51 protein-coding genes (1 of these 51 running past the window's edge) are annotated in these 57671 nt (G+C 57.7%); 31 read left to right on the forward strand and 20 right to left on the reverse strand.

The features are described from left to right. Positions 1 to 363: 363 nt before the first annotated feature. Positions 364 to 1494, reverse strand: coding sequence for a dual-specificity RNA methyltransferase RlmN (rlmN, locus tag RBB62_RS00525; protein WP_309395961.1), 1131 nt, complete (start codon positions 1492 to 1494; stop codon positions 364 to 366). 80 nt (positions 1495 to 1574) lie between these two features. Then, positions 1575 to 2051, reverse strand: a complete 477-nt coding sequence (locus tag RBB62_RS00530; RefSeq protein ID WP_309395963.1) for a hypothetical protein — start codon at positions 2049 to 2051, stop codon at positions 1575 to 1577. Between the two features lie 261 nt (positions 2052 to 2312). On the opposite strand from RBB62_RS00530, the gene RBB62_RS00535 reads away from it, so the two are divergent. Together RBB62_RS00535 and RBB62_RS00540 are read left to right on the forward strand one after the other, a co-directional pair. After that, positions 2313 to 6719 (forward strand): polysaccharide deacetylase family protein, encoded by a 4407-nt coding sequence (locus tag RBB62_RS00535; protein ID WP_309395965.1) that lies wholly within the window; start codon positions 2313 to 2315, stop codon positions 6717 to 6719. Between the two features lie 12 nt (positions 6720 to 6731). Next, on the forward strand, positions 6732 to 6905 hold the full coding sequence (locus RBB62_RS00540; RefSeq protein ID WP_309395967.1) for a hypothetical protein: 174 nt from the start codon (positions 6732 to 6734) through the stop codon (positions 6903 to 6905). Positions 6906 to 6947: 42 nt separating this feature from the next. On the opposite strand, the gene RBB62_RS00545 is transcribed toward RBB62_RS00540, so the two are convergent. The 4 genes from RBB62_RS00545 to RBB62_RS00560 form a co-directional block, all read right to left on the reverse strand. Next, positions 6948 to 7754, reverse strand: coding sequence for an alpha/beta fold hydrolase (locus RBB62_RS00545; protein WP_309395968.1), 807 nt, complete (start codon positions 7752 to 7754; stop codon positions 6948 to 6950). Between the two features lie 859 nt (positions 7755 to 8613). After that, positions 8614 to 11202, reverse strand: a complete 2589-nt coding sequence (locus tag RBB62_RS00550) for an alpha/beta fold hydrolase (protein ID WP_309395969.1) — start codon at positions 11200 to 11202, stop codon at positions 8614 to 8616. 133 nt (positions 11203 to 11335) lie between these two features. Continuing rightward, positions 11336 to 12082, reverse strand: coding sequence for an NRDE family protein (locus RBB62_RS00555; protein WP_309395970.1), 747 nt, complete (start codon positions 12080 to 12082; stop codon positions 11336 to 11338). 2 nt (positions 12083 to 12084) lie between these two features. Continuing rightward, complete coding sequence (locus tag RBB62_RS00560; RefSeq protein ID WP_309395971.1) at positions 12085 to 12588, reverse strand: DinB family protein; 504 nt, start codon at positions 12586 to 12588, stop codon at positions 12085 to 12087. Positions 12589 to 12746: 158 nt separating this feature from the next. Here RBB62_RS00560 and RBB62_RS00565 point away from each other — a divergent pair, with 158 nt between their 5' ends. From RBB62_RS00565 to menB, 4 genes are all read left to right on the forward strand, one after another. Further along, positions 12747 to 13373, forward strand: coding sequence for an SGNH/GDSL hydrolase family protein (locus tag RBB62_RS00565; RefSeq protein ID WP_309395972.1), 627 nt, complete (start codon positions 12747 to 12749; stop codon positions 13371 to 13373). A gap of 103 nt (positions 13374 to 13476) precedes the next feature. After that, positions 13477 to 13722 (forward strand): hypothetical protein, encoded by a 246-nt coding sequence (locus RBB62_RS00570; RefSeq protein ID WP_309395973.1) that lies wholly within the window; start codon positions 13477 to 13479, stop codon positions 13720 to 13722. Between the two features lie 91 nt (positions 13723 to 13813). Beyond that, positions 13814 to 14194: a glycine cleavage system protein GcvH gene (gene gcvH, locus RBB62_RS00575; RefSeq protein WP_309395974.1), complete on the forward strand. Its 381-nt coding sequence runs from the start codon at positions 13814 to 13816 to the stop codon at positions 14192 to 14194. 100 nt (positions 14195 to 14294) lie between these two features. Beyond that, the gene (gene menB / locus RBB62_RS00580) at positions 14295 to 15137 is read left to right on the forward strand and encodes a 1,4-dihydroxy-2-naphthoyl-CoA synthase (protein ID WP_309395976.1); all 843 of its coding nucleotides are present in this window, start codon (positions 14295 to 14297) and stop codon (positions 15135 to 15137) included. 107 nt (positions 15138 to 15244) lie between these two features. Here menB and RBB62_RS00585 read toward each other — a convergent pair whose 3' ends face one another. After that, on the reverse strand, positions 15245 to 16216 hold the full coding sequence (locus RBB62_RS00585) for a D-2-hydroxyacid dehydrogenase (RefSeq protein ID WP_309395978.1): 972 nt from the start codon (positions 16214 to 16216) through the stop codon (positions 15245 to 15247). Between the two features lie 64 nt (positions 16217 to 16280). After that, positions 16281 to 19532 carry a hypothetical protein gene (locus tag RBB62_RS00590; protein ID WP_309395980.1) on the reverse strand — a complete coding sequence of 1084 codons (3252 nt, stop codon included), beginning with the start codon at positions 19530 to 19532 and terminating at the stop codon, positions 16281 to 16283. 159 nt (positions 19533 to 19691) lie between these two features. Between RBB62_RS00590 and RBB62_RS00595 the strand changes: the two genes are divergently transcribed. Further along, positions 19692 to 20483 carry a helix-turn-helix domain-containing protein gene (locus RBB62_RS00595; RefSeq protein ID WP_309395982.1) on the forward strand — a complete coding sequence of 264 codons (792 nt, stop codon included), beginning with the start codon at positions 19692 to 19694 and terminating at the stop codon, positions 20481 to 20483. Positions 20484 to 20496: 13 nt separating this feature from the next. On the opposite strand, the gene RBB62_RS00600 is transcribed toward RBB62_RS00595, so the two are convergent. Next, entirely contained in the window at positions 20497 to 22128 is a 1632-nt protein-coding gene (locus tag RBB62_RS00600; RefSeq protein WP_309395984.1) for a sigma-54 interaction domain-containing protein, read from the reverse strand. A gap of 459 nt (positions 22129 to 22587) precedes the next feature. Between RBB62_RS00600 and nifH the strand changes: the two genes are divergently transcribed. The 19 genes from nifH (at position 22588) to RBB62_RS00695 (ending at position 43398) form a co-directional block, all read left to right on the forward strand. Further along, positions 22588 to 23412 carry a nitrogenase iron protein gene (gene nifH / locus RBB62_RS00605; protein ID WP_343219060.1) on the forward strand — a complete coding sequence of 275 codons (825 nt, stop codon included), beginning with the start codon at positions 22588 to 22590 and terminating at the stop codon, positions 23410 to 23412. Between the two features lie 103 nt (positions 23413 to 23515). Next, entirely contained in the window at positions 23516 to 25171 is a 1656-nt protein-coding gene (nifD, locus tag RBB62_RS00610) for a nitrogenase molybdenum-iron protein alpha chain (RefSeq protein ID WP_309395989.1), read from the forward strand. Positions 25172 to 25279: 108 nt separating this feature from the next. After that, positions 25280 to 26653 (forward strand): nitrogenase molybdenum-iron protein subunit beta, encoded by a 1374-nt coding sequence (nifK, locus tag RBB62_RS00615; protein WP_309395990.1) that lies wholly within the window; start codon positions 25280 to 25282, stop codon positions 26651 to 26653. A 128-nt stretch (positions 26654 to 26781) separates the two neighbouring features. Next, positions 26782 to 27288 carry a ferritin gene (locus RBB62_RS00620; protein ID WP_309395992.1) on the forward strand — a complete coding sequence of 169 codons (507 nt, stop codon included), beginning with the start codon at positions 26782 to 26784 and terminating at the stop codon, positions 27286 to 27288. Positions 27289 to 27309: 21 nt separating this feature from the next. Continuing rightward, positions 27310 to 28746 carry a nitrogenase iron-molybdenum cofactor biosynthesis protein NifE gene (gene nifE, locus RBB62_RS00625; RefSeq protein WP_309395994.1) on the forward strand — a complete coding sequence of 479 codons (1437 nt, stop codon included), beginning with the start codon at positions 27310 to 27312 and terminating at the stop codon, positions 28744 to 28746. Continuing rightward, positions 28743 to 30158 carry a nitrogenase component 1 gene (locus RBB62_RS00630; protein WP_309395996.1) on the forward strand — a complete coding sequence of 472 codons (1416 nt, stop codon included), beginning with the start codon at positions 28743 to 28745 and terminating at the stop codon, positions 30156 to 30158. Before nifE ends, RBB62_RS00630 begins: the two co-directional genes overlap by 4 nt. Positions 30159 to 30185: 27 nt before the next feature. Next, positions 30186 to 31511, forward strand: coding sequence for a radical SAM protein (locus tag RBB62_RS00635; protein WP_309395998.1), 1326 nt, complete (start codon positions 30186 to 30188; stop codon positions 31509 to 31511). Positions 31512 to 31611: 100 nt separating this feature from the next. Then, entirely contained in the window at positions 31612 to 31920 is a 309-nt protein-coding gene (locus RBB62_RS00640) for a (2Fe-2S) ferredoxin domain-containing protein (RefSeq protein WP_309384447.1), read from the forward strand. Between the two features lie 7 nt (positions 31921 to 31927). Continuing rightward, a complete protein-coding gene (locus tag RBB62_RS00645) occupies positions 31928 to 33082 on the forward strand; it encodes a homocitrate synthase/isopropylmalate synthase family protein (protein WP_309396000.1) in 1155 nt (384 codons plus the stop codon). Beyond that, on the forward strand, positions 33079 to 33597 hold the full coding sequence (locus tag RBB62_RS00650; RefSeq protein WP_309396002.1) for a hypothetical protein: 519 nt from the start codon (positions 33079 to 33081) through the stop codon (positions 33595 to 33597). Before RBB62_RS00645 ends, RBB62_RS00650 begins: the two co-directional genes overlap by 4 nt. A 12-nt stretch (positions 33598 to 33609) precedes the next feature. Next, a complete protein-coding gene (locus RBB62_RS00655; RefSeq protein ID WP_309396004.1) occupies positions 33610 to 34068 on the forward strand; it encodes a flavodoxin family protein in 459 nt (152 codons plus the stop codon). Between the two features lie 34 nt (positions 34069 to 34102). Then, a complete protein-coding gene (gene nifJ / locus RBB62_RS00660; RefSeq protein WP_309396006.1) occupies positions 34103 to 37681 on the forward strand; it encodes a pyruvate:ferredoxin (flavodoxin) oxidoreductase in 3579 nt (1192 codons plus the stop codon). A 3-nt stretch (positions 37682 to 37684) separates the two neighbouring features. Then, positions 37685 to 38512, forward strand: a complete 828-nt coding sequence (locus RBB62_RS00665; protein ID WP_309396008.1) for an NAD(+)--dinitrogen-reductase ADP-D-ribosyltransferase — start codon at positions 37685 to 37687, stop codon at positions 38510 to 38512. Continuing rightward, positions 38512 to 39465 (forward strand): ADP-ribosylglycohydrolase family protein, encoded by a 954-nt coding sequence (locus tag RBB62_RS00670; RefSeq protein ID WP_309396010.1) that lies wholly within the window; start codon positions 38512 to 38514, stop codon positions 39463 to 39465. The genes RBB62_RS00665 and RBB62_RS00670 overlap by 1 nt, the downstream gene beginning before the upstream one ends. Before the next feature lie 168 nt (positions 39466 to 39633). Beyond that, positions 39634 to 39948 carry an ElaB/YgaM/YqjD family protein gene (locus RBB62_RS00675; protein WP_309396012.1) on the forward strand — a complete coding sequence of 105 codons (315 nt, stop codon included), beginning with the start codon at positions 39634 to 39636 and terminating at the stop codon, positions 39946 to 39948. 4 nt (positions 39949 to 39952) lie between these two features. Then, the gene (locus RBB62_RS00680; protein ID WP_309396014.1) at positions 39953 to 40330 is read left to right on the forward strand and encodes a phage holin family protein; all 378 of its coding nucleotides are present in this window, start codon (positions 39953 to 39955) and stop codon (positions 40328 to 40330) included. Further along, positions 40297 to 40617: a hypothetical protein gene (locus tag RBB62_RS00685; RefSeq protein WP_309396015.1), complete on the forward strand. Its 321-nt coding sequence runs from the start codon at positions 40297 to 40299 to the stop codon at positions 40615 to 40617. The genes RBB62_RS00680 and RBB62_RS00685 overlap by 34 nt, the downstream gene beginning before the upstream one ends. A 55-nt stretch (positions 40618 to 40672) precedes the next feature. Further along, a complete protein-coding gene (locus tag RBB62_RS00690; protein ID WP_309396016.1) occupies positions 40673 to 42160 on the forward strand; it encodes a cryptochrome/photolyase family protein in 1488 nt (495 codons plus the stop codon). 311 nt (positions 42161 to 42471) lie between these two features. After that, positions 42472 to 43398, forward strand: coding sequence for a UDP-2,3-diacylglucosamine diphosphatase (locus RBB62_RS00695; protein WP_309396018.1), 927 nt, complete (start codon positions 42472 to 42474; stop codon positions 43396 to 43398). A gap of 506 nt (positions 43399 to 43904) precedes the next feature. On the opposite strand, the gene RBB62_RS00700 is transcribed toward RBB62_RS00695, so the two are convergent. The 6 genes from RBB62_RS00700 to RBB62_RS00725 all read right to left on the reverse strand — a co-directional run bounded on the left by RBB62_RS00700 (position 43905) and on the right by RBB62_RS00725 (position 48758). Continuing rightward, positions 43905 to 44300, reverse strand: coding sequence for a hypothetical protein (locus tag RBB62_RS00700; protein ID WP_309396020.1), 396 nt, complete (start codon positions 44298 to 44300; stop codon positions 43905 to 43907). Positions 44301 to 44421: 121 nt separating this feature from the next. Next, positions 44422 to 44901, reverse strand: coding sequence for a YcxB family protein (locus RBB62_RS00705; RefSeq protein WP_309396021.1), 480 nt, complete (start codon positions 44899 to 44901; stop codon positions 44422 to 44424). Then, the gene (locus RBB62_RS00710) at positions 44898 to 45251 is read right to left on the reverse strand and encodes a hypothetical protein (RefSeq protein WP_309396023.1); all 354 of its coding nucleotides are present in this window, start codon (positions 45249 to 45251) and stop codon (positions 44898 to 44900) included. Before RBB62_RS00710 ends, RBB62_RS00705 begins: the two co-directional genes overlap by 4 nt. Before the next feature lie 375 nt (positions 45252 to 45626). Continuing rightward, positions 45627 to 46112, reverse strand: coding sequence for a GNAT family N-acetyltransferase (locus RBB62_RS00715; RefSeq protein ID WP_309396025.1), 486 nt, complete (start codon positions 46110 to 46112; stop codon positions 45627 to 45629). A gap of 355 nt (positions 46113 to 46467) precedes the next feature. Continuing rightward, the gene (locus RBB62_RS00720) at positions 46468 to 47139 is read right to left on the reverse strand and encodes a LysM peptidoglycan-binding domain-containing protein (RefSeq protein WP_309396027.1); all 672 of its coding nucleotides are present in this window, start codon (positions 47137 to 47139) and stop codon (positions 46468 to 46470) included. 263 nt (positions 47140 to 47402) lie between these two features. Continuing rightward, a complete protein-coding gene (locus RBB62_RS00725) occupies positions 47403 to 48758 on the reverse strand; it encodes an NCS2 family permease (protein ID WP_309396028.1) in 1356 nt (451 codons plus the stop codon). Positions 48759 to 48822: 64 nt separating this feature from the next. Between RBB62_RS00725 and RBB62_RS00730 the strand changes: the two genes are divergently transcribed. The 4 genes from RBB62_RS00730 to RBB62_RS00745 all read left to right on the forward strand — a co-directional run bounded on the left by RBB62_RS00730 (position 48823) and on the right by RBB62_RS00745 (position 52305). Beyond that, the gene (locus tag RBB62_RS00730; RefSeq protein ID WP_309396030.1) at positions 48823 to 49785 is read left to right on the forward strand and encodes a D-2-hydroxyacid dehydrogenase; all 963 of its coding nucleotides are present in this window, start codon (positions 48823 to 48825) and stop codon (positions 49783 to 49785) included. Between the two features lie 4 nt (positions 49786 to 49789). Next, positions 49790 to 50122 carry a hypothetical protein gene (locus RBB62_RS00735; RefSeq protein WP_309396032.1) on the forward strand — a complete coding sequence of 111 codons (333 nt, stop codon included), beginning with the start codon at positions 49790 to 49792 and terminating at the stop codon, positions 50120 to 50122. Positions 50123 to 50233: 111 nt separating this feature from the next. After that, a complete protein-coding gene (locus tag RBB62_RS00740; RefSeq protein WP_309396034.1) occupies positions 50234 to 52054 on the forward strand; it encodes an SLC13 family permease in 1821 nt (606 codons plus the stop codon). An 8-nt stretch (positions 52055 to 52062) separates the two neighbouring features. After that, positions 52063 to 52305 carry a hypothetical protein gene (locus RBB62_RS00745; protein ID WP_309396036.1) on the forward strand — a complete coding sequence of 81 codons (243 nt, stop codon included), beginning with the start codon at positions 52063 to 52065 and terminating at the stop codon, positions 52303 to 52305. A 66-nt stretch (positions 52306 to 52371) separates the two neighbouring features. On the opposite strand, the gene pyrC is transcribed toward RBB62_RS00745, so the two are convergent. Then, positions 52372 to 53361 carry a dihydroorotase gene (pyrC, locus tag RBB62_RS00750; protein WP_309396038.1) on the reverse strand — a complete coding sequence of 330 codons (990 nt, stop codon included), beginning with the start codon at positions 53359 to 53361 and terminating at the stop codon, positions 52372 to 52374. 54 nt (positions 53362 to 53415) lie between these two features. Here pyrC and RBB62_RS00755 point away from each other — a divergent pair, with 54 nt between their 5' ends. Beyond that, positions 53416 to 54756 carry a serine hydrolase gene (locus tag RBB62_RS00755; protein WP_309396039.1) on the forward strand — a complete coding sequence of 447 codons (1341 nt, stop codon included), beginning with the start codon at positions 53416 to 53418 and terminating at the stop codon, positions 54754 to 54756. A gap of 16 nt (positions 54757 to 54772) precedes the next feature. On the opposite strand, the gene RBB62_RS00760 is transcribed toward RBB62_RS00755, so the two are convergent. The 4 genes from RBB62_RS00760 to thrH all read right to left on the reverse strand — a co-directional run. Further along, positions 54773 to 55153 (reverse strand): DUF2237 family protein, encoded by a 381-nt coding sequence (locus RBB62_RS00760; RefSeq protein WP_309396040.1) that lies wholly within the window; start codon positions 55151 to 55153, stop codon positions 54773 to 54775. Positions 55154 to 55342: 189 nt separating this feature from the next. Next, positions 55343 to 56545 carry an AIR synthase-related protein gene (locus RBB62_RS00765; RefSeq protein ID WP_309396041.1) on the reverse strand — a complete coding sequence of 401 codons (1203 nt, stop codon included), beginning with the start codon at positions 56543 to 56545 and terminating at the stop codon, positions 55343 to 55345. A 63-nt stretch (positions 56546 to 56608) separates the two neighbouring features. Then, positions 56609 to 57088, reverse strand: coding sequence for a hypothetical protein (locus tag RBB62_RS00770; protein ID WP_309396042.1), 480 nt, complete (start codon positions 57086 to 57088; stop codon positions 56609 to 56611). Positions 57089 to 57103: 15 nt separating this feature from the next. After that, positions 57104 to 57671: the 3' portion of a bifunctional phosphoserine phosphatase/homoserine phosphotransferase ThrH gene (thrH, locus tag RBB62_RS00775; protein WP_309396043.1), read on the reverse strand. Its footprint extends 38 nt past the window's final position; 568 of the gene's 606 nt are visible here — the last part of the coding sequence; the start codon falls outside the window, past its right edge; it ends in the stop codon at positions 57104 to 57106.

Here is a 57671-nt window from a genome sequence, read left to right on the forward strand (position 1 = left end):
ATCTGGCCGCGCTCGCGCTCTTCCTGGAGGCGGAGTTGGCCGCAGGCGGCATTGATGTCGTGGCATTGCTTCGTCGGTTAGGGACGGTTGCCCTCAACCGTCCGGTTTCCTCTATAGTCCAACTCACGTTGCGGACGGTTGTGGCAACCGTCCCTACCATCGCGCTTCGCTAACCCTTCGCGGGTACGGGCTCGATCTGGCCGCGCTCGCGCTCTTCCTGGAGGCGGAGTTGGCCGCAGGCGGCATTGATGTCGTGGCATTGCTTCGTCGGGTAGGGACGGTTGCCGTCAACCGTCCGGTTTCATCCATAGTCCAACTCAGGTTGCGGACGGTTGTGGCAACCGTCCCTACCATTGCGCTTCGCTAACCCTTCGCTGGCACGGGCTCAATCTGGCCGCGCTCGCGCTCTTCCTGGAGGCGGAGTTGGCCGCAGGCGGCATTGATGTCGTGGCCCTTTTCACGGCGCAATGTGGCGGAGACGCCAGCTTCGTGGAGCACTTGCACAAAGGCGTCCTGCTGCGCTTCGCTGGGGCGAATCCAGTCCAGGCCCTGCACGGTGTTGTAGGGGATCAGGTTGACGTGCGCATGCAGGTTGCGGGCGATCTTGGCGAGGCGCTGCGCTTGATCAAGCGAGTCGTTGATGTCCTGGATCAGGATGAATTCCAGGGTGATCATCCGGCCGTGCTTTTCAGAGAACGCCTTGGCCGCAGGCAGCAGTTCCTTGAGCGGCCACTTGCGGTTGACGGGCATGATCTGCTCGCGGACTTCGTCGGTGGCGCCGTGGAGCGAAAGCGCGAGGCGGAAGCCCATTGGTTCGTCGGCCAGGTCGTAAATGCGCGGCACGAGGCCGGACGTGGAAATCGTGATGCGGCGCGCGCCGAAGTTGAGGCCCCACTCGGCGTTGAGGATCGTCAGCGCGCGCATGAGTGCGTCGTAATTCGCAAGTGGCTCGCCCATGCCCATGACAACGAGGTTGTCAAAGCTGGCCAACTCTTCGCTGGCGCGCGGGGTGTTGGGGTCTTCGCGTCGGCAGACTTCGATGAACTGCGCAACGATTTCGCCCGTGTGCAAATCCCGCTTCCAACCGGCGAGGCCACTCGCGCAAAACTTACACCCAAACGCGCAGCCCACCTGCGTGGAGATGCAAATCGTCTTGCGCGACTTATCCTGCCCAACGCCTTTTTGCGGGGCGCGGATGATGACGGTTTCGATGAGCGAACGGTCGCCGAGCTGGAGGAGGAGCTTATCCGTCACGTCGCCAGAGCGCTTGTCGAGCACGGGCGTGGCGGGCGTGAACTCAAAAGTCTCGGCGAGCCAGGCGCGGAGCGGCTTGCTGAGGTTGGTCATGTCCTCGGCTGAGCTGGCGCGCTTCTTGTAGAGCCAGTCCATGATCTGCCCGGCGCGGAAGGGCTTTTCACCGCTGGCCACGAGGCGCTCGCGCAGGGACTCAAGGGTCTCTCCGTAAATCAGCGGTTTGTCAGGCGTGTATTTCATGGGAAAATTAGCGAGATAGCGAAACGCAGCTCAGCGCCGCTGGCAAGCGTGAACGAAGATCATGAACGGCCCGCTAGCCGCTATTCGCTAAACATCGCGCCGCGCAGCCGATTGATGTAGTCAATATCGGCTTCGGTGTAGATTGAGATCGAGGTGGTGAAAACCTGGCCATCGATGCGTTCGATGGTGATTCGGTCCCCGTCGATATCGATGATTTTTGCCTCCATCGTGCGTCCATCGTTGGCCGTGAAAATTCGGTATTCGGACTGCGTGTCGTCGGCGTTCATGACGCGCTGAGTGTTGACCAACGCCTGCTCTCGTGATTGCTGACGGACTTTATGATAGGCCGGAATTGCCATCGTCGCCAGCAGCCCAAGGATGATAATCGTAAGGGGCGCATAGAAGATGATGAAGCTGCGTGCATAATTCTGCAGCGAAGTCTTCGTATTATACGCAAACGACCAATACAGCAACATGACGATGTTAAGCAAAGGGATGGCCAAGAGGATATGCACCACCACCCACTCTCCGAAACTGACATCTTCGCTCTTCGACATGGGGCAGGATCATGGAACCCGTTTGGGGCAATGCAAGGTTTTGTGTGTATAAAATATTATTGTTTACGCAGTTTGAATATTTATACCTCCGGGATTTCCAAGTGGCGATTCCAGGTGTCTTTAAAAATTTCTTAACGCGCTAGGCCGGAAAAGTGTATGCTTGGCCTTGGGCTGGTGCATTCACGAATTGCCTGCGTTTTGTTAAACTCTGCGGCAGCAATCTCCCCCTGAGTTTGTGAACCTCGTTAACCCCCACTCGCCATGAAGTTACCTGATGTCTTGGCGGCCCGCGCTACTCGGGCCCTGCCTGTTTGGATGCTGTCTGTATCGCTCTGGGCAACTGCCACGACGGCCGTTGCGCAATCCCAACTGCTCAACCTCGACATGCCCGCCGATGGCACCCGCTACGACTCGTATGACGAGTTTACCAGCGGTTCGCCGGACTACGATAAACGTTGGCCGGCCAACTACGGTGAGGGCCACGTAACGCTGTGGCGCGATGGAAAGTTTGCCGCCTACAGCATCACCGTTGATGACAACAACAAGCCGGACTGGCCATTCTGGCAAAGCGTCGCCGACACCTATGGCTGGCAGATCACGTGGTTTGTCATCGTACATCCGTTCGTGTGGGATGTCTACACCGACACTGTGGGCAACAACACCAGCTACTATGGGACGCTCGCCGAGTGGGGGCAGATGGCCGCCGCCGGGCATGACGTGCAACTACATGGCACCAGCGACATGAACGTGCTCACGGCCACTGAGTATGAAAACGAAATCCTGCTGACCAAGGCCGCGCTCGAAGGAGCCACGGGCAACGACGTTTTGTCGTTCGCTTACCCGTGGGGCGCCACCGAAAGCGAAGACGGTCTGCATGATTACCGCGCGGTCATTGCCGATCACCTCATCGCCGCGCGCGGTGTGCGGGGCGGGGTATCGCCGGTGCACTTGATGGATTTTCTGGAAACGAATATGCTCGGCTCGAATGCCCTCGTCGACGGCGAGCCCGGGCAATTGTTTGCCCGCTACAATGACCCGCGCAGCTACCTTTACTCGGGACATCGCGGTTGGTGTATCTCGCTCAACCACGGTGTGTCGAGCTCGCAGGCCACAGTGTTGGAAACGCTCGACTGGGTGAAGGCGCACGAGGACGAATTCTACGTGGCGTCGTTTACCGAGGTCGCGAAGTATGCGCAGCAGCGCGAGTCGTCGGCGCTCAGCATCACGCTCGTGGGCCCGGAGCAAATCGAGTTTACGGTCAGTGATGCGATGGACGACACGATCTTCGATATTCCGCTGACGGTAAAGCTCCGCGTCGATGAAACCTGGACCGCGATCGAGGCCACGCAAGCCGGCGCGCCGGTCAATGCGCGCTTGGTCGAACACGAGGGCGTCAACTACGCGCTGGTCGACGCCGTGCCCGACGCGGGTGTAGTGGTCGTCACGAATGGCCCGTCTGCGCCACTCGCGGTTACCGCAACTTACGCGGCCTTCGATGGCGTGAATATTAACTACGTCACCGCGGGGCCAAGCATCACCGCGACCAGTGGCTACCGCGACGCCACGCCCGGCGGCGCCTACTATCGCTACACCGATATGGACAGCATCACCAGCGGCTCGCAGTTCTTCGATCTGACCAATGGCAACACTTTTGCCGGTGAAAACTCGCCCGCGATTTACGGCGCCGCGGCTTGGCGTGATAATGCCCGCGCCGACGATACCTCAAACTCCTGGCTGACCACGCTCAAGTGGATCGATGATATATGGACGCAGCCCGGCACAGATGTGCTACAGGTGCGTTTGCCCAGTGACAGCTCCGTCTTCACGCCGGACGACGCGTTTGGCGCCTTGTTGTTCGACGTCAACGCTGCGCCCGCTGAAGAGCTCGCCGCGATGCGGGTGCAGGCCATGCTTGGCCGCGACGAAGACGCCAACTTCAGCGCCGAGTTTCGCTACGCAGTCGTGAGTGGCGGCACGGTTTATGTGTCCAGCGCGACCTTCGACCTGACGACCGACTGGACAGATGTGGAGCTGCCTGACGCCACCGCCGTTCAATGGGCCGCGTGGAACCCAGCCAGCGTTGAAGAGCTGGAGTTCACTGGTGGTTCGTTCAGCAGCCTCGTGCTCAACGACATCACCAAGGCCGGCATCGTTTACACGATGTCGGATACGGACGACGCGTCTTACAGCCTCTTCCAATTGAGCCAGGTGATCATCGATGTCGGGAGTGCGCCGCAATACGCCTGGGCGCCGATTGAAATCCTCGCCGAAGGCGAGTTGACTGATCCGCTCGGTGGCGGTGAAGGCGAGCAACACCCGCGCGGTTTTGCGCGCTCGGTGTCGAACCCGGATTACGTTTACGCGGGCATCGATGTGGGCGGCTCGTGGTATAGCCCGGACGGCGGCGTGTCGTGGATTAAAAACCGCGACGCCGGTCTCTTCGCGCACGGTTTTTCATCGCTCGTCGTGGACCCGACGGACCCGCTCAAGATCTACGCGCATTGCTATGTGCCCGCCAGCAGCGGCGCGGATTTCGCCGATGCGCTGGTAAACCAAGAGGGCGTTTACTACAGCGCCGACGGCGGCCAAAACTGGGAGCTGCTGATCTCGTGGCCGAGCGAAAATTCGCACACCGCAACCTACCGCTTGTGGCGCACGATGATGGCGCCTGTCGTCGGCGTGAACGCGACCGATTGGTATGCGTGCATTGACGGCAGCGGCATCTGGAAAATCACCGACCCACGCGACGGCTCTACGCCGACGGCCACGCAACTCGTCAGCGATACGAACGAGCTGCTGTATTACACGGCAACGACGTTTACCGACAACGGCGTGGACTACTTCGTTTACGGGAATTCGTCGGGCCTCTTCCGCCGCGAAATTCAGGCCAATGCACTCGGTGCCGCTATCGATTACAGCGTGCCGCTGATCACTGCGCCGAACACCGGCTACGAAGGCGGTATCGTCTCCATTTACATCAACCCGACCGACCCGAACGAAGTCTGGGCTGCGCGGCGTTGGGATCGTCCGTATCGCTCGGTCAACGCACTCTCCGGCAGCCCGACTTGGGTGGAGATGGCAGGCCAGAAATCGACGGGCTCCGCCGCAACGTGGAGCTCCTGGTTTACCGACGACATGATCATGGCCGTGACGCCATTCGATGGTGCCGGGCACATGACGACGATCGACGACGGCGGTGTGAATCGCACCGTGCCCGCGCTTGGTTTCATGTCGACGGCGAGCTATGTGTGGCGCCTTGTGTGGGATGGCGCAACGCCGATCTGGCGACGCTATGGCGAGGCTGATGGCATGGATGCCGACTTCGCCAAACGCGATGCCTTGCTCACTTATAAAAAGGCACCCTTCGGCGCGCACGCCGGCTATGGCTACAACCCGAACGACGCGAGCGACGTTGCCGCCTTTGGCACCGCAACGTTCTGGAAAACCAACAGCGGCGGCGACCAGGTGGACGGCGAACCGGGATGGCGTCAGACCGGCTATGGCTACACCGGCTTCGCCGTGCAGTTGGGCATGAACGGCATCTACATCGACGACAACGACCCGAACAACATGTGGTTCCCTTGGAACGATGTGGGCATCGGCCGCACGCACAATGCCGGCGCCAGCTTCGATGCGTTGGGCACCGTTCCGCGCGGCACGAGCAGCTCCGCCGCCGTAGATGAATTCTACTGGAGCAGCGCGGGTAACGTGGTCGTCAACCCGGACAATTCAGAAATGGCCGTTGCTATCATGGGCTATTATACGGGCGCAAAGCTGAAGGCCGCGCTGACCACCGATGGCGGCGCCAGCTGGAGCGTTGCTTCGACGGACCCAAGCCACTTCATCGGTGGCGGATCAGCGGCGGGCGGAGTATATGTGCGCATCCCGGACGGGCAGGGCGGGCTCACCCCGCGTGCCTTCCTCGGCTGCCTTTATAACACCAACGCCGCTGCCACGAGCTGGGCGAAGATTGACGCCTATGCCGACCGCAATCAAACGACTGGCTACGAAGCGCCGCAGGACGGCAAGATCTACGCTGTCTTTGGTGCCAGCACGGGCAACGGTGAACGCAATCCCGACTCGCCGACGCTCTACGCGCTACGCGCTGATGGCTCCAACGAGCTTGTCCGCGGTGAGCCTGATCCCACGAAGGCCAGCGGCTACGCGTGGTATCGCTTGTTCAAGTGGCCGTTTAACGTGAAGAGCCTCACCGGCAGTGGTCTGGCGGCCGTTTCTCCGGCCAATGAAAACATCGTCTTCGGCGCTGAGGCCATCGACAATGGCGAGACTTACGTCGGCACGCAGTACGGCCAGCTCATCACGCGCTTCGACTTCACGGGGCAGATTGTTGCGAACAACTTCCCCTACGTGCAGGCCGACTTCATGCCGCACCAAACGGACATCCCCGGCGTGGACAGCGATCAAATAAACATGATCACCGACCTCGCCGCCGATCCGTTTGACGACCGCGTGGTTTACGTAACGACAGGCGCCGCGGGCTTGCCCTGCGTGTTCAAAGTCACCTTCGAAACCGGCGGCAGCGTGGTCATCGAAGACCTCTCCGACGATCTCCCGCTCTGCGGCATGTATTCGATCACGTATAACCCGCACACAAACAGCCTGCTCGTCGGTGGCTTCTCCGGTACGTGGGAGCGTTCGCTCGATTAAGCAACCAATGCTTTGAGCAAAGCGCCGGTTGGTAAATCCCAGCCGGCGTTTTTTATTACGCGTTTACTTGCGGTTACGACGCTGGAAAATGAATGGAATGATGGCGGCGCCGATGCCTGGGTGATGAAGTTTGTGCATCGTGCTGAATTCCCTATTAGTGTCAATTTGTGTGGTAAATTAAAATAAATGCAAAATGACTCAAAACAACACAAGAAACTCTGTTTTAATTTAATGGCGTAAGGTAAGGAATTCGATCACGTGGTCATTAAACGCATCGGGCGCTTCAAGATTCGTCAAATGGCCGACACCGGGCAACGTCACCATTTTTGCATTGGGAATGCGCTGATGCGTGATGTTGACCACATCCTGAAACTCCGGGATTTCGTGCTCGCCGACCATGACGAGTGTCGGGGTTTGGATCGATGAAAGTTGTTCGAGCGCCGATGGTGCTACGAGCCGCTGCGGGTCTGCATGAAGCCAGTGCCAGCCGGAGTAGTCCCCGACGATTTTGCGGACTGTTGGTGCCAGTTGCTCATTGGCCAGCGCTGGGGCAAAGAGGCCGCTGCTCAGCCAATGTTTGCGCGCTGCGTCGACGCCTTGCGTTTGCGCGAACTGAACGACCTCCGCATTGAACTCCGCAAACGCCTTCCACGGGTAGCCGTTGATGCCGGCGTCGGCGAGGATGAGTCGCTTCACCGCTTCGGGATAAGTCAGCGCAAACTCCGCCGCGATGAGGCCACCGCGCGACAGCCCGAGCACGTGCGCTTGCCGGATGCCGCAGTGATCCAGCAGCGCCATGAGGTCGCCCGCATGCGAGTAGGGGCCAGTGGGCAGCGACGATTTTCCAAAGCCACGCAGGTCATAACGCAGCACTTGGAAGCGCCGGGACAACGCCTCCACTTGCGGCGCCCACATCCGCAAGTCCAGCGTGTTGCCATGAATCAATACCAGCGCCTCGCCCGCGCCACTTAGCTCATAGTGGATCTGCGCGCCGTTGATCACGGCAAAATTAGGAGATGGATGGTGTGCGCTCACTTCAGCTAGACGGATGCTTCACGCGAGGCAGCGCAGGCGCGAATATTTTTTCAAAAAAAATTCTGGGCGATCCGCTTTTCGGGGCATCGCGGGCGCTTTCGGCACCACTGAGCACGAGTGAGTATTAGTCAGTGGCTTTCACTATTAGTGAGTAGCTCTCAGTGGCGCCGGATATTCGATGTGAGTCAGAAAAAGTGCCCCACCGAGCCAACTGAACCAACTGAGCCTGTGTAGCCAGCTGAGTCATTGCTGGAGTTGAGGAGGCATGGTAAAATATTCGGCATGAACCCATCAAATCAACCTCCACTGGAAAGCCGCCACCCGCCGTAGCGGGGTGGTTAGTCGAGCCCATGTCGCCGGGAGCGGATTCGTTCGCGGCGTGGATTTGGAATCGTGACGCGGGCCCATTCGCCGGCCGACTTGGTGACAGCAACCAGCCGCGCGACGCCCGTAGATTTTAATGCCGCCTGAAGAGTCGATCTAGCAAATCGATGCTTCAGCGCGGCCCAACTCCGCGCCCGATTATGCCAGCTTCCCCTCCGGGCATGGGCGTTTATGCGCGCGACACAACGGCGCGTTCATCCGCTCTTGCGACGCATCCCCATGCGCAGGCGGGCGGAGCTGTGTTCTTTGATATAAAATTTTCCGGGTTTTACCCCCCCCCCGCCCCCTGCTGGAGCTTCTGGGGAATGGAATGCTGTTATTCGTTCTGATATCTTCTGGAGGGCAACGCTTCGTCGTTGCCGCAACCTGCGGGTTACTCTGCTGGCTCGAAAGTAGCGTCGCCAAAAAGCGACTGCGGCAACGACGAAGCGTTGCCCTCCAGGCCTTCATTTAATGAAGGCACTCTCTCTCGACCTCACGCCTCGAAAACTTCGAGTCCGCGCTGGTGGATGATCAGGCGGATGACGTCGATGGTCTTGTCGGGCGCGATGCCATTGGCGCGGTTTTGCGCGCCGATTTGGAATGCTATTCTCCATTGCGCAATGAGCGTCTTCCAGCCGAATGGCGCGCCGTGCTTGGGATCGTAAATCCAGGTGGCTTCGGAGGAAACGCCGTTGAGCTCGATCACCCGAAACTCGCCACGCTGGAGCGCGGCTTCGCTTTCGGCGCGCACATCGTAGCGGCCAAAGTAAAAGCCTGCGTAGTGCTGGCTCACGGCATCGACACGGGCGCTGAGCTCGGGCGTGATCAAGTGCGAGCCATCGAGAAACACCGCGCCGCGGCAATGCGTGCCCAACTCGGCGAGGACGAACTTTTCGCCTTTCGCGGGCACATCGTTGAGATGCTTGATGTGCTTCTTAAGAAAGTGCGGCGCGGAGCAAACGGCGCGGTCGTCAGCGAGGATCAGGTGGCGCAGCGAATGTTCGCCATCGCCGGTCACGCTCGTAAAACGCTTGTCCGTAATGCCCCAGGTGACGCCCGTTTTTTCGTTGGGCAAGCGGTAATAAAACACGCCGTATTCATGGCCGGGCAGGAACTCCTGCGCAATGACCGGCTGCGGACAACGCGTTAAATAATCCTCGGCTTGCGCGCGGTTTTTAATGATCGCCACGCCTTCGCCGCGTTGCCCGATGTCGGGCTTCAGCGCAACGGGATAGCTGAGGTTTTCCTTCGCAAAAAACGCATCGAGTTTCGCGAGGCGTTCGGCGGCGGGCTCGGGCGGCAGAAGGGTCCAGAGGCCAATCGCATCGCCGGCTCCAGCCAGCCCGCGCAGGATGTCGGACTTCGACTCTTCGACTAATCCGCCCATCGGCATCGCGGGATTACTCAGCGTGAATAGCGCCGGGGCGCGATGCTTTAAGCCCTGCCAAAGAATGCTCGCGATGACCGGCGGATAGACGGCCCAGAATGGCCAGAACTCCCAGCGCGTCGCGCGTCGCCATTTGCCCAGCATGAGACGTCGGCCTTCCCAAGTCATGAGCGGCGTCACTAACTTTGTGATGCAAAGCATGGTGATGATGAAGCCGAGAAAAAGCAGCGGCGCCCACTTTTCGAAGCGTGCAAAAAAGTCGAGAAACGTCTGCCCGAGGAACATCGAGGCGCCGACAAGAATCGGCGTCCACACGACGGCGGCGATCATCAGGTAAAACGTAAATTGGCCAAACGGCGCACGCAGCACACCGGCCGCAAAGTAGGTGGGCAGACGCGAGCCCGGGATGAAGCGCGTGATGAGGATCAGCGCCGGGCCGCGACGTTTAAACCACTCTTCGGCGGCTTCGAGGTCCTGCTCTTTGAGGAACCACTTCATCGGTGCGCGATGCAGCGATGGGTGCCCCAGCCAGCGACCGAGCGCGTAGAGCCCGACGTCGCCCAGGAAGATGCCGAGCAAACTTGCAATGGTCGCCGACCAAAAATCGATGACGCCTTGTGAAGCAAGGATGCCCGCGGCGATGCACGAGAGGTCTTCCGAAATGAACGAACCGATGATCAGCACGACGAAGTAAAACACGAGGCCCCAACCGCGGGCGGGCTCTGGAGGTGTGGCGTTGGCCTGCGCGGCGGCGAGTTGCTCCGGGCTCAGTTGGCTGCGGACCTTGGCTTCGCTACGCTCGACCGTTTCGACGAATTCGCTAATGCGTCCGGCGGCCCAATCTTGATGCGTGAAGGGAATCATGTGGCCTTCATCGGGCAGCGTTTTGAGCGAGGCTTGCGGCGCGATGCGGGCGTGTTCGGTGGCGGCAGCAAAAGGGACCATGACGTCCTTTTCGCCGTGGAGAATCAGCAGCGGACCGTCGTAGTTTTCGAGGATGCCACGCAGTGGGCGTTGATCGGTGTCGCTGAAGTTGCGGGCGTAGGCGACGTTGATCAGGCCGTGGTCCATGTAGCCGAAGTGCGGGAAAAAGTTTTGCAGCGTCCACAGGCCGAGCCACTGCGTTGAGTAAAGCGCGTGGTTGAGCGTGTAGTCGCCGAGCAGCTCCAGCTCCTGCACACCGATGCTCGCCAGCATGGTCATCGACGCCACGCGTTCGGGCGCGATTTGCTCAAGGTTGAGGATGACCCCGCCCCCCTGACTGTAGCCGACGAGGTGCGCTTGGTTGACCTCCAGCATGTCAAGCAGGTCGCGCACGTTGGTGGCATGCGTTTCGACGGAGTAGTCGGCAATGTCGATGGTCGAGCCGCCGAAGCCAGGCAGGTCAGGCACGATCAGGCGATACTGCCCCCGCAGCTCGGCAATGAGTTGGTCCATCGCCTTGGAGCCCATCGGGCTGCCGTGGATGAGGACTAGCGTTGGCGCGTCGGGATCATTGGCGGGCAAGTCGCGATAAGCAATTTGGATGTCGCGGCCAGTGGGCTCGCCATCGGCGTATTCGGGCAAGGGAATGCGTTGCTGATCGGGCAGGAGCTCGCCTTCGTTGGGCAAGCGCCAACGCACGATAGTCGACGCCGCCAGCAGCAACAAAAACGCGACCCAGAGCCAGCGCCGATATGGGTGTTTACGCGGCATCAGAAAAGGGTAGGGACGGTTGCCCTCAACCGTCCGTTCATGATCATGGGCCACATTTTGAAACGCGGACGGTTGGGGGCAACCGTCCCTACCTTTAAAGTCGTCGTCATTTATCGGTCCAGCGGGACGCTGGCTAGGCGACGCAGGCTTGGCGGCGGGGGAGTTGCAGGCTGCGCGCGCGGTCGAATTGGAAGGCGCCGGGTATGCGGGGCGCGTATTCGAGCGTGATCGTTTCCTGGCCGACCACCACATGGGTGAGGCTCACGGTGCTGGCGTCGCTGCGGGACATGAAGACGGAATGGGCGCTGGTCGCGGGCGCGTAATGCTCGTGGAAGGCGCGAAGGTCGTCGGGCGTCGGGTCGCCGTCACGGAGGCGGACTAGCTCGCCAAAGCGCCGACGCCGACTGCGGAGCACTTCATCGGGCAAGTGGCTGGATGACGTGAACGGCTGGGCCTGGGTGACGGTTTGCATCGACAGTGCGCGGGTGTCCCAAGTGAAGGTTTGCCCGGTGCGCTCGGGCCCGATTGCGATGAGCAGAAAGGCTTCGTAGCAGGTGAGACTGGTCGCCGAGATACGCCGGCGCACGGCGTCCGCATCAGGGCAGTCGGCCAAACTGCGGACCAGTTGCCCACGGCTGATGCGCATGGGCGCGGGCGAGCGCGGGTTGTCCGGGTATTGGTTGATCAGGCAAATCGTCAGGCCAAACTCATTGACGAGCAGCCACGTGCCGCCGCCGGTGGGGTCCTTGGGCGCGAGGAAGCGCACGCCATTGACGAGTTGTTGGGTCGGCGGGAGGCCCAGGGCGCGGGTCTTGAGCTCATCCCGGTTGAAGAAGAGTTCGTAGCCGTTTGCGCCGCTCCACCAAGTCGCCGTGCACATGATCAGTCCGCGAGTTGGTGTTTGATGGTGGACGGCGCCACGCCGAAGTTTTTCGGGGTCGCGCCACCTTGGATGCGGCGGATCACGTTGATCAGTGCGTAGTGGTGGACGGTGTGGCTGAGGAGAAATTGCAGCTCGCGGCGGACGGTGGACTTGGCCGGGACGGGCAAGGCGGCGCCGGAGTCCATGATCACCGTCACGGGCTTGTCGAGGTCGGCCTCGGTGACCGTGCCCAGCTCTTTGGCGAGCTCATCCAGAGCGGCGCTGGCGTAGGCGACGTCGGTTTCCAACTGCGGGTCGCGGGCGCGGGTATCGTAGTCGATGTGTCCTTGGGGCATGCCTTTCAGGAAGCAATAGGCGTGGTCAATATTGTGGCGCAGGTGCTGGCCGATGGTGCTGGAGAAACAAGGCTCGCAGGGTTGGGTGAACGTTTCGTCCGTGAGCTCCTGAAGCAGTTCCAGGCCTTGGCGCAGGCACGCGATGTTGTCTTCGACAATGTCAGGCATATTGAAAATGCGATAGTGTTTGGATGATGGCGCAGTGGACTATCAGACGTTAGCCGTGGTTATACCTTTCAAAACTTTTCAATCTGAATGCGTAGTGTTTGCCTAATTTAGGGAAGAAAAGGCTTTTCGCCAGCATCATTTTGCGCTGATCATTAGGCATGGGACATCCATTTAAAGAAGGACAAACGATTCTTTTCCAAGGTGACAGCATCACTGATTGCAACCGGAATAAGGACTACGTTGACTGCCTGGGCAAGGGCTACGCGAGCATCGTCGCATCTCTGCTGGGCGCACGCTACCCCGAGGCAAACCTCAAGTTTTTCAACAAGGGCATCTCGGGCAATCGCGTGAAGGACCTTGCGGCCCGCTGGGAAGAAGACTGCATCGACATGAAGCCGGACTGGCTATCGATCCTGATCGGTGTCAACGACTGCTGGCGCGGCTTCGACAGCAACGACCCGACCTCCGCCGAGGAATACGAGGCAGGCTATCGCGGCCTCCTCGACCGCGTGAAAGACAAGGTGGAGCAGCTCGTCATCTGCGAGCCCTTCCTGCTGCCGATTCCCGAAGACCGCGCGGCCTGGCGTGTGGACCTGGACCCGAAAATCCACGTTGCCCGCAAGCTGGCCCGCGAATACAACGCGATTTTCGTGCCGTTCGACGGTGCTTTTGCCGCCGCCGCCAGCCGCCAGGAGATGGGCTATTGGGCCAGTGACGGCGTCCACCCGACCCCTGCTGGCCACGGTTTGATGGCCAAAACCTGGATGCAGGCCTGTCGCGTCTGATCTCGCGAAAACTATTTTATAGTTTAGCTAATAGGAGGCTCGATTCGCGCTTTTTTCGCGTTGACCGGGCCTCTCTATTTTCCCCATACTGCCCGACTTTGGTATGGAAATCGAAAACCGCAAACTCGTGACACCTCTGGGCGCCTTGATCGATATCGCGATCTGCGGCGTGGTGTTCCTGTTCTTCTTCTTCGTCGTGATTCCGCCGCACGTGCCGTTTTACGAGGAGTTCTACAAGTTCCTTTTCACGGCCTACACCTCCACGGTCATGGCTGGCTTTGCCTGGTTGGCGCTGTGCCTCTTCCGCGTGACTCGCGTGGACCAGATGAAGAACAAGAAGGCTGCGTAAGCGGTTCTGCCCGCACTTGGGCAGCATTCTTTTTGCGGGAGAGGTTTCTTTAAACTTTATCCTTTGAATCTTAACCTGTACTTCTGCTTCCATGTCCAACATTCCGGCCGATCTCAAATACACCGAAGAACACGAATGGCTCCGCGCGGAGGCTGACGGCTCTGCCACCATCGGCATCACCGACCACGCGCAAACCAGCCTGGGAGACATTACTTTCGTCGAGCTGCCCGCCGTGGGCGACACCATCGAGAAGGGCGACACCTTCGGTACTGTGGAGTCCGTCAAGGCCGCATCCGACCTCTATGCGCCCGTTACCGGCGAAGTCGTTGCGATTAATGAAGCACTCGACGGCGAGCCCGAGCTCGTCAACACCGACCCTTACGGCGACGGCTGGATGATCAAGATCAAGATCGACGACTCCGAAGCGCCCGAGCTCCTCGACGCCGACGCCTACGCCAAGGTCTGCGAGTAAGCTTACTATTTTAACTGGAAGATCGGGAAGAGCGGAAGTTGCGACAAGGTTGACTTTCCGTTCTTCCCGATCTTTCTGTTTTCAAAAACCCACTTTTGCCATGAGCGACTGGATTCAAGTAAAGCCCTTTGAAGAAATACTTTACCACAAGCTGCCCGGTGAGGGCATTGCCAAGGTAACCATCAACCGCCCGCATCGCCGCAACGCGTTCACGCCCGATACGGTCATGGAAATGATCGAGGCCTTCACCGATGCGCGCGAAGACCCCGAGATCGGCTGCGTGCTGCTCTGTGGCCAGAATCCGCAGACCGACGGCAAGTTCGCCTTTTGCTCCGGTGGCGACCAGACCATCCGCGGCAACAAGGCCGGCGGCTATCAGGGTAAGGACGGCGTGCCGCGCCTCAACGTGCTCGACCTGCAGAAGCTCATCCGCTCGATGCCCAAGGTGGTGATCGCGCTCGTGGCGGGCTTCTCCATTGGCGGCGGCCACGTGCTCCACGTGATTTGCGACATGACCATCGCTGCGGACAACGCCATCTTCGGCCAGACTGGCCCCAAGGTCGGCAGCTTCGACGGCGGCTTCGGCTCCAGTTACTTGGCGCGTCATGTGGGCCAAAAGAAGGCGCGCGAAATTTGGTATCTCTGCCGTCAATACAACGCGCAGGAAGCCCTTGACATGGGCCTCGTCAACAAGGTTGTCCCCTACGAGCAACTCGAAGCAGAAGGCATTGCCTGGGGCCGCGACGTGATGAAGCACAGCCCGCTCGCCATTCGCTGCCTCAAGAGCGCGTTCAACGCCGAGCTCGACGGCCAGGCCGGCATTCAGGAGCTCGCGGGCAACGCCACGCTGCTCTACTACCTGACCGAGCAAGGCGAAGAAGGCCACCAGTCTTACGTCAACAAGCAGAAGCCCGACTTTAAAAAGTATCCCTGGCTGCCGTAGTCTATCTTACTGTCGTGGCAGCGGCCAGCATCTCCGCTGGCCAGCTTCAACCTGCTGGCAAGGTGGCGTGGATCCGCAGTTCCAGCCGCTCAATTAGGCCAACGCATTTACATCACCTGATCCACCAGCGCCTCGCCGCGCTCAAAACGGCGCAGGTTGTCGATGAAGTGGCGGATGAGCGTCAGGTGCTCGCCGCGATGGCCGCCGGCGATGTGCGGGGTTACGTGGCAGTTAGGCAGGGATAGCAGCATGTGCCCGCGTGGTAACGGCTCAGGAGTGGTCACGTCGAGCCATGCGGCCTTGAGTTTCTTAAACAAGAGAAACTCCGCCAGCGCGTCCTGGTCGACGGTGGTGCCGCGACCGATGTTGTAAAACACGGCGCCGTATTTCATCGTAGCGAAGCTGCGGGCGTTGAAGAAATTTTTTGTGGCGTCGCTTTCGGGCAGGATGTTGATCACGTGGTCCGCAGACGCTAGTGCGAAGGGATATTCCTCGGCCGTAACCATCGGGATGCTCTCATCGCCGCGCGGGGTCCGCCGGTAGCCTTTAATCGTCATGCCCAGCGGCTCAAGTAGCTCGGCCAGTCTGCGCCCAATCGCTCCGTAGCCAACGATCAGCACGCTGTCGCCTTCGAGCAGGGTCGAGCGCGAACGGATGTCCGGCCAGCCGGGGTGGGAATGCGCCACGCGGGTCTCCAGCGCCTCGGGGAGCTTGCGCGCCTCGGCCAGCATGAAGCTGAAAGCGTGGAGTGCGCAGGCGCGGTTGTAAACCGTGGCGCTGTGGGTAACGAGCGTTTGCCGCTGCTGCATGAGGGCGCGGAAAGCGTCGTTGTCGTAGCGCGTCATGCCGGAAGAGCTGATGCTGAGCCAGCGCAGGTTTGCGGCTTGCTCGATGGCTTGCACATTGGGCTGCCCGAAGGCGATGTCCGCCGTTTGGATCTGCGGGTCCGTCGCTACGTTGGCGAGCACGGTGGTCATCGGCCTTTCAGGGAAGATCAGCTCATGCTCGCCGACGTTGTTTTCCAACCAACGTCGGGCTTCGGAGGGCATCTTAAAGTCCACATAAATGCGCAAACTCATTGCGCCAAATTACGTGCGAAGCGTCGGACGTCAAACCCGCTTCCTTGCTTTCGTATGAGTCGACTTAATGGGCCGAGCGAACGATCTCGTAAGCAAGCGCGGGGGGGCGACCCTCGCTGATGGTTTCCGCTTTGAAGCTGATTTGGCCGTCGGTGTTCGTGGTGAACGCTGTCTCGGCTAGGCGCTTACCGTCGAGTCCGATCGCGAAGATCTGCACTTTGCCAAACTGATTGGGAATCGTGATTTCAGCGCTGCCACGCTTGACGAGCTTTTGGCCGGTGCCGGCGTCGAGCAGGCTATACATGCCGGGTTCGCCGAAGCGCATGCCTTCGCTTAAGACGTTGGTCAAGTGAAGGACGAGCAGGCGCTCGGATTCAGACAGCGGCTTGTCATCAATGGAGCCCACGAATACCGTGGTTGGGCCGCCGGTGACGTTTTTAACAAAGCTTGGGTCGAGTGAATCTTTCGCAATAACCAAAGCTTTGCTTTGCAAAGTTTCCGCCAGGAAGTCTCCGGTTTTTTCAAGTATGACGCGCGCATCCTTGAGTTCGGATTCATAGCGGCTCTGTGGTTGCTGTTGCTGGAACTCGGTATTGAGCTGCGCGCTGTTTGCATCGGCATCGTAGCGTGAGGAAATTTTCTTGGTCAGGCCGAGCAGGGAGTATTGGTCCTTGATGCTGGGGGGCGTCTTGCCGAGAGCAGAGGCGTCGATAGTGGTGTTTTTATAAACGCTGTCTTCGGCGGTTGCTTTGCGAGCGGCACCGCCTTGGTCTCCGTAGGCCAGCTGATCGTTGACTACGAGTACGGCCTCTTCTTCAAAGCTGGGCATGTCGCCACGAAACCAGAACATGCCGATGATGTGCTCGGTGAGGAGGTCGATAGGGTCTTGAGCGATGTCCATGCCGAGGGCGGGCTCCGGCGCGACCACGAACTTACGGTCGTGCGCCCAGGCAAAGCGGAAGAGTGCGTCGTAGCTTTGCAATGCAGAGTATGCGCCGAATACGGGGCCGCCTTCGCCGCGGTATTGGTTCGGGTAGCAGTAGTTAAACTCCGTAACCATGAAGGGCAGCCCTTCGATGCGCGTCAGGAACATACGGCGCGGCACGTCAGCGAGATTTTGCACGACGCTGCGCTGAGAGAAACTGTAGGGGAAGTTCCACGGGCCATGCGGGAAGTTTGGGTGATCCCAATACGCATGGTTGTCCACGTAGTCATACTCGCTGCGGATCGGGGTTTGCGCGTAGTAGTCCTTCCAGTTGTTGCCGGTGAGCAGCGCTTTGACCTTCAGGTCTTCTTTGAGGAAGCGCGCCATTTCGGCGTCGGCCTCAATGTGCTTGAGCGCAATGTATTCGTTGAACGCGGCATTGAGTTGCGAGTCATTGGCGGCGGGTCGTGGGTTGTCTTTTAGCCAGTTTTTAAAGTCGGCAATGTAGAGATCGCGCACTTGCTTGTCTCCGCGTATGGCCGACCAGATGGTGTCTTCGTTGACGGGGCAAATTGAAAACAGCGCCGGGTCTTCGGCCCAGGTCAGGCCGGTGTAAGGATTTTTATGAGTGAGGAAATCGCGGGTAAAACGCTTCCAGTCATCCATCGCAGCTTTGGAAATCGGCACCAGGGCTTTGTAGGTTGCCGCGTTGTTGCCGTTGAATTCTTTGAGGTCGTCATTGCGCAGGCGGCGGATCGTGTAGAGGTCGGTGGAGATGTAGAGCCCCTGCTGCTTCATGACGCTGAAGAGGTAGTCGAGACGGTCGAGTTGCGACTCGTCGATGGTGTAGCTGTCGGGATTCCAGCCGCCGGCCAGGAGCACATCGTAGTGGTGAATGCGGACGGCGTTGTAGCCCATCTGGCGCATGCGGAGGGCGAGGGCGTCGGACTCGTTTTTCGGCAAAAAATTAGCGGAGAAGTTAATGTTACTGCCAAAGAAACGTACGGGCTTGTTGGGCTCACTTTGGAATGCAAAGTGTCCATCTGGCGTCGTGATAACCGGGCCTTTGTTTCCAGCGGGTGAGGGAGTCCAATTGGAAAAATCCAAGGCGCTTCCCGGGATGACGGTCATCGGTGTATCGATCGGTGCCCAGTCTTTGCCCGCAGTGATTTCGAAGAAGTCGGGCTGTGGCAATGCGACCTTCGATTTGCTGACAGTTGCGCCAGCAATCATCCAGATCGAATCGTTGCCAGAGTTAAACGTAATGCTCTTGAGCGGCTTATCTTCCAGATCAAAACGTGATAAGTAAATTCCAGTGTTGGCCTGACCATTTGAGTGGCTCCAGACAACGGCGGCGTTGGGCGACTTGTTCGGGTTCCACCAGTTGCCGACGTCTTCACTGTTTTTAACGAGGATGCTTTGTGTTGAACCGTCAGCGTAGTGGACGAAAATTTCGCCCACGGTTCCCCAAGTATAAGCGGAGGCGTGGAGCAGGTAAAGATAGGGGGTAATAATCGTTCCGTTTTGTGCATCGATGGTGGCGCTGGCAACCGGAGCGCGGCTGGCGTCTTTGGAGATGACGATCACGCCGTTGCCATTGGTTTTGACATCGAAGGGGACATTGCCTGCGAACTCTGGTTTGGCCGCGAAGGCTGCAAGGTCTTGTTGTGGACCTTGGTCAGTCCAGCCGCCTTGGCCGTCGCCTGCTACTTGGTCGTCAAAAGTTCGGTTGGCGGCACCTTGGAGCGAGAGCTCCTTGAAGTAGTGGGGCTCAAAGGAAGCGTTTGCGGTGAAAGTGCTCGTGGTGATGTCGCCCTTGCTGGGATTGAAAAGCATACGGACAAAGAAGTCCGATCCGCCGAACTTACGTCCGTCGACGACTTGCACCATGAACTGTCCGCGGAAGGTGAGGGCACCGGCAGTGGTGGGCACTTCGAGCGTGCGCGCTTGCTTGATGGCAAGATTGGACTCGCCCGTGTATTCAATGGGAAGCGTGACAGCCTGGCCATCGATGACGACGCTTGCGCCGGAGAACAACTTCACATCGAGCGCGCTTTGATAGGCGAGCATGTTCGTGGTTAGCGGCTTGTCGCTCTTGACTTGGCAAGTGATGTCGTAGCTGTCGCGGCGGCTCGCGTAATCGATCGTGAAGTTAAACAAGTGTGCGCCGCTTTTTTCCACGAATGCGCCTTCGAAGTGTGTCGCGTTGGAACTCGTTGACTTGAAAAATTGCTGCTGAGAATACGGGCGCCATTTCTCATTCATGTAGAGCGCGCCCCATTGGGTATCGCCAACGGAGAGCAAACCTTGCTTGGTAATCTTGGAGGCGCTTTGCGCGAAGAGAGTTGGCGCGAGGCCAAGGAGGATGATTAGAGAAAGTAGTTGTTTCATCTTCTGGGGGTGGGGTCCGATTTACCTGCATGGTGTTCCCATGTGGATCGCGAAACAAGCCGACCTGAGTGAAACAATATTCAAGCGGATTGGCGATCCTTATCGTGTGAGCATGAAAGGGGGATTTGACATTTTCGCTCATGCTGAGAAAGTCGCTAGATGCTTTGCTACCTCGGAATTGGCGCACGTCGCTATGGAGAAAACCCGATTCCGATTTATCGCCGTTATTATTGGGAGTTTCAAGCAGTGTTGAAGGGCTCAATCGGCATGAGGATTCCAGACTGCGAACCGCAATTTCGCTCGCGACTTTTGTGGCTGTCAGCACCGGAGCACGAGCATGGCTGGACAGGTAAACCAGATGAAGAAGCGGAGGTGGCCGTTTTTCATTTCTTGTCGATTCCCGAGCTGGTGAAGCAGCGTTTTACCAAGGTGCAGTGTCAGGAGTTTCCGCTTAGCGCGGCGCAGTGCCAGCGTATCCGCGAACTGGCGCAAAAGGTGGACATCACGTGGCGCTCGCCTCGGCCAGACATGACGCTGCGGCATGAGCATTTGTTACTGGAGCTGAGTTTGCTGGTGTGCGCGGAAAACCCCGCCGAGATTTCCGCGCAGGATCGCTTACAACGCGAGCGGGTGGATCGTGCGCTGAGTTGGTTTAACCAGCACATGCAGTTTAATCCCAGCCAGGAAGAAGTGGCCAGCGCAGCGGGGGTTTCGCCGGCGCACTTGCGGCGGCTCTTTCACGCGGTGATGCAGACTTCGCCCAAGCAGGCTTTTGATCAGTTGCGTTTGCAGCGCGCGATTCATTTGATGACGGACCACTGGCAAAAACTCGAGGTCGTCGGCGAGGCTTGTGGCTACCAAAGCGCCAGCGCATTCTCCCGCGCCTTTAAGAATAAGTTCGGTTGCAGTCCCGACCAATGGCGTGGCGGGCGATTGAAGCGCGATCAGTGAGCGTCGCTTCGGCTTAGTTCTTAAAGTTGCCCGGCGTGATGTCGTATTTCTTTACGCGCAGGCCGATCTTGCGCTCCGTCAACCCGAGGCGACGCGCGGCTTCCGCCATGTTGCTGCCAGTTTCTTTCAGGGCGTCGACGATCATTTCGCGTTCCAAGGCCTGCACGGCTTCTTCGAGCGTGGCGACGGCGGCACTTTCGACGGCGTCCTTCTTATAAAGAGTGGGTGGTAAATGGTGCGCCTTGATCGATTGGCCCTTGGACAAAATGACTGCGCGCTCGATGCAGTTTTCCAGCTCGCGGACATTGCCTGGCCAGTAGTAGCTCATCAGCAAATCGATGGCGGCTGATGAAATACGGACTGGCTTGGAGCCCATTTGGCGCGAATACTTTTCAATGAAGTGATCGGCCAGCAGGAGGATGTCGCACTTGCGGCTGCGCAGCGGCGGCATATAAACCGGGAACACGTTGAGGCGGTAATACAAGTCCTCGCGGAACGTGCCGTCGGCAATCATTTGCTCGAGGTTGCGACTGGTCGCGGCGATCACGCGCACGTCGGTGTGTATGGTTTCCTGACTGCCAACACGCTCAAATTCTTTTTCCTGCAAGACGCGCAGGAGCTTCACTTGGGTGGTTGGGGAGATGTCGCCAATTTCATCGAGGAAGATGGTGCCGCCATTGGCAGTTTCGAAACGGCCTTTACGCATGGCGAGCGCGCCGGTAAAGGCGCCTTTCTCGTGGCCGAACAATTCGCTTTCAATAATAGAGTCGGGGAGGGCGGCGCAGTTAAACTTAACAAACGGACGCTTGCTGCGCGGGCTTTTTTCGTGGAGCGCCTTGGCAACGAGCTCCTTGCCCGTTCCGCTTTCGCCGCGAATCAGAACCGTGGTCACGCTGGAGGCGACGTGCTCCACGTGCAAATAGACACCGCGCATTTCGGCGGAGTTGCCGATCATGCCCGAGGGGCGGAAGTTGTTGGCGATCTCGGCCTGGAGGCGATCGTTCTCGGCGCGCAAACTTTGAATCTGCTCGGCGGCGTCTTGGCGCACGCGCGCGGCTTGAGCAATGATCGAGCTGATCATTGACAACAAACGCAGGTCGGCCTCGAAGCCAAAGTTACGATTACGCCGGCGTTCGATGCTGAGCGTGCCAATGATGTGGTCTTCAAACTTAAGCGGCACGCAGATGAGCCCAACGCCTTCGTTGAGATTGAGCTTATCCATTACCTCGGTATCAGCGCCGTTGTTAATGGCCCAGCGTGCAATGTCGGCGACGACTACTGGCTCTTTGGTTGCCACGACTTGTTCCAGCTGACTGCTGGTAAACTCCAGGTATTCCTCGGGCTTTATTTCGCGTGGAATACCGATGGCTTCCGAAAGGACAAACTCGCCGGTGTCACGGTTAATGACTGCGATGGTGCCGCGCTCCAAGCCCATGAAGTCCTGCATGCGTTGAAGAACCGGCTTGACGATGTCGGTTAAGTCGAAGCTTTTTTCCAGGGTCTGGCTGATCGCAAAAAGGAGGCTGAGTTCCTGAATCGAGCGACAACTAATCCCCGTGGAATGGTTGAGCATTTCCAAGCTAGGCCCTTCGCGGGACATTGCGCATCCTGCTTCGTGGCAATCTACTTCTAGTGAGTTGGACATGTCGCTACTATAGAGCTAGTAGGGCGCCGAGCTTCCTCTCTGCCCCCATGTATAAGAGAGTTTAACGGCCCGTTAAAGCAGATGAAGAGTGGATTCAGGGATTAAACTTCAGGGGGCATGAATCAAATTTCTGCCATTCAGTTATCTACTGAGCCGTAATCCTAGAAAAACGAACGTTAATGAATGTTTTAGTTCCTACATTTTTGTAGGATTTGGGCCTACGCAAAACGTAAATGTCGGATTTTCGGGGTCGTTTGGGGAGGGGTAAGAATCACTTAAAACTGCGAGTAAGTTTTTATGCCGTTGTTATACAGTGACTTATGGATGTGTCGAGGCGAGTTGGCATGCAGCGTGTTACAAGGGGCGGCGTTCAACCAACTAATTCAACGCCAATCACAGGAGAACAATATCATGGTAACATCACTCGAACCAGAAACGGAAACGAAAACAGAAAAGGTCATGCGCAAGGTGGCCATTTATGGCAAGGGCGGCATCGGCAAGTCCACTACCACGCAAAACACGGTCGCCGCTCTCGCGGAGATGGGCAAAAAAGTCATGGTGGTCGGATGTGACCCTAAGGCTGACTCGACTCGCCTCCTTCTCGGTGGCCTCGCACAACGCTCGGTGCTCGACACCCTTCGCGAAGAAGGTGAAGACGTCGAACTCGAAGACATCCGCAGCGGTGGCTTTTGCAGCAGCCTTTGCGTAGAGTCCGGTGGCCCGGAGCCAGGTGTCGGTTGTGCTGGTCGCGGTATCATCACTTCCATCAACATGCTCGAGCAGCTCGGCGCATACGAGGAAGACCAGGAGCTCGATTACGTTTTTTACGACGTTCTTGGTGACGTTGTTTGCGGTGGTTTCGCCATGCCGATCCGCGAAGGTAAGGCCGAAGAAATCTACATCGTTTGCTCCGGCGAAATGATGGCAATGTATGCTGCCAATAACATCTGTAAGGGCATCCTTAAGTTCGCCGAAACCGGCGTCGTCCGCCTTGGTGGTTTGATCTGCAACAGCCGTAACTGCGACCGCGAATCGGAAATGATCCAGGAATTCGCCAAGCGCCTCGGCACCCAGATGATCCACTTCGTGCCGCGCGACAACGACGTGCAGCGTGCGGAAATCAACCGCAAGACCGTCATCGACTGGAATCCGGAGTGCAAGCAGGCGAACGAATACCGCACTCTGGCCAAGAACATCGACGCCAACGAATTGAAGGTCATTCCTTCTCCGCTCTCGATCGACGAGCTCGAGCAGCTCCTCATGGACTACGGTCTGTTTCAGTAATTCAGAATTATGAATGCAGAATTATGAAAACACTACAGCAGGTCTTTTTCATAATTCATACTTCATAACTCATAATTCAAAATTCAAAAAAAAGGTAATTTCAATGTCCGAAGAAGCGACAAATGACTCCCCGATGGGACCACACGGTCCCAGCGCTGCGGAGGCCCGCGAAGAGATGCTGAAGGCTTATCCCAAGAAGACTCAGCGCAAGCGCGGCAAGCAAATGCTCGTTAACGAAGAACCCGGCACGCCGGCGGAAATCGGAGCAAACAGCCGGACCGTTCCTGGCATCATCACCCAACGCGGCTGCTCCTATGCTGGCTGTAAGGGTGTGGTCATCGGCCCGATCTACGACGTCCTCCACATCACTCACGGTCCGATCGGCTGCGGCTGGTATAGCTGGCTCTCACGTCGTAACATGAACAAGATCCGCAAGCCGGGTGAAACCAACTTCCTCCAATACAGCATGTCGACCGACATGCAGGAAGACCACATCGTCTTCGGTGGGGAAAAGCAGCTCGAAGCCGCGATCCAGGAAGCCTACGACGAGTTCAAGCCCAAGGCGATCAGCGTTTACGCAACTTGCCCGGTTGGTCTGATCGGTGACGACATTCACTCGGTCTGCCGCAAGATGAAGGAAAAGCTCGGTATCAACATCTTTGGCTTCTCTTGCGAAGGTTATAAGGGTGTGTCCCAGTCTGCTGGTCACCACATCGCCAACAACGGTGTGTTCAAGCACATGATCGGCGTCGACGACACTCCGGTCGAACACAAGTATAAGATCAACATCCTCGGTGAATACAACATCGGTGGTGACGCTTGGGAAATCGACCGTGTCTTCGCCCTCTGCGGCATCAAGATCATCGGCACCCTCTCCGGCGGCGTCAGCTACGATGACATCACGAACTGCCACATGGCCGACCTCAACGTCGTTATGTGCCACCGCTCGATCAACTACATGGCCGAGATGATGGAAGAAAAGTTCGGCATCCCGTGGTTCAAGGTGAATTTCATCGGCCTCGAAGGCACGAAGAAGTCCCTGCGCAAGATCGCTCAATACTTCGGTGAGAAGGAACTGATCGACCGCGTCGAAGAAGTCATCGCTGCGGAAATGGCCGAGGTTCGCCCGGTTGTTGAAGACGTGAAGACCCGCACCACTGGCAAGACCGCAGCCCTCTTCGTGGGTGGCAGCCGCGCTCACCACTACCAGGACCTCTTCGAGGACATGGGCATGAAGGTGATCGCCGCTGGCTACGAGTTCGCTCACCGCGACGACTACGAAGGCCGCGACGTTCTGCCGAACATCAAGATCGACGCAGACAGCCGCAACATCGAAGAGCTCACCGTAACGCCTGACGAAACTCGCTTCGACGCCGAAAAGCCGGTCAAGAAGAAGTCCCTCGAAGAGAGCGGTTTCGAGTTCAGCGACTACGAAGGCATGATGCGCCAGATGGCCAAGGACACGCTCGTGATCGACGACATTTCGCACTACGAAATGGAAAAACTGATCGAGCTCTACAAGCCCGACGTTATCGGCTCCGGCATTAAGGACAAATACATCGTCGAAAAGATGGGTGTGCCTTGTAAGCAGCTCCACTCCTACGACTACGGTGGTCCATACGCCGGCTTCAAGGGCGCGATCAACTTCTTCAAGGACATCGACCGCATGACCTCGAACAAGATCTGGAAGCTGGCCACTCCGCCGTGGCGCAACACTGGTGAGGCAACTGCCGAAAAGGCTGAAGCCGTCACCGCCTAATGGAAATGAGGAATGACGAAAACAGAATGCAGAATTCATCATCATTCGGACTTCTTAATTCCTCATTTTAATCAAAACAAAGAGTAGAACATTCAATAAGCATTTCCCATGTTAGAAGGAACTACGGCAGAAATTCGGGAGCGCAAAGCACTGCGCGTCAACCCGGCCAAGACCTGTCAGCCCATTGGCGCAATGTATGCATCCCTGGGCGTCAACAAGTGCATGCCGCACTCTCACGGGTCTCAAGGCTGCTGCGCATATCACCGCAGCCACCTGACCCGCCACCACAAAGAACCTGTAGTGGCCACCACCAGCTCGTTCACAGAAGGCGCCTCCGTTTTCGGCGGTCTCGCCAACCTGAAGACCGCGCTGAACAATATCTTCAGCATCTACGATCCTGAAGTGGTGTCCGTCCACACGACTTGCCTTTCTGAAGTTATCGGCGACGACATCCCGATGATTATCAAGAAGTCGATCGAAGACGGTATCATCCCGGAAGGTAAGACGGTTATCCACGCGAACACACCGAGCTTTGTCGGCAGCCACGTGACTGGTTTTGCTAACCAGTGCAAGGCCTTCGTCGATTACTTCGCGGAGTCCACTGGCGAAACCAAGAATGTAGTCAACATCTTCCCCGGCTGGGTTGAGCCCGCAGACATGCGCGAACTCAAGCGCCTGGCGGACGGTGTGGGTGTGGAATACATCATGGCGCCGGATACCTCCGACGTGCTCGACAGCCCGCTCGATGGTGAATACCACATGTATCCGGATGGCGGCGTAACGGTTGCCGAACTCAAGGCTACCGGTGACAGCTTCCTGAGCGTGGGTCTTGGCCCGTTGGCCAGCACCTCCGCAGTGGAGTCGCTCGAAAAGAAGTGCAAGGTGCCCAGCAAGGTGCTCGAGCTTCCGATCGGCGTTCAGGCCACCGACGCATTCATCGACGCCCTGCGTCTCGCCGGCGACACCTCCGTCCCGTCCGAGATCGAGAAGGAGCGCGGCCGCCTGGTCGACATGATGAGCGACATGAGCCAATACACGCACGGCAAGAAGGTAGCGATCTTCGGCGACCCGGATCACCTGGTCAGCATGGTTAGCTTCCTCGTCGAACTCGGCATGGTTCCGGCCATCGTCGTCACCGGAACCCCTGGTAAGAAGTGGGAAAAGAAGATGAAGGAAATCATAGATCCGGTCAATGAAGACTGCGTGATCAAAGCCTTCAGCGATATCCATTACCTCCACCAGTGGATCAAGGCCAATCCGGTCGACCTGCTCATGGGTAACACCTACGGCAAGTTTGTTGCCAAGACGGAAGATGTTCCCTTCGTCCGCTTCGGCTTCCCGATCATGGACCGCGTTGGTCACCGCGCCTTCCCCACCGTTGGTTACCAAGGCGGCATGCGCATCCTCGAGAAGATCACTGATGCCTTCTTCGACAAGCGCGACCGTGAAGATCCGGACCACGAAATTGAATTAGTCCTGTAGTTAGTAAGCAAGAATACAGCCAAAGGGGTGCGGACCGTTGACGGGATTCGGCGTCCGCACCCCGTTACCCCAAAACTTTTTTCAAATAATATATCGCAGCAGAGTAAACACCACCAACGAACGATTCTATGAACCCAACGATTAAAAAAGCGCTCAACGATCAGGCTAACCACGAGCTTTTCGCCGCGCAGTCTTACTTCACCATGGCCCTCTGGTGCCAGGACAAGGACTACGCAGGTTATGCCGAGTTTTTCTTCAAACAAGCTGAAGAAGAGCGCGAACACGCTGACAAGTTCTTCGGTCACTTGGCTGACCGCGGCGTCCTGCCCGAAGTTTCCGCCATGGAAGCGCCAAAGGCAGACTTCAAGAAGCTGCTCGATGTCGCCCAGCACGCTGAAACCCTTGAGCGCTACAACACCGAAGCGATCCATCGTTGCTACGAAATATCGCTCGAAGTGAAAGATTACTACGTCCAGCCCCTCCTGCTCAAGTTCATCGAAGAGCAAGTCGAAGAAGAAGCCTGGACGGGCAGCATGGTTACCCTAACGCGTCGCGCCGAATGCTCCGGTGCCTCTTACAACCTGGACCGCCACATTGTAAAGACACTCACCTCACCTGAAGCAGTAGAACTCTAAACCAAATAGAACAATACCATCATGGACTCCGCAACCACACCTGATGCTATCCACGTTCTCGACGACCGGACTGACCAAGTCTGGACCAAAGGTTCAGGCAAGGCATTTAAATGCGACACTAAAAGTACGGCCGGTTCCGTCACGCAACGCGCTTGCGCGTTCTGTGGATCTCGTGTGGTCTTGTATCCCATCGCCGACGCCCTGCACATCGTTCACGGGCCCATCGGCTGCGCCGTTTACAACTGGGATATCCGCGGCGCCCTTTCCTCTGGATCCCAACTTCACCGCAACAGCTTTTCGACCGACTTGGCCGAAAAGGAAGTGGTGTTCGGCGGGGAACAGAAGCTCGAAAAATCCCTGCTCGAGCTGATTGAGTTCTATAAGCCAAAAGCGGCTTTCGTATATTCCACCTGCATAGTAGGGCTGATCGGCGACGATGTAGAACGCATTTGCAAGAGTGTGTCCCGCAAGTCCGGCATCGACGTGATCCCCGTCGATTCGCCGGGCTTCAAGGGGACAAAGAAGAGCGGCTACCAAGCCGCTTGTGAAGCAGCGTTCCGCCTGGTCGGCACGGGTGATACGTCCGACATTAAGCCCTACAGCATCAACCTGCTCGGCGAGTTCAACATCGCCGGTGAAGCATGGATGATCAAAGAATATTTTGAGCGGATTGGCATTCAGGTAGTTGCCACGATCACCGGCGATGGTCGCGTAGATGACCTTCGCCGGTGTCACGGCGCCTCGCTCAATCTGGTGCAGTGCTCCGGGTCGATGACCCACCTGTCGAAGCTGCTCAAGCAGCACTACGACATCCCATCCGAGCGCGTTTCCTTCTTCGGATTCGAAGACACCGCACGCGCCATTTACACCGCTGCCGAGCACTTCGGCGACCCCGAGCTGATGGAGCGCGCGCAAGAGCTCGTCCGCACCGAGATCGCGAAATACGCGCCGCAGCTCAAGCAATACAAGAAGCAGCTCAAGGGGAAGAAAGCCGCGCTCTACGTTGGCGGCGCCTTCAAGGCCTTCTCCCTGGTGCTCGCCCTGCGCGCCCTGGGGATGAAGACGGTGCTCGCCGGTACGCAAACGGGCAGCGCCGAAGACTACGAGCAGCTCAAGGAAATCTGCGATCCCGGCACGGTGATCGTCGATGACTCCAACCCGTTGGAGCTCGCGAAGTTCGTCCTCGAAAAGGATGTCGACCTCTTTATCGGCGGGGTCAAAGAGCGCCCCATCGCCTTTAAAATGGGCGTTGCCTTCTGCGACCACAACCACGAGCGCAAGATCCCGCTCGCCGGTTTCGAAGGCATGCTGCACTTCGCGGACGAAGTCGCCCGCAGCGCTTGCAGCCCGGTCTGGCAATTTGCCCCGCGCCGCGCGCAGGCAAAAGCATTTTTAGACTCTGCATCGCAGAGTGACTTTGCAACAGAAAGCACAACTACGGAAGGAGGCAAGGCATGAGCTGCAACTGCAAACAAGGCAACCCGGACATCATGACCGCTGACGGCGATTCGCCGGAAGCAGCACTGCCCGCCGCCGCCACCCGTAACGCATGCAAACTTTGCAGCCCTCTGGGAGCCGCGATGGTTTTTAAGGGCATTCGTGGTTGCTTGCCGTTCCTGCACGGCTCCCAGGGCTGCGCCACTTATATTCGTCGTTACATGATCAGCCACTTCCGCGAGCCGGTGGACATCGCGTCCTCCAGCTTCTCGGAAGATGATGCGATCTTTGGCGGCGAAAAGAATTTCACTGCCGGCGTCGAGAATGTAATTCGTCAGTATCAGCCAGAAATGATCGGCGTCGGCACCACTTGTTTGTCCGAGACCATCGGCGACAACATGCTCGGCATGATTAAGAAATACCAGGATTCGCATGCCGGCAAAGGCCCGCCCCTAGTGCACGTTTCCACGCCGTCCTACACCGGCACGCACAGCGATGGCTACTACGCGGCGATCAAGGCCGTCGTCCAGCACTTCGCCAAGCCGCTGCGGGTGACAATGCCGCGCCTGGTTAACGTGCTGCCCGCCATGATGTCCTGCGAAGACCTGCGCTACCTGCGCGAAGTCTGCGCGATGTATGAACTCGACGCCACCATCCTGCCCGACTACAGCACCACGCTGGAAGGCGGCAGCTGGGAGATGTATCACCGCATCTCGCCCGGCGGCGTGACCATCAACGACATCGAGGAAATGGGAGCCGCAACCGCCACTCTTGAGATCGGCCACACGCAAGCCAACAACAAGGACAGCGCTGGCCACTGGATGGAAAAAGAGCGCGGCGTGCGTCTCGACTCCGTGGGCTGGCCCATCGGCATTCGCTTGAGCGATGAGTTCTTCGCCGCGATGTCTTTGATCGCCAACCGTCCGATGCCTGACCAAATCGCACTCGACCGCGGCCGTCTGGTCGATGCCTACATCGACGCGCACAAATACGTCGCTGGCAAGAAGGTCGCGATCTACGGAGAGCCCGATCTGGTCATCGGTCTGGCGTCCTTCCTCAGTGAGATCGGCATGCGCCCGGTCATCTGCGCAACCGGCGCGAAAGTCAAAGGCTGGCGCGAACTGGTCACCGCGGAAATCCAAGGCGGCTGCAACGACGTCGAAACGATCCACGGCGCTGACCACGCTAAGATTTCTGAACGCGCCCGCGAACTGAAGCCCGACCTGCTCGTTGGCTCCAGCAAGGGCTACCCTCTGGCGCGTGAATTGAAAATTCCGCTCATGCGCATCGGCTTCCCGATCCACGACCGCTTCGGTGGCCAGCGTATCTTGAGCGTGGGTTACCGCGGCGCGCTGGAGCTTTTCGACATGGTCGTCAACGCGCTGATGGAGAGCAAACAGGAGAATTCAGAAACCGGATACAGCTACTTATAACACTTAACTTTTTAGGGGGATAAAAAAATGAATGAAGCAACCACACCACCACTCGCAGCGCCCGAACCAAGCGCTATCAATTTAGACAACCACCCGTGCTTTAACAAGGACGCGTGTTCCAGCTACGGCCGCATTCACTTGCCGGTCGCTCCGAAGTGCAACATCCAGTGCAACTACTGCAACCGCGATTTTGACTGCGTCAACGAAAGCCGCCCTGGCGTTACCTCAAGCGTGCTTTCGCCGGGCCAGGCGCTGACCTATCTCGGTAAGGTTATGGACTCGCGTGACGACATCGCCGTAGTCGGCATCGCCGGACCGGGTGACCCATTTGCCAACCCCGAGGCGACGATGGAAACCTTCCGCCTCGTCCGCAAGAATTACCCGAAGATGATCCTTTGCCTGTCCACCAACGGACTGGGCCTGACCGAAGATTACGTGAAGGAACTTGCCGAGCTGCAAGTCAGCCATGTGACGATCACCATGAACGGTACCGATCCCGAAATAGCGGGCAAGGTCTACGCCTGGGCGCGCCACAACAAACGCATTTATCGCAACCGACAAGCCGGCGAACTGATGATCGAAAAGCAACTGCAGGCCATCAAGTGGATCAAGCAGTATGGCATGATCGCCAAGGTCAATTCCATCATCGTGCCTACGGTCAATGACGAGCACATCCCGGAAATTGCGAAGACCGTTTCGGATCTCGGTGCGGACATCATGAACTGCATTCCGCTGCTCCCGACGGCCGAGACCGCCTTCGAACATTTGCCCGAGCCCGACGCCAAGATGCGTTTCGCGCTCCGCGTCAAGTGCGGCGAGCACATGAACCAAATGACGCACTGCGCACGCTGCCGCGCCGACGCGGTGGGTCGCCTGGGGCAGCAAAACACCGAAGAGATTCAAGACCTGATCAAGAGCTGTGCCCGCCTGCCGCTCAACCCACATGAGTCGCGCCCATACGTGGCGGTGGCTACCCGCGAGGGCATGCTGGTCAATCAGCACCTTGGCGAAGCGCGCCAGTTCACGCTGTTCGCGATCGATCCGGAAGACGAAGAGGAATTCATCACGGTGGATACCCGCATGGCTCCGGCGCCGGGTGGCCGGGACGACCGCTGGGCCAGCCTCGGCGAAACGCTCAAGGATTGCCGTGCAGTGCTCGTTAGCGCTGCGGGCTCCACACCGAAGCAGTCGCTGAGCGACACCGGCATCCAGGTCATCGAAATGGAAGGCATGATCGAAGCCGGCCTGATGCACCTCTTCCATGGCGCCGAACTTCCGCCCAGCCTCAAGCGCAGCTTCCAAGGTTGTGGCATGGGCATCACCTGCGGCGGCGACGGCACTGGCTGCGGTTAAACTGAAATGATGAATGAAGAATTCAGAATGATGAAAGCCAACGACTGAACATTTCCCAAATTAATGAAGCACTAAGAACCAAGAACAAAAGCACTTAAAAATGAACAAACCAGAACACCACCTCTTCATCTGCGGCAGCGCCCGCGCCTCCGGCGAGCTCAAGGGAGTTTGCTGCAACAAGGAGTCGATCAACCTACTCTCCTACGCTCAGGGCGAAGTCCAGGACCGTATGCTCAACGGCGTGGAAATCTCCATGACTGGCTGCCTCAACATGTGCACCCGCGGTCCGGTTGTCATCGATTATCCCAGCGGCCGTTTCTACGAGAAGGCTACTGAAGAGCTGATCGACGAAATTCTCGACGCTATCGAAGACGGCGAAGTCTGCGAAACCAACCTCATCGAAGACTAATCACGCCATGAAAATTAAGAACACAACAAGCCCCTACCTGATTGACACAACGCTGCGCGACGGCGAGCAGGCGGCGGGCGTTGTGTTCACTCTGGCCGAAAAGCTGAGCATTGCCCGCATGCTAGCCGCAGCGGGCGTGCCAGAACTGGAGGTCGGGATACCGGCGATGGGCGACCGCGAAGTTTCGCACATCGAAATCATCGTCAACGAACAACTGCCGTGCAAAATTCTTACCTGGGGCCGCGCGTCGATGATCGACCTTGCGGCGGCCGCCCGGACCGGCGCGCACGGTTTTCATTTTTCACTGCCGGTCAGCCAATCTCATCTTAGCGCTTGGAATAAGAACAAGGAATGGGTTTTCAAGTCGCTACATGAGTTGGCGAAGGAAGCCAAATATCACTTCGAGTATTTCTCAGTTGGAGCGCAAGACGCTTCCCGCGCGGACATCGGTTTCCTGCGCGAGTTCTTGAAGGAAGTCGAACTTTGCGGCGCAAAGCGAGTGCGCATTGCCGACACGGTGGGTAAACTTAATCCACTGACCACGCTGGAGCTTTTTAAGTCATTGCGCGACGCGACGGAAATCGATATCGAGTTCCACGGGCACAACGATTTAAGCATGGCGGTGGGCAACACCGTGAGCGCATTTTTGGGCGGCGCCAATTGCGCCAGCGTCACCGTAAATGGATTAGGCGAACGGGCCGGCAACGCCGCGCTGGAAGAAGTCGCCATGGCGCTGAAGCATTCGGCGGACATTACCCTGCCGCTCAATTTTAAATACTTCACGGACCTCAGCGAGCGGGTGGCCACTGCATCGGGCCGCCGCTTGCGCCCGGACAAGCCGATCACGGGGGAAGCGAGTTTTTTGCATGAGTCCGGTATCCACTGCCGCGGGCTCATTGAAAACCGCGAGACCTACGAAACGGTATCTCCGGAAGAAGTTGGTCGTGGCTCCACGGAGTTTATCATCGGCCGTCACAGTGGGTCAGCCAGCTTGGCTCATGTCGCCGCTCAAATGGGTATGCCGATCCCGCGCGATATCGCGGAGTCGCTATTACCTGAAGTGCGCCGGAAGTCCGAAGAATATGGACGCGGGCTGTCGAACTGCGAATTTCGCGACCTGCTGAATTCAACGCTTAACCATCTAACTTCAAAGATTGCATGAGCTTTTACATCTATCATCAAGAAGGTGATCGTTACCGAGTGGTTGCCCCAGTCAAATTGACTGGCCCCAAAGGAGTGCTGGCGCTTTATCTGCAATCCAAGGCAGATGAAGACACGCCGTTTGCTTGGCAACTTTCTGATGCAAAGTTAATCGAGCTGGCGGCGCCGGAGCTCGACCCAGCCGAGCACGTTATCGCGATCGACATGATGCCGGAAAGCCTCGTCGAGGTTTGCCTTTTTCGCGTGACCTTTATTCAAGGTGCCTCGGAATACGACGAAAGTGAAGTGGTCCTTGCTAGCAAGCTGTTGGAGCAGGGGAAGCTCACCACGACGGCTCAGCAATTTAAGAAAGACTTCACTATCACTCCCGGTGACCGCACACGACAGAGCCTCGAAGCTATGCGTCTGACGGGCGGCACCACCCGAGGAAATTATTTCTGGGCCAAGCCCAAAATGGACATCGGTGCGGCCGTGTGTCCCTCCACTCATAAACCGGCAGAAATGCTAACCAAATAACCAACGAATCTCATGAAACTTACAGTCCTCTACGGAACCGAAACCGGAAATTGCAAAGGCCTCGCCCAAAAGGTGGCGAAGAAAGGCCAAAAGAATGGCGTGGATGTCGATGTCCTGGATCTTGCCGACTACACGGTGGATCAACTGGCTGAAATTGATAACCCGGTGCTCGTCATCATCTCGACTTGGGATGAAGGCGCTCCGCCGCCCAAGTGTGTGCCCTTCGTCACTTCGCTGCTCGAGAGCTCGGCTGATCTTTCCAAAATGAAATACAGCGTGCTCGCTCTCGGCGACAAGGAATACATGCAGTTCTGCGAATGCGGCAAGCAAGTCGACGCGAAGCTCAAGGAGCTGGGCGCCGAGTGTGTGCTTGAGCGCAAGGACCTCGGTGCGGACTACCTGGTCGATTACATTGGCTGGTCCAAGTCCTTCTGGAAGACCATGGCCAAGGTATATGGCGTGGCCGCTTAACTCTCAAAATTTTAACATTTAAACTTATACGATCATGAACGCCGCAGTCACCGCCTCGCGGAAAACCGTGGACGCCAATGAGGCGGTTGCCTCCGTGGCTTACCGTCTCAGCGAACTCATCTCCATTTATCCGATCACGCCATCCACACCGATGGCTGAGCTCTGCGATGAATGGAGCGCCGCCGAAAAACCGAACCTGTGGAATGAGTCCCCGCAGGTTGTTCAAATGCAGAGTGAGGGCGGCGTTGCCGGTTCTTATCATGGCATCTTGATGGGCGGCTGCTTGTCCACGACGTTCACCGCGTCTCAGGGCCTGCTGCTCATGATCCCGGTCATGTATAAGCTGGCCGGCGAGCTGACGCCCACCGTCATGCACGTTTCGGCGCGCGCCATTGCCACGAATGCGTTGTCGATCTTCGGCGACCACAGTGACGTCATGGCCTGCCGCCAAACCGGCTTTGCGATGCTCGCCTCTAACTCCGTTCAGGAAGCGCAAGACATGGCCGCCATTGCGCACGCCGCGTCGTTGAAAACACGCCTGCCGTTCCTGCATTTCTTCGATGGCTTCCGCACCTCGCACGAGCTGAACTCGATTGAGCCGATCGCCGACGACGTGCTCAAGTCACTGCTCGACGAAGAATGCCTGGCCGCGTTTTATGATCGTGCCTTAACACCCGACAAGCCCACCGTTCGCGGCACCGCGCAAAACCCGGACACTTATTTCCAGGCGCGCGAAGCCGTTAACGAATACTACAAGGACGCGCCCGCCATCGTCCAGGAAGTCATGGACGACTTTGCGGCGAAGACCGGTCGCCAATACAACTTGTATGATTACTACGGCCACCCCGAAGCTGAGCGCGTCATCGTGATGATGGGCTCTGGCGTCGAAACCGCTGTGGAAACCTGCAACTGGATGAACGAAAAATATGGCGAGAAAGTAGGCGTAGTCGCCGTGCGCCTGTATCGTCCGTTCAAGACTGAGGACTTCCTCAAGTGCATCCCGCAAACGGTAAAGAGCGTTGCCGTGCTTGATCGCACCAAGGAGCCCGGCTCCATCGGCGAACCGCTTTACCTGGACGTGGCTCTCGCTATGCGCAAGGGCGTGCGTTGCCCCAATCAGTGCCGCGAAATCGATCCGGACATCGTTGGCGGTCGCTACGGCATCGGCTCGAAAGAATTCACGCCAGCGATGGTGAAGGCGGTTTACGACAACCTGCTCGCCGAGCGAGTGAAGGACCACTTCACCGTGGGCATTCAGGACGACGTTACCGATACTTCGCTCGACGTTGACCCGAAGTGGAAGATCGAATCCGGTAGCGCCAAGGCAGCGATGTTCTTTGGCTTGGGTTCGGACGGTACCGTCGGCGCCAACAAGAACACCATTAAGATCATTGGCGAAGCGACTGACCTGCACACGCAAGCTTACTTTGTTTACGACTCCAAGAAGTCAGGCGGCTTGACCACCTCGCACCTGCGTTTCGGGCCCGACCCGATCAAGGCACCTTACCTGATCGACCAGGCCGAGTTCATTGCCTGCCACCAGCCGCAGTTCCTGGGCCGCGTGGACATGCTCAGCCAGATCAAAGAGGGTGGGGTATTCCTGCTCAACTCGCCGCTCGCGCCGGAAGATGTCTTCTACAAGCTGCCGGCTGAAGTTCAGCAAACGCTGATCGAAAAGCGCGTGAAGTTCCACGTGATCGACGCCTACAAAGTCGCGGGTGAGGTTGGCATGGGTCGCCGCATCAACACGATCATGCAGGTCTGCTTCTTCGCGCTGACCGACCTTCTCGACACCGATGAAGCCATCGGCCTGATCAAGGGTGCCATTGAGAAAACTTACGGCCGCAAGGGTCCGAAGATCGTCGAAATGAACTGCGCCGCCGTCGATGGCGCATTGGCTCACCTGCACTCCGTCGTGGTGCCGCCAATTGCGACTGCCGCTCCGTTCGAAGTCAAATGGGTGCCCGATAATGCGCCGGACTTCGTGCAACGCGTCACCCGCACGCTGCTCGCCGGCCAAGGCGATCAACTGCCCGTCAGCGCATTCCCCGTGGATGGCACCTGGCCGTCGGCTACCTCGCAATATGAGAAGCGCCGCATCGCCTCGAAGATCCCGGTGTGGGACGCGACGGCTTGCACGCAGTGCAACAAGTGCAGCCTCTTCTGCCCGCACGCCGCGATCCGCCCGAAGGTTTACGACAAGAGCGAGCTCGAAGGCGCGCCCGCAGCATTCCGCAGCACGGACTTCAAGGGACCGAACGCGGATGGCAAGGGCTTCACGATCCAAGTCTTCCCCGAAGACTGCACCGGTTGCCAAGCCTGCGTCGAACTTTGCCCTGCAAAGGATGCCAATGGCCGCCGCGCCATTGAGATGGAAGACCTGCCGCCGATCCTCGAAGAGGAAAAGCAAAGCCTCGAATTCTTCCAGAAGATCGACGAGGAAGTCATCGATCCGAAGAAGGCCAGCCCGAAGAGCATCTCTCTGCGCCAGCCGCTTTTTGAATTCTCGGGCGCTTGCTCGGGCTGCACGCAGACTCCCTACATGCGGATTCTCACGCAGCTCTTTGGCGACCGACTGCTGATGGCCAATGCGACCGGTTGTTCCTCGATCTACGGCGGAAACTTGCCCACCACGCCTTACTGCACCGACAAGAACGGTCGCGGTCCGGCATGGGCAAACTCGCTCTTCGAAGACAATGCGGAATTCGGCCTCGGCTTACATCTCGCTGCGAAGCGCCGCACCGACATGGCGCGCGCCGCACTGAAAGCTTTGCGTGGCAAAGTAGACGCTGACCTCTGCGATGCAGTGCTCGAAGGCAAGGGCGACGTGATTACTCTGCGTGGCAAAGTTGAGGAGCTCGGCGAAGCACTCAAGAGCGTTGACGACCCGATGGCTTCCCGTGTCCTGCAGCACCTGGATTACCTCGTGGAGAAGTCCACCTGGATCGTCGGTGGTGACGGTTGGGCCTATGACATCGGCTACGGCGGCTTGGACCACGTTCTCGCCAGCGGTAACAATGTCAATGTGCTCGTGCTCGACACCGAAGTTTACTCCAACACCGGTGGCCAAGCCAGCAAGGCGACGCCGATCGGCGCGCAGGCTAAGTTTGCCGCTGCCGGTAAGGAGATGCCGAAGAAGGACCTTGGCCAGATCGCCATCAGCTACGGCGGCATTTACGTGGCGCAGATCGCACTCGGCGCGAACGAGCAACAAGCGCTCGACGTGCTCCGTGAAGCTGAGAGCTACGACGGCCCCTCGCTGGTCATCGCCTATGGCCCATGCCTTGCGCACGGTATCGACTTGGCGCACGGCCCGGCCCGTCAAAAGGCCGCAGTGGACACCGGTTACTGGCCGCTGTATCGCTTCGACCCGCGCAATGGCGCCAACGCCTTGCCCAAGATGCGTCTCGATTCGTTCGAACCATCCACGCCGGTTTCCGAATTCATGCAGCAGGAAAACCGCTTCCGCTCACTCCTCCGCTCCGATCCCGAGCGTGCAGGGGCGCTCCTCACCATGGCGCAAACCCAGGTGGACGAGCGTTGGAAGCAGTTGGAACGCTTGGCCGCGGCCGGCGAAGATGACGACGACGATGATGACGATGGTTGGGGGTAGTGCATGGCAGGAACCCCTTACCCCGAACAGTCAGCTAAGCCAAGTGGGCTAGCGTTGAACTTGTGCGATACTTCTCCGTGGCTCATTGCCTCGGAGGAGTTCAACGCCAACCCGACGCCCATTCAAATCGCCGGGGTTCGCACTGCGAACCGCGGCTTTTTCGCTAAGCTGCGCGACACGGAGGACCCGCAGCAGCGTGGTCAAATCTTCCACGACTACCTGGCCGTCACCTTCGGGCTGCACCTTTGGGAGCAGTACGCGGGCAAGGCTCGGAGCAGCTTGCGCAACAGCTATTTTCGCTACCTGCGCGGGTGGGAGGTCGACAGCAATCGCGAAGCCGCCGCCGTGCTCAAGAGCTGGGTGCAGAGCCGTTTTGGCATTGCGCCGACTTATCATCGCGGGCGTTTAACGCACAACCACGATGGCATGGAAGACCCACGTTTTGCTTACGACCGGATGAAAGGTTTGGCCATGACGAACGCCATTTTTTCGCAGCTGGATTTACTCTACGAGTATTGCCAATACGAGCTGGACCGACGCTGGCCGGGGCAACTGCATTGGGAGCTCTATCGCGGCACCAACGACCCGGAGGAGCACCCCGTGATCGACCGACGCGGCAAGCGCGAAAGCTGCGTGCGTTTAAACAACCTGGTCTCGTTTACCTCGGACCGGGAAAAGGCGTGGGAGTTTGGTTCAACCGTTTGGCGCAGCCAAATTCCGTTTTGCAAAATTGTATTTTTTAGCGGTCTTTTGCCGGACAGCTTGCTGAAAGGTGAAGACGAATACCTGGTGATCGGAGGGCATTACTGGGTGAAGGAGTTGTTGTTTTAATGAGAGAAGATTGGGAAACAGTTCGGGCCGGCATGCTCGGCCTGTTGGTGGGGGACGCCTGTGGGGTGCCGTATGAGTTTCACTGCGCCGCCGAGATACCGCCGTTCGAGCAAATCGAAATGACGCCGCCCAAAGGCTTTTTCCGGAGCTACGAACACGTACCGCCGGGCTATTGGTCGGATGACGGCGCGCAGGCGCTTTGCCTGTTTGCCACAATGATGGCTTGCGGCGCCTACCACCGGCATGACTTTGCCAACCGGCTTTTGCGTTGGCGCGACGAAGGTTACATGGCGGTGAAGGGCTACGTGTTCGACATCGGCAACCAGACCAGCGAAGCGCTGCTGCGGCTCAAGCGCGGCGCGATCACCTCGGACTCTGGGCTCAAAGGCGCGCGCAACAATGGTAACGGCTCGCTGATGCGTTGCTTGCCGCTGGCCTTGCTGCATGGCGGCAACGACGCGGACCTCGTCACCGATGCGCAACGCCAGTCGCGGCTCACGCACCAGCATGCGCGTTCGCAGATTTGCTGTGCGCTGTATTGCCTGTGGGCGCGTCGCGAGATCGAAGGGCATGTGAACCCCTGGGGCAGCGCGGTGGCGACGTTGACGCGCCTCTATCACGACGAGCCGGAGTTTCTCGAAGAGCTGGACAAACACATCAAGCCCTGCGACCGGCCAACATGCAAAGGCTCGGGTTACGTGGTCGACTCGCTGCATTCCGCGCTTCGTGCGTGCGAGGAGGATTCTTACGAAAAGGTGGTCCGCCGGGCAATCGCCCTGGGCAACGACACCGATACGACGGCCTGCCTCGCGGGTGGTATTGCGGGCATCCGTTATGGCGTGTCAGGCATTCCCAAACGATGGCTCGATGCGCTGCAAGGCATGGATATTTTGGCGGGCCTGGACTTGGTGCCGGAAGCGGAAGCGGCCGACGAGAATTCTTTGGTCGGCTAAATTTCGGCAGCGAATTCACGCTTCCCTGGTGGTCTTGCAATTGGCCAAGTCGAAAGGATAAACGATACCCAAGCCCCCGTATTTGACGACGAACCTTATATTTTGTACTGCAATGCGTTGATGAATCGGGTATCAATCAATCCGAAGAACTACCAACGGAAAATAACTATGCCTAAGAATGCTAATACCGCCACTAAATTCGCGGATGACCGTGCTAAACTCGTTGCCGATTTAAAACTGCTAATCGAGGACGCCAAAGTGCTGACTTCCGATGCTGGAGAGGCGACCACGGAGAAAGCCGAAGAATTGCGCGATCAATTGCAGGACGTCATGGCCAAGCTCAAGACCGAAGGTGAACAGGTTAAAGAGAAGGCAGTGGACACCAAGAACGATATCGAAAAATACATCAAGAAGAACCCCTGGCAGTCCGTCGGCATCGCTGTGCTTGCTGGCGTGGTGATCGACCGCATCATGCGTGACTAGCCTGATGAATCCGCTGGAATCCGCTACCTCCGTTGCCCAGACGTTGCTCCAGATGCTGGAGTCGCGCATCGAGCTGTTTGGGCTGGAATACCGCATGGAAAAGGCGCGTTTTACGGCCTTGGTGGGCGTTGCTTGCCTGGCCGCCGCGAGTCTGGTTCTGGCCGGGGTGGCGGGCATTGTTGGCTTGGCTATGGCGACGCCGGAGAGATATCAGTCACTGGTCATGGCCGCTGTCTGTGTTTTTTTCCTGTTACTGGTCGCCTTGTGTGCGGCGGCCGCCTATTACTTGATGGACCACAAGCGCACGCCCTTCATTGAAACCCGCCGAGAACTCCGCAAAGACGTCGAATGTTTATCTTCCGTCATGAAAAAGCAGAAATAGCGCGCCTCCAGGAGGAGATCAGCCGTGAGCGCACCAAGCTGGCGGCTGACACGCGTGAGCTGCTACCCCAAGCCAAGAAAGCCGCCGCAATGGGCAGCGCGGTCCTTGCGTTGCGGCGAATCGTACCGCTCTTGCGACCAGTGGTTGTGGCTGGGGCCCAGCGCTCTTTTAGCAAGCGTAGGCGGAAGCGTATCTTTAAACTGGTGGCCCTTGGCGCGGCCGCCTTTGGTGCCTATAAATTGCTAGGTAACGGAGAACACGCAGAAGACGCCACAGAAGAGGCCTAGTGCGGAATCCCGCGCGTGCATTTGCGACGAGCCACGAATTGGCTATCGGTAGCTTATGTCGACTGCTGCCCTGATCTACCCGCACCAGCTCTTTAGTAAACCACCCGCGCGGGACTGTCCGGTTTACCTGATCGAAGAGCCGCTGCTCTTTGGCACGGATCGCCGCTGGCCGCTAAATGTCCACCGTCAGCGCATCGTGCTCCACCGTGCCTCGATGCAGGCCTACCGCAAGGAACTGGAAGGCCGCGGGCGTGAAGTAACTTATGTGGATTTGCCCCGGGGCGGCAACAGTGATTCCGCCACCGTGCTCCGCGCAGCGATTCCTAAGGACGTCGAACGACTGGTGGTTTACGAGGTGCACGACGACGTCCTCAAACGCCGGCTCCAGCGCTTTGCCGAGGAGCGCGGCATCGAGCTTGTGGTGGAGCCCACGCCGGCCTTCGTCACGCCTGCGGAGTTTCTGGAAAAGCACACGGGTGCAGGCGTGAAGCAGCCCTTCATGGCGCGGTTTTACCAAGCCCAGCGCAAGCGCATGAACATCCTGCTGACCAGTGATGGAAAACCCGTTGGCGGGCAGTGGTCGTTTGACGCCGACAACCGCCAAAAGCTGTCCAAGGACTACCCCGTGCCCGACGCTCCACGCGCGCAGCGCAACCACTATGTGGACGACGCCATTGGGTGGGCCAATGAACGTTTCGCCGATAACTTCGGCTCGCTGGATCGCTTTGACTGGCCTGTCACCCGCGCCGCCGCGCTAAGCTGGTTGCAGGCCTTTCTCGATGAACGGCTGACGGATTTCGGCCCCTACGAAGACGCCATTTCCGGCCGCCACCGCGTGCTGTTTCACTCGGCGCTGACGCCTGCGTTGAATATCGGCCTGCTCACGCCGCAAGAGGTCGTTGACGCCGCGCTCGCACATGCCGAAAAGCGCGATACGCCGCTTAATTCACTGGAGGGCTTCGTGCGTCAGGTGATTGGTTGGCGTGAGTTCATGGCCGGCATTTACCGGCATCGCGGCGTCGAGATCCGCAACGGAAATTTCTGGAATTTTCGCCGCGAAATGCCCGCTTGTTTTTACGACGCCAGCACGGGCATCCCGGTGGTGGACGACGCCATCGCCCGCGTGCTTGAGCACGGCTACCTGCACCACATCGAGCGCCTCATGGTGCTGGGCAATTTCATGCTGCTGTGCCGCATCCACCCCGACGCGGTTTACCGCTGGTTCATGGAGCTCTTCGTCGACGCCTACGATTGGGTGATGGTTCCGAACGTTTACGGCATGTCGCAGTTTGCCGACGGCGGCACGTTCACCACCAAGCCCTACCTCTCGGGCTCGAACTACATCCGCAAAATGTCGCGCTACGCCAAGGGCGACTGGTGCGCCACTTGGGACGGACTCTACTGGACCTTCATCGGCGACCACGAGGAAGTCTTTGCTGGCAACCACCGCATGTCGATGATGGCCCGCAGTTGGGACAAAATGGACGCCGCCAAGAAAGTTATTCACCGCCGCAACGCAGAGGCGTTTTTGGCGCAATTATAGCTCCTATAGTGGCTGTTGATAACTGGCGGTTTGCTTGAAAAATAGGACTCTCGTTGGTGATTAACTGACAATGGAAATGCTTATTGTGAATAAATAAAAGGCTGTTGATAAGCCTTTTATAAAGGATTTTTGTTTCCTGATTGGAAGATTGAGCCCCCATAGTTGAGACGAAAACCGCTGTTTTGTGTCGTTTTAAAGGCGTTGGGGTCACGCTGAGGTGAACAAGTTACGGGTTCGCACTTTGGCCTTTGACCGGCTTATTCACAGTTATTAACATTTGGGCCCCATAGAAGCTCAACGACGACTGAAATATGAAAAAGCCTGTCCTTAAATACAAGACGATCGTCCTTTCAGACGTTCACCTCGGCACGAATGATTGCAAGGCCGAGGAGGTGAACTTTTTCCTCAAACACACTCGCTGCGACAAGCTCATCCTCAACGGCGACATCGTCGACGGCTGGAGCCTGAAGCGAAAACTCAACTGGCAAAAGAGCCACACCTGGTTCATCCGCCGCATCCTTAAAATTGCCGAAAAGCGCAAGTCGGAGGTCATCTACGTGCGCGGCAATCACGACGACTTCCTGGCCGGCTACCTGCCGCTGATGTTCGACCGCCTACAGATTGTCGAAGAGCACATTCACCACGGCAAAAAGGGCGACTACCTCGTCGTCCATGGCGACTGCTTTGACGCCGTCACCACGCACTCGAAATTCATCTCGATCTTGGGTGACGTCGGCTACCAGCAGCTCCTGCGCATCAACCGCTTTTACAACAAGTGGCGCGCCTTCCGCGGCAAGGAATATTTCTCGCTGAGCAAGGCGATCAAGGCGAAGGTCAAGCAGGCCGTCAGCCACATTTCCGACTTCGAAAACCACCTTGAGGCCCTGGCGTCCAAACGCGGCTGCGTGGGCATCATCTGCGGCCACATCCACACGCCGGAAGACAAGATGATCGGCAACACGCACTACCTGAATTCCGGCGACTGGGTGGAGTCGCTCACGGCCCTCGTCGAGGACAAGCATGGCAACTGGGAAGTCCTCGACTACGGCGAGTTCTGCATCCGCCTGCACGAAAAGGCCGCCGTCGAATCGATGAAAACCCCGCTGCCACCCGTCCGCGGCGGCGAGGAAGTTGCCGTCGCCCAAGCCGACAGCAATGTCATCTGGCTCGACGAAATCGACGAAGAAGAACTCGCTGCTCCTGCCCCCGTAGCGAGCAGCGCGTCGATGCACTCGTAAGCAAGCAACCTGCGGTTGCATCCCTGCATTTGCGCATTGCGCAAATGACTAGCTGGCTGAATCAGGTAGTGGTTTAGCGATGCGATTGGCATCTATTCAGGCAAACACTCTCTCAATGCCGCTTTAGCCCATAGATGCCTATTCCGATGATTACACATCCGGGCAAGCTCCATATGACTGCCTTCACTCCATCAGCCCCGGAAATATCAAGCAGGGGATAGCCGAGCTTCAGCATAATACCCATTGCTAGCGGTAATGACGCCATAAAGACTCCAAATACGATAATCGCCCAACCTTTCATCGATGCGAGGGCTCTATCTCTCTGCTTCGCACGGCCTTCCTGCTCTGCATGCTTCCCGGTAGAAACCGAATAGCAATGCTCGGAACAAAAAACATCTCCGTTATGGAAGATGGTGTCCTTCGTGTTTGTGAGGCCACGGCTACAAATTTTACACCTTTCCATATCTAAATTCTTTAAAACTTCAAAGTGGCGCTCTGCGTTGGTGTTATTCGCACCACAATGGGTTGTATGATTCTTTCAGCAAGTATACTTTCAGCTCTGAAAGATTCTGAAAGCCAACTGTCACGACTTCTCCGCAGAATCCTTCGATCCCACAATAATTCTTTTTCGAAGTGTAGATATCTCCATCTGAAGTTCGAATAACTACCGCATCAAATCCAGCGCCACTACAACATGAGTGTTCGAGCAACACCGAAAAACTTTCTCCTGAAGGCAGACTTACGACTTCAATTCTTTGGTCCGCTTGATTTGTTTTCAGTAGTTCAATTGAATTTTCGATAAACCGATCAGCGCGACCTTGATTCCAGCAAACACCAGCGAAAATCGACCCACTCACTAGCAGAATGGAGGAGTATATGATGGCCTTGACTGACTTATTCATTACTTTCTCAGAGCGCTAAGAATGGGTGTGATGAATATGGTTTTCTGTGGTGGATCGGCTTGAGGGCTCTACGGCTTGGCGTGGACCAATCATGCCATTGTGTATGTCGCGCGAAGGCTGTTTATTGGGGGACTTTTGCTTGGATAAACTCCCGTGCTTCGGCTGCAAAAAAATCCTTGGGCAAACTGACGAGCGGGGTCTTGCCTTTGAGCAAGACGATGAAGCTGCCAATGTCTTTCATGCTTTCTATTTTATCCCAAGGAATCGTCCGGCTGGAGACAGAGCTCTGATAGCGGAGTTCGGTCTCATCAAGCTCAACTTTGACTTCGGCATCGCCCATGAGGCTCAGTTGAACTTGGCCATGCTTGAGTAAACTGAAGTAGGCTTTGACCCACATCAGCGAGCACACTAAGGTGACGCTAGATAGCGTAACCGGTAGCACCATGCCAAAGCCCGTGGGCGTGAAAAAGAGCGTCACCGAAAAGATGACCAGCAGCACGAGTGCGTAGCGCCGCTTGCCGAGCATCACCTTAAAAAAATACTGCTTCAAGGACTCCTGCTGCAGCGCCTCACTGACCGTATATGTAGTGGAGTAGTTCATGGCTGGGCGATGGAGGCGCTCTTTGGGGGGAAGAAGGATTTTCCTTTGATTGCCAGGAATACCCAAATCGCGATAGCAATGGCTGGGCCGACTGGTGGACTGATGAAGAGGAGCACCGAGTAGCCAATTAAAAACCAGAAAAGCCATTTGGCGCGGTAGTGATGCTTGGTCATCGCGACGAAGACCATGATCAAGCCCACCGTGGCTAAACCGCCGAGCATGGTGAAGAGCCCCGCGGGTATGTTGATTCCCAGGAAAATGATCAGGATTATGGCAAGGTTGGAGACCGCGAGTAGGATGACTCCATTCTTGGCCGTTCGTTTACCGTGGGTGGATGGCGTGTTTTGCATCGGTGTGTTACGGGCTTGTTGATTCGTTGGGAGACTTGGTTTTCACTCACGATGGCTTGGAGATGCCCGCGCGTCAAGATTGGTAATGATACAGCGCGGTTTGTTTTCACAAGTCCGCTCAGGCATCCCCATGCGGCGAAAACTGACTTAGCCCAGACGCGTCATACTCAGGGGCCGCAATTGCCTCTACCTCACCAGACAACGACACATGGAAAAAACAATCAGCGAACATCGATGCCGAGCTTAACGGCTAGGTATTGTTTTTGATCTATCATCGGTTGCCGGGTTGAGCAAGGGCTGGACCTGGCAACTTCATGTTATCTCTAGCCTTAGTGCGGAGCGCTGGCCGGAGTTATACGGCACGACTTGCTCTCACTATTTTTTGTTTAGTTCGATTCGATAGAAATCGTAGGTTTCATCCTCATCTGTCGGTGAAAGCGTGAATCCACTTCTGGCAAGCACTCCCACTGAATTCAGGTTAGCCTTTCGGACTCGCGCGAAAAGAGATCTATATCCTGCATCTTTCGCAATGGAGAGTAGAGCTATCACCGTGTTGGTCATACAGCCGCGATGACGCTCGCTAGCCCAATAGCCTATCTCTGATTTTTCAATGTCTGGTGCTTTAATGTCTATGGCGGCTGCCACTTCTCCAAGCTCCGTCACCAACAGAAAGACGAAGGAATGATTATTTTTCCATCCTTCGGCTCCACTTCTGAAGAAGCCTACGGAATTTTTTTCTTTATATGGTTCACCATCAAATAGTCTGCGGAAAAGCCAATCGTATATTTTCTCTTCATTGCATACTGAAACGAGTTGATCGTGGACAACTGGTGTGGACGCAACTTCATCGATGCGAGTCAAACGGTATTCCTCCTTCGTTAGGTGGTTCGTGACCGGAATAGAGATATGTCGGGGGAAATTTGGAGTCACTCTTATTTTGAGAATGCTAAGAAGTTGACCGTCTTGGAGCGCCGCAAGGCGCGGAATGACGGGTCAGCTATCTCGCATGGTTCGGTGTTTTGGGGAGCGGGAAGGTATTTGGGCGTGAAGCTGTCCTGCTACGGCAACCGACGTCGGCTCGGCAGGAGTAGTGTGGGCTGGTGCTGCGCTGGTTGTTTGAAGAGTTGGCGGCGTGGGATGCTGCGGGCGTCAAAAGACTCTAAGCAATGACACAGGGTTGTGTAGTCAGCCAGCATTCTGCTGGGACCGTAAATGGCTACTCGGCCGCGGGGATTTTAATTTTCTGGCCGACAGCGAGGCGGCGGGGGTCGACGTCGGGATTTGCCGTGAGGATGGCGGCCACGGTGACGTTGTATTGGCTGGCGAGCTTGGAGAAGGTGTCGCCGGAGCGAATCGTGTGCATGCGGGTTTCGGTGGAGACAACGGGCAGGCTGGAAGAGTCGTCGTCGCTCTCCGTCGTGGCGACGGGGAGGCGGTCTAGCGGCGTCGGGGTTGTGGTGGTTGGCGCGGCGGGGGCTGCCGGGCGACCGACTTGGTTGAGGGTGTCGATGAGTTCGGCGAGCTTGTCGGCATTGGTGTCGATCATGTCGCGGGTATTGATCATCTCCACTTTCACGTTGTTGAACGCGGTGTTGGTATCAGTCGCCTGTTTATTCAGGGTCGTTTTGTTGAATTCGATTTGGCTGATTGCGTCGGCGTATTTCTGTTCGAGGTCCGCAAGGCGGGTTTCAAGCCCTTCGGCCTTGGCCTGCATGGCCTTGAGGCTGGCATTGGCGTCGTCTGAGGCACCTGCGCCAGTGAGGCTGAAATACAGAGCGGCACCGCCCAGGAGCACACCGGCAAAGCCAATCAGCAGAGGGGCAATCATGCCGCCGCCACTAGCGGGCGTGCTGCTATCAAAGGACGAAAGATCGGAGTCAACAGACATATCAGCTTTAACGTAGAGCAGGCTTTGCCCCCAAATCAAGCTGCATGTGGCGGTTTGGCGGGCTTTAACCGTTTTTTAAGTGAGCCACGTTGCGAGTGTGGCTCGTTGAGTTTCTGTCATCAACCGCCTAAAAGTTTGCTTTAGATGCCATGAAAAGTGACTTTATGCTCTAGTGAAAGTGCATAAAAGTATCGTTTTAATTGGATCGAAATCTGCAAGTCGTTGTTTATCAGGTTGTATCGAAAATCCGCCAGAAATCGCCTTTAGAGCAGCGCAAAACCAACAAAAACGGCCGCAATGAGCCATGCGCCAATGGTTACTTCGCGGGCGCGGCCGACGAGCGCCATGAGGAGCACGTAAAAGATAATCCCCGCCATGATGCCGTGCGTGATGCTGAAGCTGAGTGGAATCAGCAGCGCTGTGAGGATTGCCGGGGCGACTTCGAGCAGGTCACGGTAGTTGATGTGTTTGAGGCCCTGCGCCATGAAGAGGCCCACCATGATGAGCGCGGGCGCGGTTGCCGCTGCGGGGACGATGGTCAGAACCGGCGTGAAAAACAGCGCGAGCAAGAAGCAGCAGCCGACGACAACGGACGTCAGGCCGGTGCGTCCGCCGGCCTCAATGCCCGTCGCGGACTCGATGTAGGCGGTGGTGGTGGATGTCCCGAACAGGGCGCCGCCAATGGTGGCCAGGGCGTCAGCCGTCAGGGCGCGATTGAGGCGCGGCATTTCGCCTTTTTCATTCATCAAGCCGCTCTGGCGCCCGAGGCCAATCAGCGTTCCCAGAGAGTCAAACAGGTCGATGATCAGCAGCGTGATGACCACGGGCAGCGCGGTTTGCCAGTGGCGGAATGGGTAGAGCCAATCCAGTGCGAGGAAGGTCTGGCCCATGCTGGCGGGTAGGCCGAAAAAGCCATCCGGCTTTTCAGTGATCGTGCCATCGCCGCTGGGGATCAGGAGCCCGAGGATGGTCAGCAAAATGATGGTCACGATGATCGCGCCAGGGAACTTGCGGACTGTTAACGCGCTCATGATGAGCAACCCGCCCAGTGCCATCAGTGGTGCCGGTTTCAGTATGTCGCCTTCGCTGACAAGGGTGAAGGGATTGTCGACGATGATGTTGGCGTTCTTCAGGCCGATGAAGGCGATGAAGAACCCGATGCCGCATTGAATGCCGATCTGCATGCAGTTGGGCAGGCTTTGGATGATCGCCTTGCGAATGCCAGAGATGGACAGGATCAGGAAGATGATGCCGTTCCAAAACACCATCGCCAGCGCGCCTTCCCACGGGACGCCCATGCCGACCACCACCACGCTCGCGAAGTAGCTGTTGATGCCCATGCCGGGCGCCTGCGCAATCGGATAATTCGTCAGCGCGGCCATTAGGAAGCAGCCCAGGGCAGCGGCCAGCGCGGTCACGCTGATCAGCCCCGCCAGCTCGAGGCCGGTCTTGCCGCCAGCGTGCAGGATGATCGGGTTGACGACCAGGATGTAGGCCATGGCCGCAAAGGTGGTCAGCCCCGCGAGGACTTCGCGGTTTACGGTGGTTCCCTCGGCCTGTAGTTTAAAGCAGCGCTCCAGCATAGTGACGTGTGTGCAAAAGTTGGGGCGTTTTGACATGCTTTTGCGCGGATGGCCAGACTTAGGTCTTGGACCGTGCCGCTTTCGACCTAACCTGTGTGGCATGAAGATCGTCATCCTCGATGCTGGAACTTTCTATTTTGAAGACGAACAACCCTGGCGCGCGTTGCGTCAATTTGGCGAGCTCGTCATCCACGAGCACACCGCGGCAAGCACGATCGTGGAACGCTGCGCCGGCGCCCAGATTGTGCTGACCAACAAGGTGCCCTTCAGCGCGGAAACGCTCCAGGCGCTGCCGGAGCTTAAGCTGATCAGCGTCTTGGCCACGGGCTACAACATCATCGACACCGCCGTCGCCAAGGCGCAAGGGGTGACGGTTTGCAATGGGCCGAGCTACAGCACGCAGTCCGTCGCGCAGCACACGCTGGCGCTGATTCTGGAGCTCTGCAACAACGTCGGTTTGCACAGCCAAAGCGTTCACGTGGGCGACTGGGTGAACAGCGAGGGATTCTGCTATTGGAAAAAGCCGCTCGTGCAGCTCGAAGGCGCGACGGTGGGCTTCGTTGGCTGGGGCGAGATCGGCCGCCGAGTCGGCGAGCAGGTCCGTGCCCTGGGTGCCAACGTCATCGCCTACACGCGTAGCCGGAAGGGTGCGCCGGAATGGGATGAAGGCTTTGCTTGGGCGGACCTTGACGAAGTTTTTGCCCAGTCGGATGTGATCTCTCTCCACTGCCCGCAGACTCCGGAAAACACCGGTCTCGTTAATCGCGAGCGTCTGGCGATGATGAAAGACACCGCTTATTTGGTTAACACCGCGCGCGGTGGCTTGATCGACGAAACCGCGTTGGTTGAGGCGTTGAAAAATGGCGTCATTGCCGGCGCCGCGCTGGACGTGGTTTCCAAGGAGCCGATGGCGGTGGACAATCCCTTGCTGGGCGCGCCGAACTGCCTGATCACGCCGCATGTGGCGTGGAGCAGCATGCCGGCCCGCCAAACCTTGCTCGACATTACTTTGAACAACATTCGGGCCTTCTTGGATGGCGAACCACAAAATGTTGTTCGGTAAAATAATGAATACTTTCAAAGCAGTCGCATTAACATTTGTAGCAACATCTCTTGCTGCTGGGTTCGGGCTTCGAAAGATCACCAACATTACCAGAGAAATAGATGAAGCGAAATTTAAAGCAGGCATCCTATGCCCTCTGATTAAAGCCACAGAATCGATCAATTCGGACCTCAGAGAAGGAAACAATGAGACGGCCAAAGAAAAAATTGAAGCAGTTGATACTGCACTTAAAGATCTGAATGAGACATTCCACAGTTTCGAGTTCTCTGGTCTTTCTGATCTAAACGAAGACTTTCAAAAAATTGAAAACCAAACCAGACCGAACAAGTCGCATTGATCAACGTCAATTGATCGACCGATTGACTCAAACGGTGTGGTAATTCGCAGTTGCGCAGCGGCATTCTGGGCGCATGATGGGAGGTTTGTTTGGCCATCATATTCTGCTTAAGTGACTTGGGAAATTACATTCGTGTTGGTGTTGCTCGTCTTCGCCATCGTCAGCTTCGTGAAAGAGAAGCTGCCGGTCGACGTGACGGCTATTCTCGTGTTCGCGATCTTGCTGATTGTTGGCATGGCGTCGGGCTCGAGTCGCCTGCCGGACAAGGATGCACTGATCCAGGTGTTCGCCAACTCCGCGCCGCTGACGATTGCCGCGATGTTTATTATTAGCTTGGCGCTGGAAAAAGTCGGTGCGATTGAGCTGCTGGCCGAGGCTTTAGGCCGCCTGACGAAGCTGCCGCTGCGTATGTTTATGGTGGTGATGATTCTCTCCATCGCCTTCGTGTCGGCGTTTATGAACAACACGCCAGTGGTGGTGGTCTTCCTCCCTGTCGTCATTGGCCTGGCGCGTAAGATGAAGACACCGGCTTCGAAGCTGCTGATCCCGCTTTCCTACGCCTCGATCTTTGGAGGTGTTTGCACGCTGATGGGCACCAGCACGAACATCCTGATGAGCGGTGAGCTGCGCTCGGCGGGTATGGCGCCGCTGGGGATGTTTGAACTGGCGTCAGTTGGCTTGCCCCTGGTGTTTATCGCAACGGCGTTTCTGGTCATCTTCGGGCCGAAGCTCCTGCCAGTGCGCGAAACGCTGACCGCCATTCTCTCCGAAGAAGAGCGTCGTGAGTTCATTACTGAAGCCTTTGTGCGCCCAAAGTCCGAGCTGATCGGGCAGAGCTTTGGCGAGTCCTCGCTCAAGCGTGCGCGGGGCATTCGCCTGCTGGAAATCATCCGCGACGGCGTGGCCGTGGATGGAGATATCCGCAAAACCAAATTTGAGGAAGGCGACCGTCTGGTGCTGTCTTGCCGCCCGTCGGGCATCGCCGAAGCGCAGGCCTCCGGGGAGGTGGATTTTGTGCATGAGAAGGGCTTGGACCTGGAGCAAATTGCCGCGCACCAAGGCGCGATTGTCGAAGGCGTCATCGGCCCGAAGTCGAGCATCACGGGCAAGAATATCCGCGAGATCAACTTCCGCCAGCGCTACCGCATGATCATCCTGGCAATCCACCGCCACGGGCACAACGTGCGCGACCGCCTGGAAACCTTGCCCCTCGATTTCGGCGATACGCTGCTGATGATGGGCACCGATCAGGCCATTGAAAAATTGCGCAGCAGCGACGACATCATGCTGCTCGACAAGCCGCCGGTTTCGGCGAACAGTCTACGCAAATGGCTGCCGCTGGTGGTCGGCATGGTGGTGGCGATGGTGGCTGCGGTGAGCTTCCTCAACGTGCCGATCGTGGTGGGCTCAATCTTTGTCATGGCGGTGATTATGACAATGGGCATTGTCAAGCCCAAGGACGCCTACGCCTCCGTGGAGTGGCGCATCCTGATGTTGATTTATGGCATGCTCGCGCTCGGAGAAGCGTTGGAGGTCAGCGGTGCGACGGGCTTGGCCGTGGAGCAAATTGTCGGCCTGTCCACGCATGTGCCCGAGCCGATGAGGCCGTTCCTGATGTTGGCCGTGGTTTATTTGGCGGGGAGCATTTGCACGGAGTTTCTCTCGAACAACGCCACGGTGGTGCTCATGGCGCCGGTGGCGATCAGCATTGGTTTGGCGCTTGGCGTGGACCCGCGTCCGTTTGCGATCGCGGTTTGCGTGGCGGCGTCGGCCAGCTTCGCGACGCCGATTGGCTACCAGACAAACACCTACGTTTACAGCGTTGGCGGCTACCGGTTCTCTGACTTCGCCAAGGTGGGCATCCCGCTGAATCTGCTTTATTTCATTGTCAGCGTGTTCGTGATCCCCATGGTTTGGGACTTCTACAAGTAATTGCTACGATGAAACGTTGGCTCATTCCTGCCGCTTCTTTTTTCCTGATCATCAGCCTAGTGGGCTGTGAAACTTGGCCCGTCGCCGCCGCCCGCGCAGCGAAAAAACGCGAGTCGCAAACCGGCCCCGTAGTCGGTGAGCTGGAAGAGGACACCGGCATCAGCGACCCGCTCGACCGCAAGCAAAACGACATCGACAGCACCGCCGACAGCATCGACAAGAAGGTGGATACCATCGCCGACGATCTCTAAGTGAGGAACTAAAAAAGCGCCAAGCTGAGCAGCCGGCGCTTTTTGTTTAAGACTGTAAGACGTAGTTTAAACTACGCTCCAGCCGAGCTGCTGGCCGGCCCACATGGGGACGACGTCGCCGTATTTCTCGGGGATCGTCATGGGCTCGTCGCGCAGGGTCATGATCTTTTCCGGCGGGGTGACGCCGTAGATGCGGTGCGCGTTGTCGGACACGAAAGCCTGGAGCTTGTCCAGCGCGTCGTGCTTGGCAAAGAGGTCGGCCATGAGCGGCAGGGTGATCGGCGCGGTGAAGACGCCGGCCGCGCAGCCGCAGCATTCCTTTTTGTGCTGAGGGTGGGGGGCGCTGTCGGTGCCGAGACTGAGCTTCGGGTGCGCGGTGAGCGCGGCGTTGAGCAGCGCATCGCGGTCTTCGGGGCGTTTCGCGATGGGCTTGCAGAACAGGTGGGGGTTGAGCATGCCGCCGGCCACGTCGTCGAGCGTGATGATCAGGTGGTGCGCAGTGACGGTTGCGTGGAGGTTCTCAAATTTATCGAGCAGGGCCACGGCGTGCGCGGTGGTGATGTGCTCCATGACGATTTTCAGCTTCGGAAACTTCGTCGCGATCTGTTCGTAAACTGTTAAAAACTCGCGCTCGCGGTCCATGACGAAGCCGTTGGTTTCGCCGTGAACGAGCAGCGGAATGCCGAGCTCTTCCATGAGCGACATGGTCGCCTCGGCGTCGGCCAGCTCCTTCACGCCGCCTTCGGAATTGGTCGTAATGCCGGCCGGGTAGAGCTTGATCGCGGTGATGTGCGGCATGGCGGCCTCCAGCTCTGCGCGTGTGTAGGCGCGGAAGAAGAGCGTCATGAAGGGCTCGAATGCGTCGCCCTTGGTCGCGGCCAAAATCTCCTCGCGGTAGGCGAGCAGGCGGTCGAGGTTGTCGACCGGCGGCACCAGGTTGGGCATGATGATGGCGCCCGAGAAATGCTGTGAGGTCAGCGGGGCGACGGTCTTGAGCATCTCCCCTTCGCGGAGGTGCAGGTGCATATCGAGCGGCGACTTGAGTTTGATTTCCATCGCGGGCTACGCTACACCCGTTCCGTGCTTTCAGAAAAGACTATTTCCCCGTTGTTGATTTTTTCCGCAATCCTGACGTTCTGCGCGCCTGCTTTGTCGGCTCAGCAATTCGAACCCCAGCGGGTGCAGGACTACATCGATGCGCTGGTGGACCGCGATTTAAACCAGTCCATCATCGTCGGGGTGCTCGATCTCTCGGGCGAAAATTACTACACCGCAGGGGAGGTTTCGGCGACGGACGCCCGCGCGCCTAAGCCGGAAGATGTGTTTGAAATCGGCGCCGTCACCCAGGCCTTCACCGCGACGGCGGCGTCGGAGCTCGTGGTGAAGCGCCAGTTGACGTGGGCGCAGCCGGTCAACGCCTTCACCCCGAAGGAGGTCAAGGTGCCGCGCTTCATGAACATGCCACTGCTGCTCATGCACCTGGCCACGCACACCAGCGGACTGCCGCACAATCCGCCCAACTTGCAGCCCGAGAACGTGAACGACCCGTTTGCCGACTACTCCCAGCTCGATCTCTACATCGCGATCACCGTGCTCGGTATGACGATTCCGCCGGGCCAGGAATATCAGAATTCCATGCTCGGCTATGGCCTGCTGGGCGACGTGCTGACCCTGCGCACCAACAAGTCTTTTGAAGAGGTGATTGAGACCTACGTGACGCGCCCGCTCGCGCTCAAGGAAACCTCGGCCACGCTCGATCCAGCCAAGATGGTGCCCGGGCACAACGGCAAACAAGTCGTCCCCAACTGGCATTGGGACGCGATGGCTGGCGGCGGCGGGCTTTATTCATCTGCCCGCGATTTGCTGCGCTTTGCCGCCGCGAACATGGGCATGGTCAAGCTCGACGCCGACGACAAGCGCGCGCTCGCCATGACGCAGAATGTATATATCCGCACCTCGATGCCAAACACCAGCGTTTGCTACGGTTGGCACATGACGCAGAAGTCGATGCAGCCTGTCTATTGGCAAAGTGGTAAAACCGGCGGCTACGCGGCGTTTCTTGGATTTAACCCAAACACGCGCACTGCTTGCGTGATCCTGACCAACTCGGCGCAGCAGCTTGACGACGTGGCTTTCTACGTCCTCGATCCCGAGCAATTCCCCTTGCCCAAGCCTCCGCCCAGTGGCATCCGCCCGGTGAAGCAACTTAAGAAATACCTGGGCACTTATAAGGTGGGGCCGGACGCCGAACTGGTCATCACCAACGACGGCGGCAAGCTCTACGCGCAGATTCCCGGGCAGCCGAGCTACCGCGTGTATCCGACCGGCACGAACGAGTTTGCTTACGCCACTGGCGATGTGCGCATTATTTTCAACGACCAGAAGGGCAAGGTTGACACGCTGACGATGGTGATTGGCCTGAAGAAGATTTCCGGTCGCCGGGTGAAGTGACGCTTTGGCTTTCAACTCAGGTCTCGCGCTCTAGGGCGTGAGCTTTGAGCTGATCCAGATCGACGAACTCCAAGGCGGAGTTGTGGCAAGCTTCGAGGATTACGGGTGGTGCCACACCCGCTGTGAGCGCCTCGGCCCAACGGGTCACGCAGAGGCACCAGCGGTCGCCGGGCTCAAGGCCGGGAAAGCCAAACTCCGGATAGGGAGTGGAGAGGTCGTTGCCAGTGCGGCGGGAAAAGTCGAGAAACTCAGCGGTCATCTCGGCGCAGACGGTGTGCAAGCCTTCGTCACCGGGGCCGGTGCGGCAATAGCCGTCGCGGTAAAAACCGGTCATCGGGTCTTGGCAGCAGCATTGCAGCGCGGTGCCGAGCACGTTGGTTCGTTTGGGTGCAGACATCTCCTTTTAACAGACAACGGACTGTGTGAAATGTTCAAAGCGCCTGCGCTACCTCAGGATGATAGCCTGAAGCGTTGGGGCAGCGCGGACGGTTGAGGGCAACCGTCCCTACCTCTTTCAGTTGGATAGGTCATTTGCCCAATGGGCAAATCCGGATGCAACGCATCCGACGGTGCAGCGGGACGCTGCCTAGAGGGCGTATTTGAGGGCGCGTTTGCCGTGAAAAAGAGTCAGGTGGTTTTGGCCGCCGGGCTTTTCGGACTTCTCGGTATGGCCGATTTGCTGGGCGTCGAGGCCAAAGCTTTCGATCGCGGCGAGGACCTTCTTGACCTTGCTCTTCGGGACGAAGACTTCGAGGCGGTGCCCCATGTTGTAAACCTGATACATTTCCTTCCACGTGGACTTGCTGGCCTTTTGGATCGCCGTGAAAATCGGCGGCAGCGGCATGAGGTTGTCCTTCACGAAGTGGACCTTCTTGCCGAAGCGCAGGCACTTGGTCTGACCGCCACCGGAGCAGTGGACGAGGCCGCGGATGTCTTCTGGAAATTCCTTGAGCAGCTTGGCGACGACGGGCGCGTAGGTGCGGGTGGGGGAGAGTAGGGCCTCGCCGACGGTCATGCCGCCAGCGTTGGGCAGCTCGTCCTCGAGCTTGTAAGGGCCGCAGTAAACGAGTTCTTTGTCGGTCGTGGCGTCGTAAGTTTCGGGATATTTTTCGCGGTAGTAGGGGCAGAGTAGGTCGTGGCGTGCGCTGGTCAGGCCGTTGCTGCCGATGCCGCTGTTGGGCGCGGACTCGTAATTGCACTGGCCGGCGGAGCTGATGCCAATGATCGCCAGGCCGGGCTTGATCTTGTCGCCCGTGATGACGTCGTCACGCTTCATGACGGCGGTCGCGCAGGAGTCAACGGTCACGGTGCCGACGAGGTCGCCGACGTCGGCAGTTTCACCGCCGCCGCTTTGGATGCCGAAGCCAAACTCGCGCAGTGTGCCGAGAAAATCTTCCGTGCCCTGAATGAGCTCCGCGAGCGCGGCGCCGGGGAAGCGACGGGCATTGCGGTTGACGGTGCTGGAGAGCAGCACGCCGTCGGTCACGCCGACGCAGAGCAGGTCGTCCACATTCATGACGATGCTGTCCTGCGCGATGCCGCGGAAAACGGACGCGTCGCCGGTCTCCTGATAGTGCAGGTAGGCGACGTTGGACTTCGTGCCGCTGCCATCGCTGTGGATGACGTTGCACTTCTTCTTGTTGCCGGTCAGGTAGTCCTCGGTGATCTTGCAGAACGCGCCCGGGAAGAGCCCGCGGTCGAGGTTGTCCACGGTGGCGTGAACTTCTTTCTTGCTGCTGGAAACGCCGCGCGCGGCGTAACGGCCTTGGTCTTTAGTCGTCTTGGGCATGGTTCTTTGGGATTCGTAAGCCTGATCGTCAAAAGAGGACAGATATAATGCGGCCTTTTAAATTTAATCAACCCTTAGCCGCTGCGAATATGGTTCGCCTCTCTGGCAGTATTCGCAGCCGCAAGGTTTTCTTGAATGTGACTCGGGGAAAAATCTCCAGCCTACATTGTCATTGGGTTTATAAAACTTGAGTAGCTCCTTCGGTTTTACCGAGCGGGGAAGGATGACTTCCAGCCCTCCGGGTGAGGCGTGCTCAATGGAAATTTTGATCGCTTCGCTAGCGGATACTTCGATTTGCTCTTCATTGTAGCGACCGATAAAAACACGTTCTTCATCTGGAATTCGGATGCGAACAGCTAGTTTGGGGATGTTTTGGATCCTCTTCAGCTCCCGCTTCCACTGATGAGTATTGTAATAATTCTCAGTTACAGGGCTTAGGAAGACCCCATTCATTTTTCTCCACTTCGCCCTGACCACCTTGATGCCATTCTTGGCGATCATGGCACGATCATCTGCCGCAAAAATGTGGACAAAGATCGCCATTGGCAGCCTTGCCGCTTACTCCGCCAGCAGCTTCTGCAGGAGCGCCTTGAGCTGGTCGTGGTCGGTGCAGACGGGGAGGTCGCTGTTTTCGGCGGCGAATTGCTCGCTCGGGCAGTAGAGGATGCCCTGGTTTGCGGAGCGGAGCATCGTGAGGTCGTTGTAGGAATCGCCGGCGGCGATGATCTCGAAATTGAGGCCTTGCAGGGCGTGGACGGCTTTGCGCTTTTGGTCGTCCTGACGAAGTTGGTAGCCGGTTACGCGGCCTTCGGGGTCGATGACGAGCTCATGGCAGAAGAGGGTCGGGTTGCCGAGCTGCGCCATCAGCGGGGCGGCGAACTGGGCGAACGTGTCGCTGAGGATGATCACGCGGGTCTCTGCCATGAGCCATTGCATGAATTCCTGGGCGCCGGGGAGGGGGGTGAGCCCGCCGATGACTTCCTGGATGAGTGGCAGGCGAATGTCGTGCTTGGCCAGGATGTCGAGCCGGTAGTTCATCAGCACGTCGTAGTCGGGCTCGTCGCGGGTGGTGCGCAGCAAGGCGTCGACCTTTGTGCGCTCGGCAACGGCCTTCCAAATCTCGGGT

The organism is Cerasicoccus maritimus, from assembly GCA_031296935.1.
In the GTDB taxonomy this organism is placed as follows: Bacteria; Verrucomicrobiota; Verrucomicrobiia; order Opitutales; family Cerasicoccaceae; genus Cerasicoccus; species Cerasicoccus maritimus.

What these genes read in the sequence shown, in the direction of transcription:
- rlmN (WP_309395961.1), bottom strand. Translation starts at nt 1,494, where the DNA reads ATGAAATACACGCCTGACAAACCGCTGATTTACGGAGAGACCCTTGAG.
- RBB62_RS00530 (WP_309395963.1), bottom strand. Translation starts at nt 2,051, where the DNA reads ATGTCGAAGAGCGAAGATGTCAGTTTCGGAGAGTGGGTGGTGGTGCAT.
- RBB62_RS00535 (WP_309395965.1), top strand. Translation starts at nt 2,313, where the DNA reads ATGAAGTTACCTGATGTCTTGGCGGCCCGCGCTACTCGGGCCCTGCCT.
- RBB62_RS00550 (WP_309395969.1), bottom strand. Translation starts at nt 11,202, where the DNA reads ATGCCGCGTAAACACCCATATCGGCGCTGGCTCTGGGTCGCGTTTTTG.
- RBB62_RS00555 (WP_309395970.1), bottom strand. Translation starts at nt 12,082, where the DNA reads ATGTGCACGGCGACTTGGTGGAGCGGCGCAAACGGCTACGAACTCTTC.
- RBB62_RS00560 (WP_309395971.1), bottom strand. Translation starts at nt 12,588, where the DNA reads ATGCCTGACATTGTCGAAGACAACATCGCGTGCCTGCGCCAAGGCCTG.
- RBB62_RS00565 (WP_309395972.1), top strand. Translation starts at nt 12,747, where the DNA reads ATGGGACATCCATTTAAAGAAGGACAAACGATTCTTTTCCAAGGTGAC.
- RBB62_RS00570 (WP_309395973.1), top strand. Translation starts at nt 13,477, where the DNA reads ATGGAAATCGAAAACCGCAAACTCGTGACACCTCTGGGCGCCTTGATC.
- gcvH (WP_309395974.1), top strand. Translation starts at nt 13,814, where the DNA reads ATGTCCAACATTCCGGCCGATCTCAAATACACCGAAGAACACGAATGG.
- menB (WP_309395976.1), top strand. Translation starts at nt 14,295, where the DNA reads ATGAGCGACTGGATTCAAGTAAAGCCCTTTGAAGAAATACTTTACCAC.
- RBB62_RS00585 (WP_309395978.1), bottom strand. Translation starts at nt 16,216, where the DNA reads ATGAGTTTGCGCATTTATGTGGACTTTAAGATGCCCTCCGAAGCCCGA.
- RBB62_RS00590 (WP_309395980.1), bottom strand. Translation starts at nt 19,532, where the DNA reads ATGAAACAACTACTTTCTCTAATCATCCTCCTTGGCCTCGCGCCAACT.
- RBB62_RS00595 (WP_309395982.1), top strand. Translation starts at nt 19,692, where the DNA reads ATGCTTTGCTACCTCGGAATTGGCGCACGTCGCTATGGAGAAAACCCG.
- RBB62_RS00600 (WP_309395984.1), bottom strand. Translation starts at nt 22,128, where the DNA reads ATGTCCAACTCACTAGAAGTAGATTGCCACGAAGCAGGATGCGCAATG.
- nifH (WP_343219060.1), top strand. Translation starts at nt 22,588, where the DNA reads ATGCGCAAGGTGGCCATTTATGGCAAGGGCGGCATCGGCAAGTCCACT.
- nifD (WP_309395989.1), top strand. Translation starts at nt 23,516, where the DNA reads ATGTCCGAAGAAGCGACAAATGACTCCCCGATGGGACCACACGGTCCC.
- nifK (WP_309395990.1), top strand. Translation starts at nt 25,280, where the DNA reads ATGTTAGAAGGAACTACGGCAGAAATTCGGGAGCGCAAAGCACTGCGC.
- RBB62_RS00620 (WP_309395992.1), top strand. Translation starts at nt 26,782, where the DNA reads ATGAACCCAACGATTAAAAAAGCGCTCAACGATCAGGCTAACCACGAG.
- nifE (WP_309395994.1), top strand. Translation starts at nt 27,310, where the DNA reads ATGGACTCCGCAACCACACCTGATGCTATCCACGTTCTCGACGACCGG.
- RBB62_RS00630 (WP_309395996.1), top strand. Translation starts at nt 28,743, where the DNA reads ATGAGCTGCAACTGCAAACAAGGCAACCCGGACATCATGACCGCTGAC.
- RBB62_RS00635 (WP_309395998.1), top strand. Translation starts at nt 30,186, where the DNA reads ATGAATGAAGCAACCACACCACCACTCGCAGCGCCCGAACCAAGCGCT.
- RBB62_RS00640 (WP_309384447.1), top strand. Translation starts at nt 31,612, where the DNA reads ATGAACAAACCAGAACACCACCTCTTCATCTGCGGCAGCGCCCGCGCC.
- RBB62_RS00645 (WP_309396000.1), top strand. Translation starts at nt 31,928, where the DNA reads ATGAAAATTAAGAACACAACAAGCCCCTACCTGATTGACACAACGCTG.
- RBB62_RS00650 (WP_309396002.1), top strand. Translation starts at nt 33,079, where the DNA reads ATGAGCTTTTACATCTATCATCAAGAAGGTGATCGTTACCGAGTGGTT.
- RBB62_RS00655 (WP_309396004.1), top strand. Translation starts at nt 33,610, where the DNA reads ATGAAACTTACAGTCCTCTACGGAACCGAAACCGGAAATTGCAAAGGC.
- nifJ (WP_309396006.1), top strand. Translation starts at nt 34,103, where the DNA reads ATGAACGCCGCAGTCACCGCCTCGCGGAAAACCGTGGACGCCAATGAG.
- RBB62_RS00665 (WP_309396008.1), top strand. Translation starts at nt 37,685, where the DNA reads ATGGCAGGAACCCCTTACCCCGAACAGTCAGCTAAGCCAAGTGGGCTA.
- RBB62_RS00670 (WP_309396010.1), top strand. Translation starts at nt 38,512, where the DNA reads ATGAGAGAAGATTGGGAAACAGTTCGGGCCGGCATGCTCGGCCTGTTG.
- RBB62_RS00675 (WP_309396012.1), top strand. Translation starts at nt 39,634, where the DNA reads ATGCCTAAGAATGCTAATACCGCCACTAAATTCGCGGATGACCGTGCT.
- RBB62_RS00680 (WP_309396014.1), top strand. Translation starts at nt 39,953, where the DNA reads ATGAATCCGCTGGAATCCGCTACCTCCGTTGCCCAGACGTTGCTCCAG.
- RBB62_RS00685 (WP_309396015.1), top strand. Translation starts at nt 40,297, where the DNA reads ATGTTTATCTTCCGTCATGAAAAAGCAGAAATAGCGCGCCTCCAGGAG.
- RBB62_RS00690 (WP_309396016.1), top strand. Translation starts at nt 40,673, where the DNA reads ATGTCGACTGCTGCCCTGATCTACCCGCACCAGCTCTTTAGTAAACCA.
- RBB62_RS00695 (WP_309396018.1), top strand. Translation starts at nt 42,472, where the DNA reads ATGAAAAAGCCTGTCCTTAAATACAAGACGATCGTCCTTTCAGACGTT.
- RBB62_RS00700 (WP_309396020.1), bottom strand. Translation starts at nt 44,300, where the DNA reads ATGAATAAGTCAGTCAAGGCCATCATATACTCCTCCATTCTGCTAGTG.
- RBB62_RS00705 (WP_309396021.1), bottom strand. Translation starts at nt 44,901, where the DNA reads ATGAACTACTCCACTACATATACGGTCAGTGAGGCGCTGCAGCAGGAG.
- RBB62_RS00710 (WP_309396023.1), bottom strand. Translation starts at nt 45,251, where the DNA reads ATGCAAAACACGCCATCCACCCACGGTAAACGAACGGCCAAGAATGGA.
- RBB62_RS00720 (WP_309396027.1), bottom strand. Translation starts at nt 47,139, where the DNA reads ATGTCTGTTGACTCCGATCTTTCGTCCTTTGATAGCAGCACGCCCGCT.
- RBB62_RS00725 (WP_309396028.1), bottom strand. Translation starts at nt 48,758, where the DNA reads ATGTCAAAACGCCCCAACTTTTGCACACACGTCACTATGCTGGAGCGC.
- RBB62_RS00730 (WP_309396030.1), top strand. Translation starts at nt 48,823, where the DNA reads ATGAAGATCGTCATCCTCGATGCTGGAACTTTCTATTTTGAAGACGAA.
- RBB62_RS00735 (WP_309396032.1), top strand. Translation starts at nt 49,790, where the DNA reads ATGAATACTTTCAAAGCAGTCGCATTAACATTTGTAGCAACATCTCTT.
- RBB62_RS00745 (WP_309396036.1), top strand. Translation starts at nt 52,063, where the DNA reads ATGAAACGTTGGCTCATTCCTGCCGCTTCTTTTTTCCTGATCATCAGC.
- pyrC (WP_309396038.1), bottom strand. Translation starts at nt 53,361, where the DNA reads ATGGAAATCAAACTCAAGTCGCCGCTCGATATGCACCTGCACCTCCGC.
- RBB62_RS00760 (WP_309396040.1), bottom strand. Translation starts at nt 55,153, where the DNA reads ATGTCTGCACCCAAACGAACCAACGTGCTCGGCACCGCGCTGCAATGC.
- RBB62_RS00765 (WP_309396041.1), bottom strand. Translation starts at nt 56,545, where the DNA reads ATGCCCAAGACGACTAAAGACCAAGGCCGTTACGCCGCGCGCGGCGTT.
- RBB62_RS00770 (WP_309396042.1), bottom strand. Translation starts at nt 57,088, where the DNA reads ATGGCGATCTTTGTCCACATTTTTGCGGCAGATGATCGTGCCATGATC.